Origin of the sequence: Pseudomonas sp. PD9R (assembly GCF_019200975.1) — a bacterium.
GTDB lineage: Bacteria > Pseudomonadota > Gammaproteobacteria > Pseudomonadales > Pseudomonadaceae > Aquipseudomonas.
In genome coordinates this window covers 56,117-100,703 of sequence record NZ_JAHTMR010000018.1, presented here as the reverse complement: position 1 = coordinate 100,703, position 44,587 = coordinate 56,117, and the positions used below count along the sequence as shown (strand labels likewise).

37 protein-coding genes and 2 pseudogenes (1 of these 39 only partly in view) are annotated in these 44,587 nt (G+C 56.7%); 22 read left to right on the top strand and 17 right to left on the bottom strand.

Features of this window, described 5'->3' with window-relative positions; translation table 11 throughout:
- The 6 genes from KUF73_RS26740 to KUF73_RS26715 all read right to left on the bottom strand — a co-directional run.
- Window positions 1-1,441: DUF6531 domain-containing protein (locus KUF73_RS26740; protein ID WP_256345696.1), on the bottom strand; the 1,441-nt coding region annotated here is incomplete at its 3' end.
- Between the two features lie 210 nt (window positions 1,442-1,651).
- Window positions 1,652-2,056 (bottom strand): sel1 repeat family protein, encoded by a 405-nt coding sequence (locus KUF73_RS26735; protein ID WP_218440976.1) that lies wholly within the window; start codon window positions 2,054-2,056, stop codon window positions 1,652-1,654.
- On the bottom strand, window positions 2,057-2,428 hold the full coding sequence (locus tag KUF73_RS26730; protein WP_003223109.1) for a hypothetical protein: 372 nt from the start codon (window positions 2,426-2,428) through the stop codon (window positions 2,057-2,059).
- The gene (locus tag KUF73_RS26725) at window positions 2,425-2,766 is read right to left on the bottom strand and encodes a helix-turn-helix transcriptional regulator (RefSeq protein WP_218440975.1); all 342 of its coding nucleotides are present in this window, start codon (window positions 2,764-2,766) and stop codon (window positions 2,425-2,427) included. The genes KUF73_RS26730 and KUF73_RS26725 overlap by 4 nt, the downstream gene beginning before the upstream one ends.
- A gap of 114 nt (window positions 2,767-2,880) precedes the next feature.
- A complete protein-coding gene (locus tag KUF73_RS26720) occupies window positions 2,881-3,336 on the bottom strand; it encodes a YkvA family protein (RefSeq protein ID WP_218440974.1) in 456 nt (151 codons plus the stop codon).
- A 292-nt stretch (window positions 3,337-3,628) separates the two neighbouring features.
- Entirely contained in the window at window positions 3,629-4,342 is a 714-nt protein-coding gene (locus KUF73_RS26715) for an FKBP-type peptidyl-prolyl cis-trans isomerase (protein WP_008060887.1), read from the bottom strand.
- A gap of 269 nt (window positions 4,343-4,611) precedes the next feature.
- Here KUF73_RS26715 and KUF73_RS26710 point away from each other — a divergent pair, with 269 nt between their 5' ends.
- The 6 genes and pseudogenes from KUF73_RS26710 to KUF73_RS26685 all read left to right on the top strand — a co-directional run bounded on the left by KUF73_RS26710 (window position 4,612) and on the right by KUF73_RS26685 (window position 13,493).
- The gene (locus KUF73_RS26710; protein ID WP_218440973.1) at window positions 4,612-6,414 is read left to right on the top strand and encodes a di-heme-cytochrome C peroxidase; all 1,803 of its coding nucleotides are present in this window, start codon (window positions 4,612-4,614) and stop codon (window positions 6,412-6,414) included.
- Window positions 6,415-6,442: 28 nt separating this feature from the next.
- On the top strand, window positions 6,443-7,579 hold the full coding sequence (locus tag KUF73_RS26705; protein ID WP_218440972.1) for a catalase family protein: 1,137 nt from the start codon (window positions 6,443-6,445) through the stop codon (window positions 7,577-7,579).
- 515 nt (window positions 7,580-8,094) lie between these two features.
- Window positions 8,095-8,757: pseudogene (locus KUF73_RS26700) on the top strand (site-specific integrase); the annotation flags it as partial.
- A gap of 706 nt (window positions 8,758-9,463) precedes the next feature.
- Window positions 9,464-11,170, top strand: a complete 1,707-nt coding sequence (locus KUF73_RS26695; protein ID WP_218440971.1) for a rhodanese-like domain-containing protein — start codon at window positions 9,464-9,466, stop codon at window positions 11,168-11,170.
- An 8-nt stretch (window positions 11,171-11,178) separates the two neighbouring features.
- Entirely contained in the window at window positions 11,179-12,345 is a 1,167-nt protein-coding gene (locus KUF73_RS26690; RefSeq protein ID WP_218440970.1) for an MFS transporter, read from the top strand.
- 257 nt (window positions 12,346-12,602) lie between these two features.
- Complete coding sequence (locus KUF73_RS26685) at window positions 12,603-13,493, top strand: alpha-hydroxy acid oxidase (RefSeq protein WP_218440969.1); 891 nt, start codon at window positions 12,603-12,605, stop codon at window positions 13,491-13,493.
- Window positions 13,494-13,550: 57 nt separating this feature from the next.
- Here the strand turns inward: KUF73_RS26685 and KUF73_RS26680 are convergent, their stop codons facing one another.
- The 11 genes from KUF73_RS26680 to KUF73_RS26630 all read right to left on the bottom strand — a co-directional run bounded on the left by KUF73_RS26680 (window position 13,551) and on the right by KUF73_RS26630 (window position 25,825).
- Window positions 13,551-14,897, bottom strand: coding sequence for an OprD family porin (locus KUF73_RS26680; RefSeq protein ID WP_218440968.1), 1,347 nt, complete (start codon window positions 14,895-14,897; stop codon window positions 13,551-13,553).
- Window positions 14,898-15,081: 184 nt separating this feature from the next.
- Window positions 15,082-16,020: an NAD(P)-dependent oxidoreductase gene (locus KUF73_RS26675; protein WP_218440967.1), complete on the bottom strand. Its 939-nt coding sequence runs from the start codon at window positions 16,018-16,020 to the stop codon at window positions 15,082-15,084.
- Window positions 16,010-16,786: a class II aldolase/adducin family protein gene (locus KUF73_RS26670; protein WP_218440966.1), complete on the bottom strand. Its 777-nt coding sequence runs from the start codon at window positions 16,784-16,786 to the stop codon at window positions 16,010-16,012. Before KUF73_RS26670 ends, KUF73_RS26675 begins: the two co-directional genes overlap by 11 nt.
- Window positions 16,787-16,800: 14 nt before the next feature.
- Window positions 16,801-18,027: an acyl-CoA dehydrogenase family protein gene (locus KUF73_RS26665; RefSeq protein ID WP_218440965.1), complete on the bottom strand. Its 1,227-nt coding sequence runs from the start codon at window positions 18,025-18,027 to the stop codon at window positions 16,801-16,803.
- On the bottom strand, window positions 18,024-18,929 hold the full coding sequence (locus tag KUF73_RS26660) for a TauD/TfdA family dioxygenase (protein WP_218440964.1): 906 nt from the start codon (window positions 18,927-18,929) through the stop codon (window positions 18,024-18,026). Before KUF73_RS26660 ends, KUF73_RS26665 begins: the two co-directional genes overlap by 4 nt.
- A gap of 30 nt (window positions 18,930-18,959) precedes the next feature.
- Window positions 18,960-20,396, bottom strand: coding sequence for an FAD-dependent oxidoreductase (locus KUF73_RS26655; RefSeq protein WP_218440963.1), 1,437 nt, complete (start codon window positions 20,394-20,396; stop codon window positions 18,960-18,962).
- Window positions 20,397-20,540: 144 nt separating this feature from the next.
- Window positions 20,541-22,127, bottom strand: coding sequence for an ABC transporter substrate-binding protein (locus KUF73_RS26650; RefSeq protein ID WP_218440962.1), 1,587 nt, complete (start codon window positions 22,125-22,127; stop codon window positions 20,541-20,543).
- Between the two features lie 37 nt (window positions 22,128-22,164).
- Entirely contained in the window at window positions 22,165-23,115 is a 951-nt protein-coding gene (locus KUF73_RS26645) for an ABC transporter ATP-binding protein (protein ID WP_218440961.1), read from the bottom strand.
- Window positions 23,112-24,110 (bottom strand): ABC transporter ATP-binding protein, encoded by a 999-nt coding sequence (locus KUF73_RS26640; protein WP_218440960.1) that lies wholly within the window; start codon window positions 24,108-24,110, stop codon window positions 23,112-23,114. Before KUF73_RS26640 ends, KUF73_RS26645 begins: the two co-directional genes overlap by 4 nt.
- Entirely contained in the window at window positions 24,103-24,915 is an 813-nt protein-coding gene (locus KUF73_RS26635; protein ID WP_218440959.1) for an ABC transporter permease, read from the bottom strand. The genes KUF73_RS26640 and KUF73_RS26635 overlap by 8 nt, the downstream gene beginning before the upstream one ends.
- Window positions 24,905-25,825: an ABC transporter permease gene (locus tag KUF73_RS26630; protein ID WP_218440958.1), complete on the bottom strand. Its 921-nt coding sequence runs from the start codon at window positions 25,823-25,825 to the stop codon at window positions 24,905-24,907. Before KUF73_RS26630 ends, KUF73_RS26635 begins: the two co-directional genes overlap by 11 nt.
- A gap of 362 nt (window positions 25,826-26,187) precedes the next feature.
- Here KUF73_RS26630 and KUF73_RS26625 point away from each other — a divergent pair, with 362 nt between their 5' ends.
- From KUF73_RS26625 to KUF73_RS26545, 16 genes and pseudogenes are all read left to right on the top strand, one after another.
- Complete coding sequence (locus KUF73_RS26625; protein ID WP_218440957.1) at window positions 26,188-27,579, top strand: aminotransferase class I/II-fold pyridoxal phosphate-dependent enzyme; 1,392 nt, start codon at window positions 26,188-26,190, stop codon at window positions 27,577-27,579.
- An 803-nt stretch (window positions 27,580-28,382) separates the two neighbouring features.
- Window positions 28,383-30,053, top strand: a complete 1,671-nt coding sequence (gene hutU / locus KUF73_RS26620) for a urocanate hydratase (protein ID WP_218440956.1) — start codon at window positions 28,383-28,385, stop codon at window positions 30,051-30,053.
- Between the two features lie 141 nt (window positions 30,054-30,194).
- On the top strand, window positions 30,195-30,986 hold the full coding sequence (locus KUF73_RS26615; RefSeq protein ID WP_218440955.1) for an ABC transporter ATP-binding protein: 792 nt from the start codon (window positions 30,195-30,197) through the stop codon (window positions 30,984-30,986).
- A 369-nt stretch (window positions 30,987-31,355) separates the two neighbouring features.
- Complete coding sequence (locus KUF73_RS26610; protein ID WP_218440954.1) at window positions 31,356-32,186, top strand: hydantoinase/oxoprolinase N-terminal domain-containing protein; 831 nt, start codon at window positions 31,356-31,358, stop codon at window positions 32,184-32,186.
- 81 nt (window positions 32,187-32,267) lie between these two features.
- Window positions 32,268-32,990, top strand: a complete 723-nt coding sequence (locus tag KUF73_RS26605) for an ABC transporter permease (protein ID WP_218440953.1) — start codon at window positions 32,268-32,270, stop codon at window positions 32,988-32,990.
- Window positions 32,990-33,715 (top strand): ABC transporter permease, encoded by a 726-nt coding sequence (locus tag KUF73_RS26600; RefSeq protein ID WP_218440952.1) that lies wholly within the window; start codon window positions 32,990-32,992, stop codon window positions 33,713-33,715. Before KUF73_RS26605 ends, KUF73_RS26600 begins: the two co-directional genes overlap by 1 nt.
- Window positions 33,712-34,494 carry an ABC transporter ATP-binding protein gene (locus KUF73_RS26595; RefSeq protein WP_256345695.1) on the top strand — a complete coding sequence of 261 codons (783 nt, stop codon included), beginning with the start codon at window positions 33,712-33,714 and terminating at the stop codon, window positions 34,492-34,494. The genes KUF73_RS26600 and KUF73_RS26595 overlap by 4 nt, the downstream gene beginning before the upstream one ends.
- Window positions 34,495-34,543: 49 nt before the next feature.
- Window positions 34,544-35,416 carry a transporter substrate-binding domain-containing protein gene (locus KUF73_RS26590; RefSeq protein WP_218440951.1) on the top strand — a complete coding sequence of 291 codons (873 nt, stop codon included), beginning with the start codon at window positions 34,544-34,546 and terminating at the stop codon, window positions 35,414-35,416.
- A gap of 375 nt (window positions 35,417-35,791) precedes the next feature.
- Window positions 35,792-36,025, top strand: a complete 234-nt coding sequence (locus KUF73_RS26585; RefSeq protein ID WP_218440950.1) for a hypothetical protein — start codon at window positions 35,792-35,794, stop codon at window positions 36,023-36,025.
- A complete protein-coding gene (hutG, locus tag KUF73_RS26580; RefSeq protein WP_218440949.1) occupies window positions 36,022-36,825 on the top strand; it encodes an N-formylglutamate deformylase in 804 nt (267 codons plus the stop codon). Before KUF73_RS26585 ends, hutG begins: the two co-directional genes overlap by 4 nt.
- Window positions 36,826-36,996: 171 nt before the next feature.
- A complete protein-coding gene (locus tag KUF73_RS26575; RefSeq protein WP_218440948.1) occupies window positions 36,997-37,569 on the top strand; it encodes a HutD family protein in 573 nt (190 codons plus the stop codon).
- Window positions 37,570-37,833: 264 nt separating this feature from the next.
- Window positions 37,834-38,370 (top strand): annotated as a pseudogene (locus tag KUF73_RS26565) (hypothetical protein); the annotation flags it as partial.
- A 705-nt stretch (window positions 38,371-39,075) separates the two neighbouring features.
- Window positions 39,076-41,166 carry a hydantoinase/oxoprolinase family protein gene (locus KUF73_RS26560; RefSeq protein WP_218440947.1) on the top strand — a complete coding sequence of 697 codons (2,091 nt, stop codon included), beginning with the start codon at window positions 39,076-39,078 and terminating at the stop codon, window positions 41,164-41,166.
- Window positions 41,163-42,830, top strand: coding sequence for a hydantoinase B/oxoprolinase family protein (locus tag KUF73_RS26555; RefSeq protein WP_218440946.1), 1,668 nt, complete (start codon window positions 41,163-41,165; stop codon window positions 42,828-42,830). The genes KUF73_RS26560 and KUF73_RS26555 overlap by 4 nt, the downstream gene beginning before the upstream one ends.
- 42 nt (window positions 42,831-42,872) lie before the next feature.
- The gene (locus KUF73_RS26550; protein WP_218440945.1) at window positions 42,873-43,382 is read left to right on the top strand and encodes an ABC transporter permease subunit; all 510 of its coding nucleotides are present in this window, start codon (window positions 42,873-42,875) and stop codon (window positions 43,380-43,382) included.
- Window positions 43,383-44,042: 660 nt separating this feature from the next.
- A protein-coding gene (locus KUF73_RS26545; protein WP_218440944.1) for a GntR family transcriptional regulator crosses the window boundary here: on the top strand, window positions 44,043-44,587 show its 5' portion. It continues 109 nt past the right edge of the window; 545 of the gene's 654 nt are visible here — the first part of the coding sequence; it begins with the start codon at window positions 44,043-44,045; its stop codon lies beyond the right edge, outside the window.

Here is a 44,587-nt window from a genome sequence, read left to right as displayed (position 1 = left end):
GGCGCGCCCGGCTCGGCAGTGGAAACGGCGTGCGACGGTTTTCGTGATCGATCCAGATCACTTGGTCGCCGTCGATCTCCAGGCGATGGGCCAGCGAATGGCTCCAGCCAAACCCCAGGCCGCCGTCGAGTTCCACGGCGCTGGTGCGATAGAGGCGGGTGAACTCGAAGGGCAGCAAGCCGTCGAGCACGCCGTCGGTGAGGGTCAGCAGTTCTTCGCCGGTGACCATCGACACCGGGCAGCCATGGGTGGCGGTGCGATCTGAGGTATCGGCGCTGTCGCCGTTGGGGTTCTTGGCCTGTTTTGCAGCGTCGTCGTGGTGTTCGTCTTTTTTCAGCGTGGTGTTGTTGCGAGCGTTCCAACGCAGCTGCATCCGACCTTTTTTCAGACCCGCCGCGACGCCCCGCGCAGCCACTTTTTTATAGCGGTCGATGTAGCCGATGAAGGTGTTGATGATCGTGAAAATCGCGTCGACCAAACGCAGCACGGCGCTGAGTAATTGAGCCGCGCGCCCCACAAGGCGCATCTTCAAATAAGCAATGCCGCCCCCTATCGTTGCAAACGTCAGGGCGATAGCGATCAGGATGTCGATCAGTAACCCCACCACCTGCGTCGACAATGCTTCGGCGGTGCTGCCGGCGATCGCGCTGGGCGGCAGCATTTCCAGCCAGAGACTGGCTGTGCGCAACAGCAAACACAGTGCAGCTTCGTCACTGGCCAACAGCTGGATTTTGGCCATTACCTCTGGCGATTTTTTTGCCAGATCAATCAGGTGGTCGGCGCTACTGCCCAGTCGATCAACAAATGCTTCCGGATTCTTGAGGATGTCCGACAGCAGGTTGATGCCGTCCCACACCCCCTCGATCGCCGCCCAGCTGCCGGCCAACAATCCGTTGCCCGCCGCCGCTAACGTTGACTGCGACCACTGTGGCTTGAACCCTGCCCACTCACTGCGCAGCCACTTTTCCAGCTCATTGCTCAAGCCATCGTACGAGGAAAAAAGCTCATCAACTTGCTGCGGCGTAACTTCGCTCTGCACCCGCACCCGATAGAACTTGCCCGCCTCGCCCTTGAACTGCCCCTTGCCGTTTTCATCGAGGTCGACCGGCGTCGACCTGCCGCCATCCAGCGCAATCACATCGACCTGGATGTTGCCCAGCGGAATGTCATACACCGACTCGAACTTGCTCTCGATCTGCAGAATCCCGCCTTGCGGACACTGCGCAACCGTCGAGATGAAGTCGTCGTCGCCGCTACTGACAACGGTGCTGGTATTGCCCAGTTTGATCACCCGGTCCATGTCCATCAGCGATGGCATGTCCGTGGCGCGGCTGACCTTATCGGCCGCCTGGCTGAACCAGCGCTTGAGCTGTTGGCGGTACAAACTCAGCGTGTCTGGGAAGCTGTCGAGTTCCTGCTCAATGCGGGCGATGTGATCCATCAACCCACCGACAGGTCAAAAGCCGCTTGAAAAACCGGGTCGAACATGAGCAATCCCTCGCACAGGAAAAATGGCGCGAGGGACTTTGCGGGGGATTAGCGAGGAAAGAAGTCAGGTAAGGATGATGTTGCTGTAGGGCGTTTCGCTAAAACGAAAACGCGGCGTAGGAGTCTCGCCTTACGCCGCGTTGATCTGTCAGAAAATCAAAAATTATTCAGAACGACGGGATGCCAACTCTTGCAACTTGATCTGCGCCAATGGATGTCCGGCCTTCGCAGCAATGCTCCAGAACCGCGCAGCTTCAGCCCGGTCCGGCGCCTTGCTTGGCGTCCCGGCCAGGCTGATCACGCCCACTTGATAGGCGGCTTTGCCATCACCGGCCAATGCCGCCAGACGTAGCAAGCGAACACCTTCTTCGCGAGCCCCCAAACCCACGCCACGAAAAGTCAGGATGTGGCCGTAGAAGCTCTGGGCATCGACATCACCTAGGTTTGCCATGCGGGCGAACTGGCCTTCGAGCCAGCTCCAGCCACGCGGCTGGCGCACAAACCATTGCCAGTGAAACAGCCTACGCGCCAGCCAGTAACTGGACCGCGCCTTGAGTCGCAAAAACACTCAGGCTTCCGCCGACTCGGGGTACTCGTATTCGAATACCCGCACCACTTCCGAGGCATGCCAGGACGCGGCGGCAACGCCATCGGACGGCCCGGAGAATCTCCCGAGGCGCTCGACACATTCAAAAAAACCGGTGCGTGGCAGGCGACTGGCACCCTGGCTGATTACCAGCGAACTGCGCAATGGCTGCTCGGCTTTGGCGTCCAGAGCCGCCAGATGCTCAAGTGCGGCAGTCAGGGTTTGCATGGCTGGCGTAGGAAGCTGTAAACGCTCCAGCAATGCTCGATAGGTCAGGAGATGACGCTGACGACGCGCCTGGTCCAACTCCCCCAACAGTCCGTCCCAATGTTGACGACTGATGCGTACGCTCACGATTCATCCCTCCACCCTGGCACCGTCAATTCCCAGGCCAGGCTGCGACGAATCGCGGCGTCGGGCAGACGCTCGCCACTTTCGATCATGGCCAGATAAGACGGGCTGATGCCTACCGTGCGGGCGAGCGCCTCAATGGCGATGCCCTTCCCTTCGCGCAAACTGCGTAGTTGATCAAGACCTGGAAGAATCGGGTCCTGGGTTGTCGCAACAGGCGCTGCGGCCGGACGCGACGGTGCTTCGTTGATGCCTGCTGCTTTGAGTAGAGCCTGATATTGAGCCCATGGCAGAACCGCGTACTCGGGCTCGCCTTCGCGTGTGATTATCTGAATATCCATGACTTCCCCGTAGGACAACGACACTTAGCGAGTCGGCACTTTTCCCTAGAAGTGTAATCCTAACAGCGGCCACGGTCGCGGGGGGTTTGAATATAAGGATGATCCAGAAATAGCTCAGGTTTTTTTCGGTCCCTGAAGCTGAAGTTGCTCAGGGTTATCAGGCAGGCGCTCGACCACTGCGAGCTTCTCCGGCAACTGGCGTTTGCGCCAGGCCCGGAAGGCGTTGAGTTCATCGTCGAGGACTTTCATCAGCCAGGCCAGCACGGCGATGTCATCGAGCATGCCAAATACCGGAATGAAGTCTGGGATGGCATCGACTGGGCTGAGGAAATACATCAGACCTGCCACAACCGACACCAACGCCTTGGGGCTGATCGCACGGTATTCACCGCGCCAGTACGCCAGACAAAGCGCTTGCAACAGGCGTAGATCATCCTTGAGTTTGCCCAGTCGATTACCTTGAGCAGCGCCTTTACTGGCCACCGCAAACAGCAACGTGGGCAAACGTCCACGTGCGAGCAGGCGTCCGGCCAGTGGCAAGAAACGAGCAAAATTCCAAGGTGTTTTCATCATTCCTCCCGCGCAAATGTTATCCACACAAATTGTGGATAACCTTGTGAACAGAGCTGCTTTTCACGGCTGAAAGCCCCGTAACACAAGGGCTGAGCTTAGATCGGGCGTTTTTTACTCATCTAAAAAAACCTAATATTTCATTGACTTGGCGGTCTGGCGCGGTTAGCACCGGTCCTACAAAGGCTATGACTCCAGCCTACAGCATCTGTTCGCTTTGTTTAGCCACACCGGACGCCAGATGCAACAACGCCCCGCATAAGCGAGGCGTTGTTTTTAAAGCAGACGCTGATTACTTGGCGGCGTCTTCTTTAGCTGGGTCTTTGATCGCCAGCAGTTCCAGGTCGAATACCAGCACCGAGTTGGCCGGGATTGCCGGGCTTGGGCTTTGCGCGCCGTAAGCCAGTTCGCTAGGAATGTACAGTTTGTACTTCTCGCCAACGTGCATCAGTTGCAGACCTTCAACCCAACCTGGAATCACGCCGCTAACTGGCAAATCAATCGGGCTGCCGCGCTCGACGGAGCTGTCGAAAACGGTGCCATTGGTCAGCTTGCCAGTGTAGTGAACGGTGACAACGTCAGTCGGCTTAGGCTGAGCGCCATCGGCTTTCTTTTCCACTTCGTATTGCAAGCCCGAAGCGGTGGTCACGACGCCAGCTTTCTTGGCGTTTTCTTCGAGGAATTTCTTGCCGGCAGCTGCCGACTCTTCGCTCATCTTGGCCATACGCTCTTCAGCACGCTTTTGCAGCGCGGCGAAGGCTTCAACCAGTTCTTCGTCTTTCAGTTTCTGTTCTTTCTTGCCGACGGCATCTTCGATGCCCTGAGCCACGGCTTTGGAATCCAGGTCATCCATGCCTTCCTGAGCCAGGCTCTTGCCCATGTTCAGGCCAATTCCGTAGGAAGCTTTTTGCGCCGGGGTTTTCAGCTCTACGCTGGTCTGCGAGTCGCAACCCGCAAGTACCAGGCTAACCAGGGCCACCGCCGCCGCCAACCGATGCTGTTTCATGCTATTTCCTTGTTCATGCGCCTAAAGGGCAATCGAGTAAAGCCGCGAGCTTATCAGGCGGCCACGACCAATGGCTACCGGCATGAGAGCCGGAGATTTCCGATAAGTTCAGGTGTTTTAACGCATTGCAGGATGTAGGGGATGAAACTTCTGTCATCTGGCTCTCACAGAGACAGACTCCCTATCCCACAACATCTGGCGTAATGGCCACTTGCTGCTTGCCGGACGCCGAGGCATAACGGAACAATAAATCGACAAGGATGTTCATCTTGCGCCTCTTATTCCGCTTGCTGATGCTTATTGTAGTGTTGCTCGGCCTGGGCCTCGCCGTGGTTTTGTACTACGTCGCCAACCCGAAACTGCCGCTCTGGACACCCGCACAGCAGGTGCATTACCTGGAACAGTGGAGCGATGCCGACCGTGATACCTACTACTTCACACCGCAAGGCACACAGGTCAAAGGCCTGCACTACGACTGGTTCACTGCCCTCGAACTGCCTTTCTCTCAACAACGATTCGCCTCTCCCGAGTACCTCGCGCGTTTCGGATTTTTGATCGACCCCAATCAGAAAACCACACCGAACAACCCGGGCAACCTTCCCGTGGGCTTTGCCCGACATCAGAATCCACGGGGTGCGGATACGTTTCTAGACATTACCTGCGCCGCCTGCCACACCGGAGAACTGCGTTTTAAAGGTCAAGCCATACGCATCGACGGCGGATCAGCACAGCATGTTTTGCCTTCCAGCGTTCCTACACTGCAAGGAGGAAGTTTCGGACAAGCCTTGGTTGCAAGTCTGGTTTCGACTTACTACAACCCATGGAAATTCGAACGTTTCGCACGTCAGGTGCTGGGCCAGGATTACGACGCCCGTCGCCAGCAACTGCGCAATGAATTCAAGTCCTCGCTGGACAGCTTTATAAAGGTGGCCTGGAACGATAGCCATCGCGGGCTCTACCCAACCGAAGAGGGGCCTGGACGTACCGACGCATTCGGGCGCATTGCCAACGCCAGCTTCGGCGACGCAATTTCCCCCGACAATTACCGTGTGGCCAACGCTCCCGTCGACTATCCGCAGTTGTGGGAGATGTGGACGTTCGATTGGGTTCAGTGGAACGGCTCGGCGCAACAACCCATGGCCCGCAATATCGGTGAAGCCTTGGGCGTAGGCGCCACGCTGAACTTCTTCGACAACAACGGCCAGCCTCTCAAGGGCGACGATCGTTACCCCTCCAGCGTGCGGGTGCGCGATTTACATCTCATCGAAGAAACCCTGCAACGACTCGAACCGCCTGCCTGGCCGGAAAACCTGCTGGGGGTGATCGACAAGCCCTTGGCCGCAAAAGGACGCGCGTTGTTCAACGAAAATTGCGCCGGCTGCCATGTACCGCGCACAACCCAAGGCGAAGGGCGTAATGTGCAACACCTGAAAATGCTCCCGGTGGACTACATCGGTACAGATCCCGGCGCGGCGAACAATATCGCTGACCACCGCTTCGACCTGACGGCCCTGCAATGGAACCAGGCGGAACTGGAACAACTGGACGTTGAACCCAAACCGACCGAGCCACTCGACCTGAGCCAAATGTCCGTGGCCAAAGGGCTGGCCTATGTCACGGCATTCGTGAGCCAGCGAGCGTACCGCGAGACTGGCGTAACTCCCGCCGAGCGGCCGGACATGGACGGCTTCGGTTTGCCGATTGGCGTCCGCGAATTGCGTGCCTACAAGGCGCGCCCCTTGGCGGGCGTATGGGCGACGGCACCCTTTCTGCACAATGGTTCGGTGCCAAGTCTTTATCAATTACTCTCGCCTCAGGATGAACGCTCGACCACCTTCTACAAAGGCACCTTCGAATACGACCCGAGGCACCTGGGCTATCGTACCGAAGCCTTTACCAATGGTTTTTTGTTCGATACGCGGACGACCGGCAACCACAACAGCGGCCACGAATTCCGTGCCGGCAAGCTTGGCAACGGCGTTATTGGTCGCTTGCTGCAACCGCAAGAGCGCTGGGCACTGCTGGAGTATTTGAACGTGTTGGGCGGCCCGCTGGAGTCGCATTTGCCATGACCCTCGCCCTTTGCAAAAGGATTTCCGCATGCTGAAAACCCTCTGGCTGCGCCTGGGCGTTCTTCTGGGCAAAACGTTGCTTTGGTTGCTGGCCCTCGGTCTGCTCGGCTGGGCGCTGGCCACGGCGTGGTTTGCCTGGCAATACCGCGGGCCGGTATCGACGCAAGAGCTGATTCCGGACGGTGAAGCTGCAATGACCCAGGACATCATTCAGACCGCTGTGCGCATCGTCGACCAGCACCGCGAAAGCACTCGCTATCTGCGCGATGCCCATGCCAAGGCCCACGGCTGCGTGCAAGCCGAAGTCCAGGTGCTGCCAGAACTGGCGAGTGATTTGCGTCAGGGGGTGTTCAGCGAACCCGGCAAAACCTGGCAAGCGACGATGCGTCTGTCCAACGGTAATGCTTATCCGCAGTTCGACAGCATTCGCGATGCGCGGGGCATGGCGATCAAGCTGCTTGATGTACCGGGCAAACAACTGCTGGGCGATCGGCAACAAAGAGGCGAACAGGACTTTGTGATGTTTAGCCATCCGAATTTTTTCGTCAGCGACGTTGCTGAATACCGCCAGAACATCGCCGCCCAGGCGGATGGCAAACAGTTAATGGCCTTTTTTCCAGGCGGGGATCCGCGTAACTGGCAGTTTCGTCACCTGTTTATTGCGCTGGCGACGCTGTCCCCTGCCCCGCAAAGCCCGACTCAGACCACTTATTTTTCGGTCTCGCCCTACAAATTCGGTGAGGCCAATGCCAAGTTTCGCGTGATGCCTGACTTGGAAAGCTGCCCACGCTATGAGCTGCCGGCGCAAAACCAGAAACTGCCCAACTTCCTGCGCAATGCGCTGAATCAACAACTGTCGACCGATCGGATGCCCGCCTGTTTCGTCCTGCAGATCCAGCGCCAGGACGCAAACAAGTACATGCCGATTGAAGACACCAGCATTGAGTGGAGTGAACACGACTCGCCCTTCCAGACCGTGGCGCGAATCAAGGTGCCGGCCCAGGACTTCGATACGCCCGCATTGAACCTGCAATGCGACGACCAGTCGTTCAACCCGTGGTTTGGCCTTGAGGTGCATCGCCCTATCGGCGGCATCAATCGGTTGCGCAAAGCCGTTTACGAAGCTGTCAGCGATTACCGCCACGCCCGCAACGCGGAGCAGTAAACCCTCGGAAACGAAAAAAGCGATCCATAGGTTTATGCCGATCAGTCAAGCGAATGCGGTCGCTGTAGGAGCGAGCTTGCTCTCGCTGGACCCGAGAATGTCGCGTTTTTTCCAGCAAGTACGCGTTATCGTTGACGGCCATCGCGAGAAAGCTCGCTCCTACGGGGAACGGGGGCACGAAAGCCAAACCCCAGACAGCAAAAAACCCGCATTAAGCGGGCTTTCTGTGGTGACCTGGCGTTCAGTGTTCCAGGTTACCGAATATGGCGCAGCGGACGGGATCATAACTCATCCTCTAAATCATTGAAAGCTTGAGGTTTCCATAGTTTAGCGTGTCGCTGATGGACTTGATTATGTACTTCTAATGTGCAGCTGGCAATCTGCGGACCGGATCATCTTGATGCAATGCCCGAGCGTATCGAGAACCGCAAGCCATCTGAACCATCCGCGCGCACTTTAATCCAGTGTAATCCAAGAGTCTGGACCGACCACATCAGCGGTATGTGCTTTATAGCGTGAAACCAGAGGCCCAACCTGCGCTTTGGATCTGTTTGGGAACGTTATGCCAGATCGGCGAACTGCTTCAGGCCGAATGGAAGAATGTCGATCTGGAGAACCATACCTGGTTCATCCCGAGCGGGAACGTCAAAGGCAGCCGGCGCAAGAAACAAGACCATCATGTTTTCCTCTCACCCGTTGCCCTGCACTTCTTTCAGGATTTGAAAACGCTGACTGGACATGGCCAATGGTGCTTTCCGAACAAGCAGAAGGATGGGCATGTGGACGTGAAAGTGGTGAGCAAGCAGGTGGGTGACCGCCAGGCCCGATTCAAAAACCGCAAAGCCCTTTCACGACGTCGCCATGACGATACGCTGGTGCTTGCCGACGGCCAGAACGGTGACTGGACGCCGCATGACCTGCGCCGCACAGGCGCGACCCTGATGCAGGCCTTGGGGGTCAGCCTGGATGTGATCGATCGCTGTCAAAATCATGTACTGGCCGGCTCCCGGGTGAGACGCCACTACCTGCATCATGATTATGCCGAGGAGAAAAAACGCGCTTGGAACTTGTTGGGTGATCGACTCAGCGAAGTGTTGTCCTCGACCTACGAATATCAACCCTCCCAGATGATGAGGTTTCCGGCAAGCGACGCCACTGCATCCCTGCAGACTCCATAGGTCAGATTCATAGTTTTGTAGCCATCGCTGAGCGCTTGTTTCGGGTCTATTTCGGCCGTGCCCGGCAGAAATCGGCCCGTAGCAGTCACTCCGGCTTGACGCAAAATTCTGCTTGAAGAGGAAACTAAAGGGCTTACTCCGTCGTAACAAGGGCCGAGGGCAGCCGCTGCACGCCGGGATGTCGAAAGGCTTTCATCGTAGAGCCGTTGGAAGGCTGTCAGGTCGTAAGGGACGACACGAGCAGGTAATCCGGCTACCCAGACAAACGCTGGGCAACGCCTACCTGAAGTATGTCAACGAGAGCCACCTCGAAAACCTCAGATGGCTTAGATAAGGCATCTCGTCGTCGAGACTTTCAATAAGCTTCCCAGCGGCGAGCACTATAGGGAGTAGCGCAATACCCCGCCAAATACCAAATATTTATTGCCCAATAACCAAACGGAAATATGTTCAGTACAAAATACTTTTTTAAATCCGCAGACACATAGCGCTAGACAGAACAAATGTCACGCCATACCCTACGTAAACCGCAGTATTGACCTATGTAATACGGATTACACCAATACAAACATCGAACAATATCCCTGCCTTAAAACTATATTTTGTTTATGCTCAGAACATTGATTGTTGGTTATCAGCCGGGCTGACATGAAGGAGGATCAGTCCCGATGCGCGACCTTACCTTTGGAAAATACGAGCCCGAGCCATGTCTTTTCTTGCTGGAAATTCGATAGTCGATACACCCCTCGCTGTAAGCCGTATTGACAGCGCCGCGCTGGCCCGATTGGTAGAGGCCGCAATAGCGCTGCGCAGCGAAGTGGCGATCATTGATGTGCGCGAGCAAAAGGCCTACAGCGAAGGGCTGATTCTCCTGAGCGCCAACGTTCCACTGCCACGGCTGGAACTGAACGTTGCGACACAGTTTCCGCGCAAGGATGTGCCGATGGTAATCATTGACCGGCAAGGCGAGCTAACGGCACAAGCCGCACAGCGCCTGCAGCTGCTGGGCTATACCGACCTGGCGATTCTCGATGGCGGCGTCGAGCAGTGGGAACGGGACGGTCTGGCGCTGTACAGTGGCTTCAACGTGCGCAGCAAAGCATTCGCCGAACTGATAGAGCACGAGTTTTCGACGCCTGCCATCTCGGCCACGGAGTTGTTCACAAGGCGCACCAACGGTGAGGACATCGTTGTGCTGGACAGCCGCCCGTACGATGAGTATCACCACAGCACCGTCCCTGATGCGCTGTCGGTTCCGGGCGCAGAGTTGATTCGGGTTGTGCTCGATGTGATACCTGACCCGACTACAACTATTGTCGTGAGCTGCGGCGGACGCACTCGCAGCATTGTCGGCGCTCAGTCCTTGATCAGTGCGGGCCTGCCCAATCCAGTATTTTCATTGCGCAACGGCACCGGCGGTTTACGCCTGGACGGCATTGACCTGGAATACGGCGCCACGCGTGCTCATCCCGAGGCAAGCCCGGCGACATTGGCCTGGGCGCAATTGGCCGCAAGAAAGCTGAGCGATGCGGTCAAAGCGGACGAACTGTCGTCCGCACAGTTCAGCCAATGGCTGGACGACACCAGTCGTACGCTGTACGTGTTCGATTTGCGTCCCGGCGATGCATTCGAGGCGGGTCATCATCCACTTGCGCGTCATGTTTCAGGCGGCCAATTGGTGCAAGCCATAGACATGCATGCGCCCGTCTGGGGTGCGCGGATCATCCTGATCGATGACGGCTCGTTGATCCGGGCTCGGCAGACCGCTTATTGGCTGGCGCAACTGGGAGGGTTCGAACTGGCAATCATCCAGCAGCCAACACTGCCCGGCGCGCTACAGCAGGGCACTTGGCAGCCCACCATCGTTCAGCCTAAATCGGCAGCAACCCATACGATCGACGCATCCAATCTGGCGCGTCTCTTGACCTGCGTTGATGCTGAGGCTCGCCCATTGGTGCTGGATCTATCGGCAAGCCCGGCCTATCGACAGGCCCACATTCCAGGCAGCCAGTGGCTATTGCGCAGTCAATTGGTCGCTCATATTGAGTCCTTGCACCCTGGCCGCGCCGTAGTGATCAGCGCCGAGGACGGCTCATTCGCGCGGATCGCCGTCGAATACCTGGTGGCGGAGAATCCGCAATGGCTGCCACGTGTGAGCGCGCTGCAAGACGGTAATCAAGGCTGGGAAAACGCCGGTCATGCGTTGCAGGCTGCGGTAATCGAAGGACCGGAGGACGTGAAGCACTACATAGATGTCTGGACGCCGCCGCAGAAAACCGTCGGCGACATGCTGGACGCAGTCAAAAAATACTTGAACTGGGAAGTCGATCTGCTGGAACAACTGGCACGCGACCCCCATCGCGCATTGATCATCCGGGACTTGAAAACACCTGCACAATTGCCTCAGGCATGAGCACACGAATGGAGGGCAATGCTAACGACGCGCTGCCCTTTTTCGTTGGCATGAATCTGCTTTCTGGCCTGAGCATGGGGCTGGCAAACATTACCTTACCCTTGTTTGCCATGAGCCTGGGCAGCACACCGGCCACCATTGGACTGTTGGCAATCTGCCAGAGTGTCGGTGTGTTGCTGATGGGACTTCCCGCAGGCTTGATGGTCGATCGGTTTGGTCCGAAAAGACTGCTGATCATCGGCAGTATAACGGTGGGCGGTCTGTACCTGCTGCTGTCCCAGGCGTCCAACGTCGCGACCCTGGCGGTGGTGGTGAGCCTGGTCAGTTGCCTGATGCCGTTGCGCAGCGTGGCCCTCTCTGCCCTGTTCATGCAGAAGATCAGCCAGGTGGGAGTGACCAAGGCGGGCTGGTTCCGCGGCTGTTACATGGGTGGCCAGGTATTATTGGCCCCCCTGGCGGCGGCCGCGATGATCGGACATTTCGGCTACCCGTACAGCTATCTGCTCATCGGCGGGTGTTTCACCCTGCTACTGGTGTTTCTTTCGCCGGTTACCCGTACCTACCGCAAACCGTCCAGCGAAGCACCACCCCTGAGCCTGCAGGCTTTGAAGCAACAGTTGAGTGTGCTGCGCAGCGACCCCCAACTACGGCGCAACTGCACGTGGGAACTGGCCCTGCAGGCGACCAATCAATTCTTCACGTTCTTCATTGCGATTATCGCGATCAAACGATTCCACGTAGAGCTGGCGGCTGCGACCTCGCTGATCACGCTCAATGGCGTTTGCTACGTCGCGGCGCTGCTGTTCGCCGGGCGGCTGGCCCAGCGTTTTGGCGAAAGCGTACTTAGACGCCTGGGGTGTGTCCTTAGCGCGAGCGCATTGCTGGCCCTCGGCCTGGCTGACTCAATCCAGATCATGCGGCTCGCAGCACCCTTGCTGGGTGCAGGGATGGGCATGATTCAAGTGATCAGTCTGAGCGGCCTGGCCCGGTGCGGCGCGCGGCATGGTCCTGGCCGAGTATCGGGAGTGACCATTTTCCTATTTCCCCTGGGCGGCCTGCTAGGCAGCGCTCTAGGCGGAATCGTCGGCGATTACCTTGATCTGCAGACAGTGTTTTTTTTGCTGGCGCCAGTGTTCGTCATCATTCTCGGTCAACGGACCTTCCAACACTCATGAATTCCCCAGGCCGACCAAGTAAACCCTATGAAATCTTTTCTTGTGGCACAGAACATTGATGATCTACGCCTACTTGCACAAAAACGTCTGCCCAAGGGCGTCTATGAATTCATTGCCCGCGGCAGCGAGGATGAAATTGGTCTACAGCACAACCGCAACGTTTTGTATCAAGATCAAGCCGCGAGTCCTGACCAACGTAGCAGGCCGCAGCACAGCCACGACTCTGCTAGGAACCGCTCAGGCAATGCCTCTGGCAAGTGGCCCCCACGGGCGCGGCCGGGCTGCTCTGGTATCACGGCGAAGCCGCACTGGCCCGTGCCGCTAACGTGACGGGAATACCGTACTGCCTGGCGATGTCCTCGATCACGCCGCTGGATGTAGTGCGCCGTGAAGCCCGAGGTCAGCTATGGCTGCAGCTGTACTTGTCCCCCGATGCTGAGTCCAACCGTGCCATGATCGAACGCGCCCGGCACCTGCATTTCGATGCATTGATCGTGACAGTCGATACCGTGGTATCGCCCAACCGCGAGTACAACTGGCGCAACGGCTTCAATCTTCCTATCAAGGTAAACCGGCGCAACGCGCTGGATTTAGTGATCCATCCGCGCTGGACGTTGGGCGTTATAGGTCGATACCTGCTCAACGAGCAGATGCCGCGCATGGACCCGATCAAACGCGATGAGCGCGCTGAGTGGTCAGCGATAAAGCGAATTCGCGACCTTTGGTCCGGCCCGCTGGTCATCAAAGGTATCGGCTGTACCGAGGATGCGCTAGCCGCCCTGCAGACAGGCGCGGACGCAATTGTGCTGTCCAACCATGGCGCACGTAATCTGGACAGCGCTTCATCACCGCTGGCGCTATTGCCGGAAGTCGCCCGCCGTGTCGCCGGTCGGCTGCCTATCTGGGTAGACAGCGGTTTCATGCGTGGCAGTGACATATTCAAGGCCCTGGCTTCTGGTGCCAGTGCTGTGCTGATTGGACGAGCCGCGCTGTACGGCCTTGCCGCTGGCGGCGAAGCCGGGGCAACTCGCAGCCTGGCCCTCTTGCGCGAGGAACTGGATCGCTGCATGGCTTACGCCGGTGTTCGAACCATCGCCGAAATCGGCCCACAACACTTACAGTCCGACGCCCTAGCAACCACCGTTTAAGGCATGTCGGTACGATGCAATCAAGCCAGATGTTCTGGCTCGATTGCATCGCTCGTTTTAAAACAGCGCCACCGTGTAATTCATGATCAGACGTGTCTGATCGAGATTGTTGGTGGCTTCACTGCGCAACGATCCATGGCGAACCGCGAAACCCAGCCCCTTGAGCGCTCCGCTCTGAATGACGTAATCCAGGCTTGTGTCACGCTCCCATTCTTTTTGGCTGCCACCACTGGCAGTGCTGATATTGTCACCTTTGAGGTAGATCACTCCCGCTTTCAGACCCGGAATGCCCAAGCCCGCGAAGTCATAGGTGTACTGACCAAAGCTGGTGTGTTCGCCAGCGCGGATGAAGCTGCTGATTTGCCGGTCGGTGAGCAAGTAATAGCTTCCAGGACCTGCGCCCTCGTTGGGCAGTGAATCCTGGCTGACTTGGAAAAAACCACTGCCGCCGGACAAGCGTTGATGACCGAGCATGAACGCGTTGGCGCCAATGCTGTAAGTGAACGCGGCGCTCCAGACCCGACTATCGATCTTGCCTGGGGTGCTGGCATAACCTTTGCCAATGTAACCGTCAGCACGACCTGCTGCCGAATCATTGGCACCATCGGACGCCGTGCGGAAGTAACGCAGATCGGTTTTCAGTGACTGGTTGTCGCCGATCGGCAATACGTGCACAAGTCCGCCAAATTGCTGAGTGTAATAGTCCTCGAGTTTGCCGTAGTAGTACTGCGCAGTGAGCTGTTTGGTCACCGACCAGTCCCCGCCGGCGTAGGTAAACTTGTTACTTTGCTGGGTACCACCGCTGACGGCCAGGCCAGTGTCATTGGTGGAGGAACGGCCGACCGCATGTTCGATCAAGCCGCCTACCAACGTCAGATTATCAATGTCCTTGGAGGTAATCTGGTAACCCTCATAAGTTTGCGGTAACAGGCGACCATCATTGGAAAGCAGTATCGGGAGTTTGGTCTGCAAAGTGCCAACGCGAAGTTCGGTTTTTGAGTAACGCACTTTCCCGGTCAGCCCCACGCGACTGTATTCATCAACTGCACTGTTGTCCGACTCCAACGGAAATAGTTGCCCCGGCGTGCGGGTAACGCCTGCCTTCCCGGCCCTACCGCCACCATCGAGTTTGATACCCAGCGTGCCTAACGCATCAACGCCGAAGCCGACCGTGCCCGGTGTATAACCGGACAAATAATTGAGTACGAAACCCTGCCCCCACTCTTTGTTTTGCCCGGTATAAGCAGCGTTACCGATCTTGTCGCGACTTTCACGGTTGTCGGTGGTGAAATAATTATTGCGCAGGCTCAACAACAACTGGCTGTCGTCGATAAAACCTGCGGCGCCAGCTGACTGGGTGACAGAACCTACCGCCATGGCCAGTGCCAAGGGTCTTTTGTACATGCTCGATGCTCCATGACAGACACTTCTGTGTGCCTGATTTTTATGCAGGGGCTCGCGTCAATGACAACTCATAGCGCTGTCAGAACAGAACCAGGCCCCACGTGGGCTCGTTGCGGTAGTCCGCTGGCGAAAGGGTGTGAATCAAAATTCGAGACTTTTAAATTCTGGCTTTATTAACTAATGATCATTGCAATACATTGATAAAAGCTTGCTGATTTGTCAGCCGTTCAACATTGTTCAAGAACACGTTTATTTGCGCAGCCGCCGCCTGCACGGAACGTCCACCAATGTGAGGACTCAGCACGACGTTGTCGAAATCCAACAAGACCGTTGGCGCAAAGGGTTCGCTTTCATAAACATCCAGCGCGGCGCCGGCGATAGCTCGATCCTCCAGTGCATCGGCCAGCGCCGCAGTGTCCACGACACTCCCGCGCCCGACATTCACCAGATAACCTGTGGGACCGAGGGCGCGCAGGATATCCCGATCAACCATATGCAGCGTTTGAGGACCACCCGGCACAGCGATGACGAGCACATCACACCACTGAGCCAACGCTTGCAGAGTGGCAAAGTAAGGGTGCGCCAGTTGCCCCCGATCACTGCGCGCGTGGTAACCGACCTGCATGTCGAAGCCCGACACACGCTTCGCGATTTTTTCCGAGATATGGCCACCTCCCAACAATCCCAGGCGCTTGCCGTGCAACCCCGGGTCGACACGTAAATGCAGAAGGCTGGTCTCGGCGCGTGCGGCGCGGTCCATCGACGGAATGCTGCGAACCACCGCCAGTAACAACGCCATGGCGTGGTCGGCAACGATATCGGCGTTCACTCCGGCGCCGTTGGTCACGGTGATGTTTTTGCTGCGGGCGTAGGCAACGTCGATGTTCTCGTGGCCCACTCCGATACTGCAAATCAGCTCCAGCGCCGGCAGCGCTTCGATATCCACGGCGTCAAGCCCACGCGCACCGTTGGTCAGCACTACCCGCACCGTGGCATTTTCAGCGCTGCGAGTTAGCGCCTGAGCCGAAACGTCAAATCGAGCGTCAACGGCACTCAGGACCGTCGCGCGCAACGGCTCTGGCAAATCGATCAACACCAGGGCGTCAACCCGTTCAGACGGCATAACCGGGATCCTCCCGATCGATCTTGCGTCGAAACGCTGCCCATTCGACACGGGCCTGTGGCGACCAACTCTGCTCAGAATAAATCGAGCCGCCGAAGCGAATGCTTTCCTCGACGAACACAGGGTCGATGACCCGAACCTTCCCACCGGCCTGAGCTGCCAACTGAATCGCACACGCGCGCTCCAGACGCACCATCAACGCAAAGGCCTCGCCCAGGCTTGCGCCCACCGTCAGCGTGCCGTGGTTGCGCAGCATCAGTATTTGACCGTCACCGAGGGTCTGCGCCATGCGCGCACATTCCTCGCGGTCCAGTTTCGCCCCGGTGTAGTCGTAGTAGCGCACCCGACTCATGATCATCAAAGCGCTCTGAGACACCGGCAGCAGCCCGTCATGCTGGCTGGCGACACCCGTACCAGCGACGGAATGCAGGTGAATGGCCGCCTTCGCCTTCGGCTGCGCAGCGTATAGCCCGCCATGAATTACATCCGCAGCGCGGTTGACCCCATATTCGGACTGCCCGGTTACTTCGCCGTGGGTATTGATCCGAATCAACGATGACGCGGTGATTTCCTCGAAAAACAGGCCGTAGGGATTGACCAGATAATCGTCCTGCGTACCGGGTATCCGTACCGAAAAGTGCGTGCCCAGCAAATCGCTCCAGCCCATTTGCGCGCCGAGTCGATAGGCCGCTGCCAGGTCCAGGCGTGCCGACCACTCCTCGGCGGACATGCCTTCAGGCGCGGGTGCCGCGGAGGGTGAAGTCATACGTTCGCTCATGATCAGGCACCATGTTCCAAGACTTTAAGGGCAGCCTGCGATGCTCCCTTTGTCGGGGTCTGCAATAGTTCCTTGCCGACTTGTGCCGCCGTGCGATCCAGGTGTTCGCGCATGGTCAGAAAGCGCAAATCGCGATACTGGCGGGCGAGGTCCGAGGCGGCGCCGAAATGACTCGGGCCGACAATCTGCACCACGACGTCCAGCAACTGTTGAGCGACGTCGATGGCTTGATGCTTGGCGCCCAGAGACGCTTGCGCAGCGGCCACTTCATCACTTTGTGTCCATAGCCACGCAGCGCGATACAGCAAGCCGCGAGCGCCATCGATGGCAAAGCGCAGACGCCCTAGATGGCGCTGGGCGTGCGCATCGTCCGCAGTACCGCGACGATTGATTGCGGAAAAGGCGCGCTGCAGGATTCCCTCAGCCGCACCGATGTATTGCGCCGCAAAGCCCAGGTCGGCTTTGACCGACCAATGACCGGTAAAGTGCGTGTTGGAAGCACCGATGGTATTTGCCCACGGGACGCTGCACTGCTCGAACGTAACTGTCGGGCTGACTGCCGCGCGCATGCCCAGCGGGTCCCACGAACCTTCGACGAAGCTGACACCCTGCGACGCAACTTCCACTGCCAGGGCCACACGCTCACCCGCCACGAATGACTCGCCAGCGGGGCCGGTTATCACCTGCCCGACCTCGCTTTCGCAATCAGCCAGCACCAGCAGGTATTTGGATGCGCTGGCCAGAGTGGCGTAATTCTTCACACCGTCCAGTTGCCAGCCGACGTTTGTCGACAGGGCCGTGGTTTGGTTACGCGCACCACGTGCAGTGCGCCCCGGTTCGCTGCCAAGGGTGGTCATCAGCGCGCCATTGGCAATCACGTTGCCCAGAATCCGCTCGCGTTGCGCCTGAGTGCCGGTCTGGTCGATGTAGTGCGCCGCGTGGCAATGCACTTGCAAGCAGTGACTGGTCGCCAGGCACACCTGGGCAATCTGTTCCAGCGCCAGCAGATAGGCCAACGGGTCTTCGCCCTGGATACCACCGCCAGCCCCGCCTACATCACGACCGATCACCAACCCAAGCAGGCCGTAGCTGCGCAGGTCCGCAAGGTTGTCGGCAGGAACCTGAGCTTCAAAATCATAACCGGCGGCACGCCCGGAAAATGCTTCTCGCGCCAGCTCTCGGGACAGGTTCTGCACGCGTGCCTGTTCGGCGCTCAATGAGAAGTTCATGCCGCCCCCGTGCTTTCGGCGGACAGTCGGGTAACGCTAGTTCGCCCATCGACAGCGGTGGCGAAAGTCCCGCTGACCGTCACCCGACGCACCACTCGCTGGGCATCGTTGTAGTCATCGACGGCTTTGTGCAAGGTCGCGCGGTTATCCCAGATCGCAACATCGCCCTGCTGCCAACGCCAGCGCACGATGTTCTCGTGGGCGATGGCATGGTCATGAAGGATGGCCAGCAGCCGAGCCGAATCGGCGCTATTGAAACCCACCAGTCGCTTAACGAAGTGCCCCAACAAAAGCGCTCGTTCACCGGTTTCAGGATGCACGTGCACTACGGGGTGCTCGGTCTCGATCACACGTTTTTTTGACAGCTCGGCATGAAACGCCACTGCGGTGCTCGACCCTGCGGGCACCAGTGCATCGCTGTCATAGACGTTGCTGTGCACGGCCCACAGCTGATCGACAAATGCCTTGAGCGCTGCCGGCAGATACGCGTACGCCGAGTCGGTATTGGACCAAAGTGTATCGCCACCCAGCTCCGGGATTTCGACGCCACGCAAAACAGACAGCGCCGGAAACGCATTCAGAAAGGTCAGGTCGGTGTGCCAGGTACTGGAGCGCGTATCGCGACTGTCCAGATTCAGTGTTGCCCGCGTGCCCTCCAGCGACGCACGGGCCGGATGCGGCTGCAACGGACCGAGCCGGGCGGCGAAGGCTTCGTGGGCGGCTTCATCCAGGTGCGACTGACCCCGGAAAAAAATCACTTTATATTTTAACAACGCCTGACGGATCGCCACGAGGGTGCTTTCGGGCAGATCGGCCGACAGATGCGTCCCATGGATTTCAGCACCCGTGCGAACGGTCAGTGGGCGAACATCCAGTATTTGAGTAACGGCGGACAGAGTCATGATCAATCTCTCTATAGGGCTATCGGGCCATTAACGCGCTGGCGTTGCAGCGCTGTTCTGGATGGCGTGAGCGTATTCATCGAAACGCAGTTCTTCGGGCACTTCAGCAAGCAGACGCTCGATATGGTGATCGACGTCGTTGAGGAAAAAGTCTTTCACCAGATGCTTGACCAGGCGTGGAACGCCAAACCGGATGCTGCCGACGTCGCCCACGTGCCGACCGAAACTGGTGATGGCGGCGAAGTTGAAGCAGTAGATATTTTCGATCCACGGCGCCTGGCCGGGTTGACGTTGCTGGAACTGATAACCCGGCCCAAGGTAGGGGTACGTGGCGTTAGGGCGCTGCTGTTCGGCTTCAGGAATCGCGTAACGGTCACGCCACAAAGCGATGTCCGCGGCCACGGCATTGAGCTCAGGGCGCAGCGACAGATCACAGTGATAACCGGTACCCGCTACCAACAGATCGGCATGGGCCTGGTTACCGCGACTGTCGAGCCTGACCCGCTGGCCGTCGAAACTGACCGCCAGATCCGACGCATCCAGATGCAAGGTGAAGTTGTCGAAGCGCGTCGCACGCGCCACCACTTCCGCGGTCGGCCCCGGCGAACGCTCACGAAAATGCCAGGCCAGTTTCCAGCGCAGCGGATCCGGCAGATTGGAAAAGTTTTCCTGGGCCGCCGGATATTTGAGCGTGCCCATGTTCGAAGACGCCGCCAGGCGTGGGTGACGGCAATACAAATGCACGTGCGCAGCGCCCGCTTCCAGCGCCGTCGAGGCCGCGTCGAAGGCAGCTGACCCGGCGCCGATCACGGCCACTGTCCGGCCCGCCAGCGCATCGAAATCGATGACGGCGTCGGTGTGTGCGTAAGCGTGTGCAGGTAGCGACTGCACGATATGGGCGGGAATGTGGGGCTCGCCGATGCCGACAATTCCGGTCGCCAGTACGATCTTGCGGGTGGTCTCGATGGAGGTCTTGCCGTCGCTGCGCAGGTGCAGCCGAAGAATGCCCTCATGAGGTTCGATGCGTACCAGTTCGACACCAAAGCGCACCTGCACGCCGGTCTGGATGCGCAGCCACTCCAGGTAGTCGACCCATTCAGCGGTAGGTATGCGCGGCAGTTCATCGTAGGCAGCTCGTCCCAGACGCGACTCATACCAGGCGCGGAAGGTCAGCGACGGGATATCCAGGTCAGGGCCGGCGCTGTTTTTGGCGGTGCGCAAGTTGCGCATCCGCGCCTTGGCACGCCAGCTACCAGTGGCGGCAGGCTGGCGGCTTTCGATCACGCTGGTGCGGGTCACGCCGGCGCGAGCCAAGGCGAAAGCCGTGGTTACCCCGCTCTGCCCACCCCCGACGACAACCACGTCATGATCGGCTCCTGTCTGTTGAGGAATCCAGTTTTCAGGCGTTTGTCCCAGGAGGCGCAAGTCATCAACGAAGCGTTGTTGCAGTAGGTCCAGATTGTTCATTCGAATGCCGTAGAAGTCATAATCGAGAAGTCATGACCGGCTGCCGGTGGCAGTCCGATCTCCCATGAAAAGGCAATGCTGACCTGCGCCGCTGCGCCTCTTTGGCGAGGAACGTTTTCGTAGCGACCCGCATTGCCTTGCTCTTTACACCCATCGCGCTTCGTGGAAACGCAATGCGGCCGTACCCGATGTCGGCACCCATTCCAGGTTTTTCTTGCGGCCGTAGACGCGGTGGATCTCCGAAATGAAAATCGCTGCGGCGTCGTCGTGGAGGATTCGGCTGATGCGCCGAAAGATGTCACCGCGTCCTGCCGGATCGCTCGTGTGCGCGGCCTCGGTGAACAGCAACTCGACTTCTGGATGGCTGTAATCGGACCAGGCGCCGGACTTGACGAACAGCCCGCCCACTGGATGCGAAGGGTCATAGATGGCGTTGGCCACTTGCTGCACGGTCATGGGTGTGGTGCGGCGGGTGTCGTTCCAGATCGTCCAGGTCGCGTAATCCACGACCTGGATTTGCGCGATCACCCCAACCTGCGACCAGTAGGCCGCCACGGCTTCGGCGATTTCCTTGGGGTTGTCGCTGGAGATCAGCAATTTGGTAGTGAATCCTTTGGAGAAGCCGGCAGCGGCCAGCAGCTCACGCGCCTTGGCGGGGTCGTAAGGGTAAGGTTGCAACGAGGAGTCGAAACCATAAGGGTAATAACGCGAAATGCCACTGGCCAGTGGCTCACCAATGCCCTGCAGCACGGTCTTGATGATGGCGTTTTTATCCAGCGCATAGTTCAGCGCCTGCCGAACTTCGACCTTCGACAGTGGCAATTGCGGATCTGTGGTGTAAGGCCGCACCATCAACGGCGCCGCCACGGGGTTGGAAACAGCCGAGAAATTGCCAGCGCCATTGAGGCGGGAAAAATCCTGTGCGGGAACGCCCACCACCAGATCGATTTCCCCGGCGAGCAACGCGTTGACGCGGTTACTGGCGTCCTTGATCGCGCGGAAAATGATGCGTTTGATGGCAGGCTTTGGCCCCCAGTAGCCGTCAAAGCGTTCGAGTTCCAGCAGGTTGCCATCGGCGCTCAGTGAAACCACCTTGTACGCCCCCGCCGCGATCGGGCTGCGGGCGAAAAACTCCAGCGCGGGCACATCCGAGCCGTAGTTGCGCGGAATGATCGGTAGATAGCCAGCCAACTTGTTATGGAAGGCCCCGTCTGGCTTGCTCAGACGAAACCGCACGGTGGTGGCGTCGAGCACATCGACGGCCTCGACGTAGGGCGCGAAAAACGCTCGACGAGCACTCTTGTTGGCCGGGTCCAGCGCGAACTCCATGGTGAATTTGACGTCGTCGGCACTGACCGTGCCGCCGTGGTGAAACTTCACGCTGGGGCGCAAATGATAGGTGTAGCTCAGGCCGTCTGCGGCGATTTCGTAACGGGTAGCCAGGCTTGGCTGCAAAGTCCCGGCGGCGTCGAAACCAAACAGACGATCGAACACCTGCAGCGTGTAACGATCCGAATCCCCCGTCCCGGCAACGACACCATTGAGATTGACGAAGCCTTTGTCCAGGCCGATGACCAGTGTGTCTTTGTCGATAGCAGGCGCTTCGTTGGAAGAAGCCCAGACCATGGACGAACCACCGAACGCAGCGACTCCGGCCAATGCGGCGCCGACCTTGAGAATCCCGCGTCGGCGCTCGTCGATCGCCGTATGGGTTGTTTTTTTATCCGTCATCAGTTGTTCCCCAGCAGATATCTATTGTCGAAAACGATCAGGCGTAGTGGCAGGCGGCCCAGTGCGCGGGCGCCACTTGTCGCAGCAGCGGCGCATCGCGGCGGCAGCGTTCGGAGGCAGCAGAACAGCGCGGATGAAACACGCACCCCAAGGGCGGGTTCAGCGGCGACGGCACCTCGCCTTGCAGCGGTTCGGTGAGACTGCCGCGCTCAGGCTCGGCCGCCGCCATCAGTGCTCGCGTATAGGGATGGCGTGGGGAGGCAAGCACTTCCTCGACGGGCCCTTGCTCTTGCAGCGCGCCCAGGTACATCACCCCGACGTGATCACTCATGTGCGCCACCACCGCCAGATCGTGAGAAATCAACAGGTAAGTCAGACCGCTCTCGCTTTGCATGTCGTGGAGCAGATTCAGCACCTGCGCCTGCACGGACACATCCAGCGCCGACACCGGCTCATCGAGCACCAGGCATTGCGGTGACAGGGCTAAAGCGCGAGCAATGGCGACACGTTGCTTTTGCCCGCCGCTCAACTCTCGCGGATGACGCAACGCCAGGCTCGATGGCAAACCCACCTGAGCCATCAGGTTGTTGACCCGCAGGATCAACTGCCGGGCGGTCAAGTCCTTACGGTGGATGCGCAGCGGCTCATCGATCAGATCGCGAATGCGCATTGTCGGATTGAGCGAGCCATACGGATCCTGCAATACCGGCTGCAGACAGGTGCGCAACCAGCTCAGGGATTTCGAACGGCCATCCATCAAGCGACCGTCGATGTGTACGGCGCCAGAGGACGGACGCTCGGCGCCCATGACGATTTTCGCCACGGTGCTTTTGCCCGATCCCGACTCGCCGACCAGTCCGTAGGTCGCGCCTTTCTCGATGTCCAGCGAGATGCCACGCACGGCGTGCAGCGGCTGGCCGGGGCGGATCATCCCACCGCCGACGCGATAAACCTTGTGCAGGTCTGATATGGAAATGAATGCACTCATTGAATGATCAGCCGCCCATCAAGCATTTCGTTGGTTCGCCAGCACGCCGCACCACCGGCAACGGCAGGACGAGTTTGCCAGGCAGGGTATTGCGTCAGGCACTGTTCCTGCGCCGCAGGACAGCGCGGGGCAAACCGACATCCGTCTGGCAGTGCGGAAAACGAAGGCGGCTGGCCATCGATCGCCGTCAAGCGCGCACGACGCCTGGACAGCTTGGGGATGGCGTGCAGCAGCGACGCGGTGTAAGGGTGTGCAGGGCGATTGAAGACCTCTTCCACAGGGCCTTGCTCAACGATCCGACCGGCATACATCACCGCAACGTCATCGCAGAAATAGCGAACGACGTGCAGATCGTGGGTGACGAACAGCATTGCCATTTTGTGCTCGGCCTGGAGTTCGGCGAGCAAGCGCAACACCTGCATCCGGATGGTGACGTCAAGCGCCGTGGTCGGTTCGTCGGCGATCAACAGGCTTGGATTACAGGCCACCGCCATGGCGATTGCCGCGCGCTGGCGCATGCCGCCGGAGAACTGATGCGGATAACTGGAGAAGCGTTGTTCTGGCGCGGGAATGTGCACGCTGCGCATGGCATCGATACTGCGCTGACGGCTGACCGCTCGACCGGGCGCCTGCTGATAATCGATGATTTCGCGGATCTGCTCCCCCACGGTGAACAGAGGATCGAGAGATGTGTGCGGGTCTTGCAAGACGGTGCCGATCTTGCTACCGCGCAGGCGATGCATGGCCTCCTCCGGCAATGCCAGCAGGTCCTGGCCTTCGAACAACACTTGTCCCGATACGACGCGAGCGTCCTGGGGCAGCACCCGCAGCAACGACAGGCAACTCAACGATTTGCCGGAGCCCGACTCTCCCACCAGCGCCAGTGTGCGCCCGGCCTGAACAGAAAAACTCACATCATCCACAGGGCGGATCACCCCGGCTGGCGTCGATATCTCGACGCTCAAGTTCTTCACTTCCAGCGCGAGCTTAGACAAGGGCAACCTCCTGGGGGGCGTCAGTAGGACGACGCAGTAGATTGCCGGTGGCGTTGACCGCAAGAATGGTCAGCACCAGTACCGCGCCCGGCAACGTGGTCAGCCACCAGGCTTGACTCAGATAGGCACGACCATCGGCGATCATCGTCCCCCAGGAAGGATCTGGCGGCTGAACCCCCAGGCCCAGGAAACTCAACGTGGCCTCCAGCGTGACGATCAGCCCGATATCCAGGGTCACCAGCACCATAACCGTGGTCAGCATGTTGGGTAGCAAATGATGCAGCAGCACCCGAGCCATCGACGCGCCGCCCAGTTCGGCCAACAACACGAAATCATGCTGGCGCAGGTGCAAGGCTTCGGCTCGCACGATTCGGGCGAAACGCGGCCAGGTGGCCAGTGAGATGGCGAGGACCAGATTGACCATCCCGGTGCCCAGTGCCGCGGTTGCCACCAGCGCGAGGATCACCGGCGGCAGGCTGTATTGCAGGTCTGCGGCGCGCATGATGATTGCGTCGAACCATCCACCGCGATACCCGGCCAGCAGACCGAGCAGGCAGCCCAGCCCGCCACCGGCAACTACGGCCGCCACGACGATGGACAATGACGTCCGGCTGCCGTAGATCACCCGGGTAAAGGTGTCCCGACCCAGATTGTCGGTTCCGAACCAATGAGCAGCCGAAGGCGCCTGCAAGGCCGAGCCAAGATCAATGGCATCACGATCAAACAGCGGCAACCACGGCGCGAACACGGCAGCAAAGACCACGACGACAAGAAAAGCGGGCGCGATGTATCGATCAATTCGCAAGACGAATCCTCGGGTCCAGCCAACCGTAAAGTACGTCGACGATGAGATTGATGATGACGAACAGCAGCACCACGACCAGCGCGACGGCTTGGATGACGGTGTAATCGAACTGCGAAATGGCATCGACCATGGCACCACCGATACCCGGCCAGCCAAAGATCACTTCGACTGAAACCGCTCCGGCGATCAGCAGCCCGAATTGCGACGCCGAGAAGGTCAGAATCGGCAGGCTGGCGTTCTTCAGCGCGTGCTTGAAGATCACCGAGCGGTAGGAAATGCCTTTGATCCGAGCGAAGCGAATGAAGTCCGATTGCAGGATCTCGCCCATGGTCGACTGGGTAAGTTTGTACAGCGCCGCCGTCGAATACAGGCTCAATGACAGCGCCGGAATGATCAGGTGGGCGAACGAGCCGTAGCCGTTGGTGGGCAACCAGCGCAGGTCCACCGACAACCATCGGATCAAAAGCAGCGCGATGAAAAAGGCCGGTGCTGCAAGCCCGAGCGTGGCGAGAAGATCGCCGATTCGCGCCGCCTTACCCCTTGGATTTTGCGCGGCGGCGATGCCTCCTGGCACACCGAACACCAGGCTCAATAACAAGGCACTGCCCGCCAGCAATATGCTCGGCATGATTCTGGGGCCGAGTACGGCCATCGCCGGCTGACCGGTGATAAAGGACTTGCCCACATCACCCTGAAGCAAATTTCCGACGTAGATCAGATACTGCAAGGGCAGCGGTTTGGTCAGGCCCATCTGCTCGCGCAGCACCTGGCGGTCCTGGGCGGTGGCTTCAGGCGGCAGCAGCAAATGGGTGGGATCGCCGATCAGACGCACGCTGACGAATACCAGGATCGACATCAGCCATACCGTCACCAGCGCCGAGCCAATCCTCAAAAGGAAGTACTTCTTCATTCAACAACCGGTCCGTCTACGTGGGGGGCCCTGCCAGGCCGGCGTGTTGTCTATCAACGTGCCTTCCTGAACGGGTAAGGGCTGCACTATAGGGAGCAGGCCGAAGTCGACCAAATACCGAATGTTCATTACCTCATAACCAAGTGCCGTTATGTTCTGATCAAATGAACATATTTATACGCTGCCCTCAAACACCTCATAAACCCCTATAAAATAGGCTGATTAGCTAATCAACGGCTTAGACAGAGACTAATCCGTAGCGTAAACTTCTCAACGCGCGCGTTCGCGCAGAAAAACACAAATATTTATGTTTTATGTGTTTTCCAGCGATATGTGCCCCATGACTGCACCTTGTCAAAACAATGGAGAAGAACGTGGATCAGTTGGTAGATAGCCAGTGGCTTGCTCGCCATGTCGACTCTCTCGGTAGCGACGCCATCGCAGCGACCCTTGCCGAGATGATTACCTCCGGACGCGTCGCCAAAGGCGCACGTCTGCCAACGGTTCGGGATTTCGCCAGCAGCCTGGGGACCAGTGCCAGCACCGTAGCCGCCGCTTGGAGTACATTGCGCGCCAAGGGCTTGATCGAAACGCGCCGCAGGGGCGGAACCGTGGCCCTCGGCGCGGTTGCCGACCAGGAAGCATTTGGCTTGGCGCCGAGACAGTGGCTCGATTCGGTCGATGTCGCCTGGGCTTCTATCGACCTGTCCAGAGGAAGCGCCGACCCGGCGCTTCAGCCGGATCTGGCGCCGGCACTGAACGCAGGTTTGCGAGTGAATCATCTGCACGCCGCTGAAAAAGAGCACATGGTCGAAGCTTTGCGTATCGCGGTCGCCCCCACCTGGCCATGCGCCCCACAGCGTTGGACCACGGCAGGCGGCGGGACTGAAGGCATGTTGCTCGCACTGCAAGCCGCGACCCGCCCAGGTGACCGTATCGCCATCGAAGAACCCACCAGCCCACGCCTGCTAGGTTTACTGGAACTGCTGAAAGTCGAAGCTATCCCGGTGGCGTGCGACAGCGAGGGTCCTCTGGCGGAATCACTTAAGTCAGTACTCAAACAAAAGCCGACCGCTTTGCTTTACCAGCTCAGGGCGCAAATGCCGACCGGTTCAGCTCTCTCGCCAGCACGTCGCGATGAACTGGCACAACTCCTTGAACACTACCCCGAGGTTGTCATTCTCGAGGACGACCACATGGGCACGGTGTCAACCTCGGCTGCGCATAGCATGAGCGAAAAGTTGCCAGATCGCAGTTTGCTGGTCCGCGCCTACTGCCGAGCCTTCGGCGTCGACTTGCGTACTTCTATCCTCGGCGGCTCTTCTCGCATCATCCAGTCCATAGAAGACTACCGCAGCGACCGCGTGGCCATGACCAGCCGAATTTTCCAAGGGGCGTTGGCGTTCTTGCTCACTGACCCGCTTGTAGTCGCCACGCTGGAGCGCGCACGCATAAGCTATGCCCATCGGCGTCATATCCTTGCGCAAGCTCTTATCGACCATGGTTTCGATATAAACGAAGGTACAGGCCTGACACTTTGGGTACCTGTAGCGGACGAGACTGCTGCCATCGTTAATCTGGCATCCCAAGGCGTGGTCTTGGGCAGTGGATCTCATTGTTTTGTGAGCAAAGGACATGCCCCCCATCTGCGTGTCGCAATCAGCCGACTACCGGATGACATAAACCGGATCAAGGAACTGGCGGACCTGATTGCAAAAGGGGTAAATCGCCCACGGCGCGAGAATTTCGATTAAAAAGCTTGGCAAGTGAAGTGCCTTAAGCACCATTTGTTACACCATGCGGCTTTTCTAGCCTCACCGGTATAGCGAGGTGACTCTGCGACGCAGACGTGAAATCCGCATTACGCGCCGCCAGTGCTCGGGATCAACTACGTCCCCAACCTGCTCAGCGCGTTTCGCGAGCAATACCCCCGACATCGGTCGAAGGTAGCGCGGACCGACGTCAGCCAGCGCCTGGAAACCCCGAGATCGACATCGCATTGATCGAGTCGCACCGCATTCTTTCGCCGGAGAGCTGTTGGAACCGCATAAGCGTTTCCAACAAATGACGGCCGATTACAACGCCCTCCCTGCCGGCTAAAAATACGAGGGCATTGACTAGGCGTAAAACCTAGGGCGGTCATCAGAAACCCTTCAACGCAGAGTCGCACCTAAAGTGTTGTGCAAGCATGTATAAAATTATGTGAGAACAGCGCGCTAGCGACTATCCCAGCCTTTCAGATCGATCAGTGTGGTAACTGAGTTACTCATCGTGGCGCATTTTTGGTCGATTAGGCCTCAAAATGAGTCGTCTGGTTACACCGTGCGCCACGCCTTGGTACATCTCCACAACAAGAGTTCGCATAATCTGTCCACGCAAAAATTTAAAAATAACCATAATCTATTGATTTTATTAAAATTTTCGTTTTTTTTGAAAATAAATATTCATATAGCATCGCTCTGGCCCTTGGTTTGCATCGCCTTGTATATACAGGATGATGTAAGTGCGCCCTTCATATCATTCCTGTTCAAACTACCAAGCGCACAGGAGTTGAACCGTGTCCAACAGCAAATACCGCGACGTTGTTATCCGTGCTCCACGTGGTAATCAGCTAACCGCCAAATCATGGCTGGCCGAAGCCCCCCTGCGCATGCTGATGAACAACCTCGACCCGGAAGTCGCCGAGAACCCTAAAGAACTGGTGGTTTACGGTGGTATCGGTCGTGCGGCACGTAACTGGGAATGCTACGACAAGATCGTCGAAAGCCTGACCAACCTGAATGACGACGAGACCCTGCTGGTGCAATCCGGCAAGCCGGTCGGCGTATTCAAGACCCACAGCAACGCCCCGCGCGTACTGATCGCCAACTCCAACCTGGTGCCACACTGGGCGAGCTGGGAACACTTCAACGAACTCGACGCCAAAGGCCTGGCCATGTACGGCCAGATGACTGCCGGCAGCTGGATCTACATCGGCAGCCAGGGCATCGTCCAAGGCACCTACGAAACCTTCGTCGAAGCTGGTCGCCAACACTACAACGATGACCTGAAAGGTCGTTGGGTCCTGACCGCCGGCCTCGGTGGCATGGGCGGCGCTCAACCACTGGCCGCGACCCTGGCCGGTGCTTGCTCGCTGAACATCGAATGCCAGCAGGTGAGCATCGATTTCCGCCTCAACAGCCGTTATGTCGATGAGCAAGCCACCGACCTCGACGACGCCCTGGCCCGCATCGCCAAATACACCAAAGAAGGCAAAGCGATTTCCATCGCGTTGCTGGGTAACGCGGCAGAAATCCTGCCAGAACTGGTCAAGCGCGGCGTGCGCCCGGACATGGTCACCGACCAGACCAGCGCTCACGACCCGCTCAACGGTTACCTGCCAGCCGGCTGGACCTGGGAAGAGTACCGTGCTCGCGCCAAGACCGAGCCTGCTGCCGTGGTCAAAGCCGCCAAGCAATCCATGGCTGTGCACGTTAAAGCGATGCTCGAATTCCAGAAAATGGGCATTCCGACCTTCGACTACGGCAACAACATCCGTCAGATGGCCCAGGAAGAAGGCGTGGAAAACGCATTCGACTTCCCAGGTTTCGTGCCGGCTTACATCCGTCCGCTGTTCTGCCGCGGCATCGGCCCGTTCCGTTGGGCTGCACTGTCCGGCAACGCCGAAGACATCTACAAGACCGACGCCAAAGTAAAAGAGCTGATCCCGGACGACGCGCACCTGCACAACTGGCTGGACATGGCGCGCGAGCGCATCAGCTTCCAGGGTCTGCCGGCACGTATCTGCTGGGTTGGCCTGGGCCTGCGCGCCAAGCTCGGTCTGGCGTTCAACGAAATGGTGCGCAGCGGTGAATTGTCCGCGCCAATCGTGATCGGTCGCGACCACCTGGACTCCGGTTCGGTAGCCAGCCCGAACCGCGAAACCGAGTCGATGCAGGACGGTTCCGATGCCGTGTCCGACTGGCCACTGCTCAACGCTCTGCTCAACACCGCGAGCGGCGCGACCTGGGTTTCCCTGCACCACGGCGGCGGCGTCGGCATGAGCTTCTCCCAGCACTCGGGCATGGTGATTGTCTGCGACGGTACTGACGAAGCGGCCGAGCGTATCGCTCGCGTCCTGCACAACGACCCGGCTACCGGCGTCATGCGTCACGCCGATGCGGGCTACCAGATCGCCATCGACTGCGCCAAGGAACAAGGGCTGAACCTGCCAATGCTTTCGAACTAACGATAATAGTTTGGTCTTCAAACACTGCCCCGGGCGTGCATTTGAAGTGTTTACAACGGTATTGAGAGCGTGGGGTATTCCTCGTGGTGTGAAATACACTCGCCCATGCTCCCCCTTCTCCTGAGTTCAGCGGAGCTAGTCATGATTTCTCAACGCAGCGCAGCCTTGACAGTATCAAATATTCATAAAGCTTTCGGCGCAAGCAAGGTGCTGAACGGAATATCGATGGATGCTCATAAGGGGGACGTAATCTCCATTCTCGGGGCTAGTGGGTCAGGCAAAAGCACGTTGCTTCGTTGTATTAATTTGCTGGAGACACCAGATGAAGGCTCCATCGTGGTAGATGGTGAAACCATTGAAATGAAGCGCCGCGGTGATGGAGGCCAGTCGCCGCGCCGCGGTCGGCAAGTCGAGAAGATTCGTAGCAAATTAGGTATGGTTTTTCAGGGCTTCAATCTCTGGTCGCACATGACCGTTTTGCAGAACGTTATCGAAGGCCCACTGCACGTGCTGAAGCACTCGCGTTCGGAATGTGTAGAGGAGGCCCACAGATTGCTGCACAAGGTGGGGCTTTATGAGCGGCGCGACTCTTATCCAGCTCACCTTTCTGGTGGTCAGCAACAGCGGGTGGCGATAGCACGGGCATTGGCTATGAATCCCCAGGTGATGTTATTCGACGAGCCCACGTCTGCACTCGACCCGGAGCTGGTGGGGGAGGTGCTGCGAGTAATGCGGTCGTTAGCGGAAGAAGGACGCACGATGCTGGTGGTGACGCATGAAATGGGCTTTGCACGTAATGTCTCGAATCGTGTGTTGTTCATGCAAGACGGAAAAATCGACTGCCAAGGTACCCCGGCTGAGCTGTTCGAGGGGCTGCCAACGGATCGTTTTCGACAGTTTGTATCCAGTCATCAAGAGCGCTGCGCTGGGTGATCTCTGCGGTGATTAAAATCTAGATAGGTCCAGCACGATCGAGCTAGGCGAAAGCAGAGCTAAATTCGTAGAGGACAGATGTAGTAGCGCGTCTCGGTAAGCAGAAACGAGTCCATTTTCAAGCAATCTCAGAATGGCTAATGCCGAGAATGACTCTCCTTTCGGGCAGCATATTCAGCGACATATGACGCTTTCGCCGCTCTGGCTCGGTATGGGTCGAATATACGGATTGATACAAGGTGCAGAAGCAGAGTGTTTTCACCGAGAGAATGCATAATTTTATTCTTGCGTTTCATGAATAGATAGTTACAATTCATTTTGGTGGCTTTCGCTCGTAAAACGCTACGCAAAAAAATTTGGAGCGCATCTATGCTCGACTTAACCGCTGACCGACTACGCCTTCGCATTGGCGTGGATTCTGGAGGCACCTTCACAGACATTTGCATGTTTGATGAAATCAAAGGCGAAATTTCTGTCTGGAAGGTGAGCAGTACCCCTCAGGCCCCCTCTATGGGTATCACAGTCGAACAGGGATTGCGAGAAGCATCACGGGTTTCCGGTCGCGCTGCGGATGTCCATTACTTTGGTCATGGCACAACAGTCGCTACCAACGCTCTCATCGTGGGGCGAGGTGCGGAAACGGGCCTAATCACGACGGCAGGCTTTCGCGATATTCTTGAGTTGCGTCGTCAAAAACGGGACTCGCTCTACTACTTGCAGACGGAAAAGCCAAAGCCCATTGCTTCACGCGATAGATGCTTTGAGGTGGACGAGCGGGTCTTGTTGCCCATTGAGGCTCTAGAGACAGAGCATCCGGTTATGGTGGAGTGCTATGAGTTTGTACAGGACTCAGGCGGCCCCGGAAAATTTCGCGGCGGTATGACGATGAGACGTCGCGTGAGAGTGCTGGATCATGTTGCCAACATCTCTGCCGGTGGTACAAACACTCGGCTGCCCCCGTACGGTCTTTTTAATGGACATAGCGGCACTCCCGCCTGGGTCGAAATGCCTAACGGCGCTCCGCCACTCGATCGTCGGAAAAGTGTTCTTCAGGCTGGCCAAGCAGTGGGCATGGTTGCAGCTGGAGGGGGTGGTTTCGGTGATCCGAAACTTCGGTCGCGCGAATTGGTGATCCGTGACCTGAAGGAAGAACGGATTTCAGAGGCTGCTGCCAGAGACATCTACGGGCTAGATATCTAGCTTTTTAGATACGCGACGTCATCGCGACTAGTGCGCGAAGACTAATTAGCAGATCCGGTCATCCAACAGGACATATCCACCATGAACGAAGTTAGCTTTATAGAGGTCGTTGGTTTCGGTCCAAACGGCTGGGGCATGACACTACTAAATGGCGCAGTAGTGACGCTCGCCGTAGCCATTTGCGGGATGCTGCTTGGCATGGTTGTTGGCACCTTCAGTGCCTGGGCCAAAGTTTCCAATCGTAGGCCCTTCTCAGACATTGCGGGGGCTTACACCACTGTAATTCGCGGTCTTCCAGACTTGCTGATTATTTATGTAATTTACTTTGGCGGCAGCGCGGTTCTCACTTGGATCCAGCCTCTGCTTGGTTCGTCCGGCTTCGCCAGCTTCCCTGCCTTCTTGGCCGGTACCATTGCGATCGCAGTCACATCAGGTGCGCAGGGGACCGAAGTACTACGGGGCGGGTTCAACGCAGTCCATAAAGGCGAAATCGAAGCTGCCGTTGCATGCGGTATGCCGCGGTATTTGCGCTTTCGAAGAATCGTGGCGCCATTAACGTTAAGACATGCGTTACCTGGGTTAGGTAACGTCTGGCTCAGTGCTTTGAAGGAATCTTCTCTTCTCTCAGTGACAGGGTTGGCTGAGCTGATGCGACAAGCTCAGGTAGGCGCCGGCTCCACTCGGCTACCGTTTGATTTTTATCTGGCCGCTGCACTGATTTACTTCATCCTGTGTACGGGTTCGACATTAGCGATTCAGCGTGTTGAACGACGCCACTCGCTTAACCTGGTAGGGAGAACGTGATGGACTTCCAATTTATTTATGAAACATTCATTCAGTTGTTACCAGGGCTACCACTTACGATTGGGCTTGCTGTAATAAGTGTTATTTTGGGTGGGCTCTTAGGTTTCGTGGTTGCTCTACTAAGTCTGTCCTCTTTTCGATCAGTGAGAGCTATTGCATGGCTTTACGTTCAGCTATTTCGAAGCGTTCCTTTGCTGGTTCTGCTGTTTATAGTTTACTACGGGATTAGCCAGTTCGCGGTTGTTCGTCAAAGTGTGTTTTGGCCATTTCTTCGCGAACCATTCTGGTGCGTCCTTTTGGCACTGACGATTAACACTTCTCCATATGCTGCGGAAATTATCCGCGGGGGGTTGAAGTCTGTTAGTCGCGGAGAACTGGAGGCCGCTTCCGCATGTGGAATGTCTCGGGGAATGAGGATGCGGAGGATCATTGCTCCACTTGCGATGAGGCAAGCACTTCCTGCTTATGGAAATGAACTGATAGCTATGATAAAAGCGACCGCTCTTGCGTCCTTAGTAACACTTATGGATGTCACGGGAATAGCCACTACTATTGCTTCGCAGACATATCGGCCAATTGAAGTATATGTATCCGCAGGGATAATCTACTTCGCCATGAGCTATATGATGACCCGCGCAGTGCGTTGGACTGAATATAAGTTGAGTGCTAATTTGCGGCCGCCAGTTTTGGAGCGCTCTCCAAGTATCAAGGAGAAAATAGCATGAGTAACATTTATGATTTGCTCCCGCCTGCTGTGGTGGAATTGACGGGTATTCGCAAGCAATATGGAAGCTTAGAGGTGCTAAAAGGCATCTCGCTTCAAGCGGGGGAAGGCGAAGTAGTCTCAATACTTGGGTCCTCCGGATCGGGAAAGTCAACGTTACTCCGCTGTATAAACTTACTTGAAACTCCGGATACTGGAGGTATTGTGGTTGCTGGTGAGCGCATAGATATCTCATTTCACGGGGGTAATGCACCGAGGCAATATAATAAAAAGCAGGTAGAACGTATTCGCTCAAAGGTCGGAATGGTATTTCAAAGTTTCAATCTTTGGTCGCACAAGACAGTACTCGAGAATATTATCGAGGCTCCTATGTACGTACAGCGTCGTCCAAAAAAAGAGTGTTTGGAGGAAGCGAGAGAGCTACTCGATAAAGTTGGCATATCAAATAAAGAAAACGCCTACCCGACGCACCTATCTGGAGGCCAACAGCAGCGCGTTGCCATCGCGCGAGCACTCGCGATGCGCCCCGCTTTGATGTTATTCGACGAGCCTACTTCAGCTCTAGATCCAGAGATGGTCGGTGAGGTGCTCAAGGTCATGAAGGGCTTGGCGAAGGAAGGCCGGACGATGCTTATAGTAACACATGAAATGGGCTTTGCCCGGGAGGCATCTAGCCGAGTGGTTTTCATGGATCAAGGTTTAGTAAAGGACGAGGGGACTCCGGATGAAATATTCGGTGGGACGCGCTCAGTTCGACTCAAACAATTTCTTGCTGGGTAAGTTTGATATTTGCAAAACACCTTAATACTACTATAAGAAGGCTAATATAATGACTAGATCCATCTCTGTATACGCACGCTTGGTACTTGCTACGGCGGTATTGGCAGCAACGTTGGGCGTAAGTTTCGGGGTTGCTGCGGAAGACGCGTCTCCGAAGGAAATCCGAATCGTGACAGAGGGTGGTTTTGTTCCTTGGAACTATACTAAGCCTGATGGGACACTTGCTGGGTTTGAGATTGACCTTGCGAACGATCTCTGCAATCGAATGAAGGTGAAGTGCACAATTTCAGCTCAATCGTTTGACAGTATGATTTCTGCACTGAATGCCGGTAAGTTTGATGCGATTATAGACGATATGGCAATCACCCCTAAGCGTGAGCTTGTTATTGATTTCTCTGTCCCCTACGCCACCTTATGTTATACATTTGGCACTCTGAAGGGTGGTGAATTGGCAACGAATTTGCCAGCGGAAGATAAGAAGGTGTCGCTGATGGATGAAGCTGCTTCTGCAAAAGCCCTAGCTGAGGTAAAAGGCGCGCTAAGCGGGAAAACGGTCGGTACACTCTCCTCTGGTACCTCGGCCGAGTTTGCTAGTACCTACTTAAAGGGTATCTCCGTGCGGCAATACAAAAGCCCAGAAGCGCGAGATTTAGATATGCTCGCTGGCCGGGTGGATGCCGTAATCGGTGCTAAAGACTCCTTATTGGGTACTGCCGCAAAACCTGGTAACGAGGGCATGGTGCTTGCTGGTCCATGCTTTTTCGGAGGCGTGGTCGGGAAAGGTGCCGCAGTTGGTTTGCGCAAAGGTGACACGCAGCTTAAAGCAATGTTTGACAAAGCGATTAAAGAAGCACGAGCGGACGGTACAATCAAAAGACTATCGGAGCAGACGTTCCACATGGACGTGACACCAATCGATTGACTTTTGCATCAATTAAAGTCTGTTGGTACTTATTTAAAGCTAGCCACCCTGGCGATTGAAAATTGATCTAGGGTGGAGTGCAAACTTTTACATCACTTATTGTGGGTAAGCTAATAAGCAGTGCCCCACTGACAGACGCACTAAACCCTGCCGCATGTAGGCATGCGGTAGGGTATTTTGGTGTAAATAAACGGCTCAACATTCCTTTTGCAGTAGTAGCTAAGCGTACGGGCGACTTCACCACCCTTTTGCTCTGGTTGCCCATGTTCACAGTTTTGTCATAACAAAGAACGGGCGAGCAATTTGCTGCTGGAGGATGGCGACGCGATTCAGTTCGCTCATTGAGCCTCCTAAGGCTCATTGTAAGAGTTGGCTGTGGGGCAGCGCGCCGACTTTGTTGTGATCGACCGTGATGCGCCTAATGTCGACCAGAACAATCAGCGACAACTGCTCTCTGCGCTGGTGTTCTGTGAACATGGCGGCAATCCGGTTCGCGACGTTTTCGTCGGCGGAAATAAAGTCATCGATAACGGCCAACATGCTCTGCAGGTTAACGCTCTGCACGACTACCGCGCGGCCCTTGCCGTATTGTTGAAGGAGGCTGTATGAGTGACGACGTGGTATTCACCCTGAAACAGGGTTTCGGTCCACTGCTGATCTCTATGCCGCATGTGGGAACCCATCTGCCGGACTACCTTTGTCACCGATACAGCCCTGTCGGGCTTGCCGTCGACGACACGGACTGGCATATCGAATCGCTATACGACTTTGCCATCGCCTTGGGTGCATCTGTCCTACGGCCGGTGTATTCGCGGTATGTGATCGACCTCAATCGCCCGGCCGACGATGAAAACCTGTACCCCGGCCAGAACACTACCGGCCTGTGTCCGCTCACCACATTCGACGGCGTGCCCCTGTACCTTGATGGACAGGCGCCAGACGAGGCGGAAATAGCGCGTCGCCTTTTTCGTTATTGGTACCCATACCATCGCGCTTTGCAGACAGAACTCGATCGAATCAAAGCCGCCTATGGCTATGCCTTGCTATGGGATGCCCATTCTATTCGATCGGTTATCCCCCATCTGTTCGATGGAGAACTGCCGGTGTTCAACTTCGGAACGGCAAACTCGACCTCATGCGCAGCCGGCATCTCCGAGGCTCTACTGGCCTCAGCCAAGGACGCTGCGCCGGACTTGCCCGCGGTGTTGAACGGTCGCTTCAAGGGTGGCCATATCACTCGCACCTACGGCAACCCTGCACAACAAGTGCATGCGATTCAGCTCGAGTTGGCGCAGCGAAGCTACATGCAGGAGGTCGCACCCTATGCGCTTAACGAGAAGTTGGTTGCTCGGTTGAAACCGGTGCTGGCGGCGCTAGTAGCGCAGTTCATGGGGTTCAAGCCCGGCTAATTCTGACCTGCTAGTGACAGGCACGTTGCAATGATAGGTATAACCCCGCTGAGCGGTCCAAGATCCTGCGCCATCGAGTCGCCCCAAAGTGCGCGGTACAGCGCTACGCTGCCCGGCAGCCGGCTTTCCGTTATCGCCTGGAAGAACTGCTTCATAAATAGAGAGATATACATGGGTCATTTGAACGTTTTGCGCGCGGCTAATTATCCGCGTATGTCGTGGAAAAACGGCGCTGGCAGCACCTTAGAAATCGCCCGCGATGCCGGTGACGACTTGGACAGCTTCGGTTGGCGCGTGTCGATTGCCGATATCGGTGAATCAGGCGGGTTTTCTACCTTCGCTGGTTATCAGCGGGTCATCACGGTGCTGCAGGGCCAAGGCATGATGTTGCTGGTCGATGGGCAGTCTACGCGGCTACTGTTACCACTGGACTCGTTTGCCTTCAGCGGCGAGTGCCTAGTTTACTGCGCATTGTTCGGCGGGCCGATTCTTGACTTCAATCTGATCTATGCACCGGAACGTTTCAGCGCTAGGTTGCAATGGCTTGAGGGTAAGCAGCGTTTTTTTAGTTCGGCGAGTACGGTGCTGATCTTCAGTGTGGCTGAACAGACCCAGGTTAATTTGGGTAATAGCACGCATGAAGTGCTGGGGCGGCATGATTGTCTGCTACATGACGGTAACAGTGAATTGCATGAGATTGCTGTCACCGGTCGGTGCTGTGTGATCGAGCTAACTCCACACTGATCCGCCGGATATGCGAGAACTGTCGCTTAAGGAAGCTCCGAACAAGTCCTCAAATATGCTGAAATACTCCCTCACCACCTGATCCGAGCTGCCCGTGAGCCAGATGAGTTTTTACGACTTTGAATTCGCCGGCATGCGTAAGCAGACACGCAGCGAACGATTCCTCTCCGAGATGGATCAGGTAGTGACCTCGAGAAGTTTTCTGGTTTTGATTGAACCGTAATACCCAAAGGCCGGTAATTGTCGAAAACCCTACCTACCTGCCTACCTGCCGGCTGGACCTGGGAAGAGCATCGTGACCGCGCGCAGACCGAGCCGGCCGCCGTGGTCAAGGCCGCAATCCCCGACGATGCGCAGCAGCACAACTGGCTGGACATGGTCCGCGAACGCATCAGCTTCCAGGGCCTGCCGGCGCGCATCTGCCGGGTCGGCCTGTGCCAGCGCGCCAATCTTGGCCTGGCGTTTAATGAGATGGTGCGCAGCGGCGAGCTGTCGGTGCCGGTGGTGATCGGCCGTGACCACTTGGATTCGGGCTCGGTATCGAGCCCTAACCGCGAAACCGAATCGATGCGCGATGGCTCTGACGCGGTGTCCGACTGGCCGCTGCTCAATACCTTGCTTAATATTGACAGTGGCGCGACCTGGGTATCGCTGCACCACGGCGGCGTAGGCATGGGCTTCTCGCAGCACTCGGGCATGGTCATTGTGTGCGACGGTACCGATGCAGCGGAGCGTATTGCTCGCGTGCTTCATAACGACCCATCGACTGGTGTGATGCGCCATACAGATGCAGGGCAATAATCCCGCCGAGGGAAATCTATTTAAGCTTTGGCGCTCAGGTGCTGACATGGATAAGTCGTATCGAAGCCCACTGCTGTGCCGTATTGATGCCTGGCCTGCGAGCAGTCTCTTCCGCATCGTGTCAGGAATGAGGCCCTTGGTGGGGGGTATGCACGATAGCTCGCAAGGTCAGTGTCCAGTTGCCAGGGGGAATTTGAGCTTTTGGCCTAGTTCTAGTTAGGCTTTGAAAGCCAGTGCGCGACCGTGACACGGTTGGAACATAATGCCATGGCTATTGAAACTCCAGGGATGCCGTAAAGCACTCATAAAAAAACGAACTTAATTTGGGCGTCACTCATGCTTCGCGCACGTTTTTATAGCGTGCCTGAATAAAGTCAGGAGACTTTGCATGAACGGGCATGTATGAATAATTTAATGCTTGCAAATTTAGCATGGATAGATACTATCAATTGGCCGATTTGTTACTCACCAGCTGCGCGATGGCCAGGAAATCCCGACCTCCACAGACCTTCGGTACGGATACAGCCTGATACGCACGATAGCTTATCGATACGTATTAGCTAGGAGTGGACCCTCCCGGAAGGCCCCAATACTGGGATGACTGAGCAATAGCAAACGCGATTTTTTTGCCCAAGGATTGGCGCCAATACAGGCGCCTAGAACAGATAGCCTGATTTTTTGCAATTTTTATGGAGCGCACGATCTATGCTCAACTTGACTACTGAACGCCTTCGCCTGCGAATTGGCGTCGATTCAGGTGGCACCTTCACAGACATTTGTATGTTTGATGAGACGAATGACGAAATTTTCGTTTGGAAGGTGAGTAGTACGCCACAAGACCCGTCGTTAGGTATCGCCAATGCAGTCGAACAAGGCTTGCGAGAGGTTTCGCGCATTTCTGGTACTGCGGCCGATGTCCATTACTTCGGGCACGGGACAACCGTTGCTACGAACGCACTCATCGTTGGGCGTGGCGCGGAGACCGGCCTCATCACTACCGCAGGGTTTAGGGATGTCCTTGAGCTACGTCGGCAAAAACGGGACGCTCTTTATGACTTGCAAACCGAGAAACCCAAGCCAATAGCATCACGAGATCGGCGCCTTGAGGTGGCCGAACGCGTATTGTTTGATGGCACAGTGTTCCAAGAACTGGACGAAGCTGGCGTTCGCCGCGCCGCTCGCAAGCTTCGGGATGATGGTATTCGCTCCATCGCGATCTGTTTCCTATTCAGTTACGTCAACCCAGATCACGAGCTCCGCGCCAGGCGCATCGTAGAAGAAGAGATCCCAGGAGCATACGTCACGGTATCTCACGAGGTTGCCCGCGAGTTCCGGGAATACGAGCGGTTCTCCACGACTGTTGTGAACGCGTATCTCGGGCCGATCATCAAGAACTATCTACAACGACTCAAACCGCGTCTAGACGAGATCGGTGTCGACTCGCCGATGCACCTTACCCAGTCAAATGGCGGGATCATTTCGTCAGAGTCGGCACAGCGCTTCCCTGCTCGTACCGTATTGTCGGGACCAGCAGCGGGGGTAATGGGCACATTGGCGATCGCAGAAAATGCGGGTTTCGACAACCTTATTACTTTTGATATGGGTGGGACATCGACAGACGTTTCGCTTATCAAGGGTGGCGTTCCGAGCATGGCTAACCAAGCCGTCGTCCATGGACATCCGCTCAAGCTTCCGATGCTCGATATTCACACTGTTGGCGCTGGTGGTGGCTCCATTGCATATGTCGACGCTGGTGGTCTCCTGAAGGTTGGTCCCCGTAGTGCTGCAGCTGCCCCTGGACCAATCTGCTTCGACCGAGGCAACGAAGACGAGCCTACAGTAACTGACGCAAACGTCGTTCTTCAGGTGCTGAATCCCGTCGCTCTGCTTGATGGTCGCCTTCCTGTAAACCAAGCCAAAGCTAAAGCGGCTATTGCTCGCCTAGGTGCGCGTTTGGGGCTCGGCGTGATGGAAACGGCTCAGGGGATCATCAGTGTTGTGATCGCCAACATGGCCAAAGCGATTCGTGTGGTATCCGTCGAGCGCGGCCACGACCCACGGGACTATGTGATGTTCGGGTTCGGGGGAGCAGGACCTATCCATGCCTCGCGATTGGCGCGTGCTCTCGACATGCCGAAAATCGTGATCCCGAAATACCCCGGCATCATGTGCGCGCTTGGCTTGCTGTTGACCGATCTTCGTACATCAACGTCTCTGACACGGCTGCTGCCTCTAGAGAGCAGCAGTTGCGATAGCCTGGAAGGCGGGTTCGCCGAGCTGGAGCAAGATATCGCCCGTTGGTTTGAGGAGGAGGAAATACAGGAGGAGCGTCGTACTGTCTCGCGTACGCTGGATATGCGCTACGGCGGCCAAGGTTTTGAACTGGCTGTTCCGTGTCCTGTAGGTAAAGTTGACAGCGCGATGATTGAAACTCTGCGCAAGGCGTTTGAGGACGCACATCAACTCGCTTATGGCTACATTGCGACCACAGAACCAATCCAAGTGACAACACTTCGTGTGGCTGCTACTGGGCGCGTGGAGAAAGCCAAATTCCGCGCTCAGCCCCAGGCCAGCACGCTGGTTGAAGAGGCGATCGATCAAGTTCGGGAGGTCTGGATTCCTGAGGCGGGAGGCTTTACTCAGTGCCCCTTGTATGACAGGGAAAAACTTGGTCCAGGTCATGCTGTAGACGGGCCGGCCATCATCAATCAAATGGACTCCACGACGCTTGTCCTTCCAGGGCAGACCGCGCGCGTAGACTCCTATCTCAACCTGATTATCGAGGAGCGCGCATGAGCCTCAACGAACCGATGTCGGCACGTTCAGAGTCGACTAAACTTGATCCAATTACCGTCGCCGTGATCGGGAGCGCGCTTTCGACAATCGCGGAGGAAATGGGGAAGGCAGTCATCCGCGCGGCCTACTCTACGAATATCAAGGAGCGCCAGGACTGCTCCACAGCGTTGTTCGATAACGCGGGTAATACCATTGCACAAGCGGAGCACATCCCCATCCACTTGGGCTCACTGCTCGGCATCGCATCCTACGTCATCGAGCATCACGACATGACGGCGGTCCGCCCAGGAGACGTCTTCATTGGTAACGATGCATACACAGGGGGTGGTACCCACCTGAATGACATCGTGTTAATGGAGCCCGTATTCTTCAGGGACCAAATGGTCGGATGGGTTGCTAACCTTGCCCACCACTCGGACTTTGTCGACCGAGGGCACGCGCATATTTTTCAGGAAGGGCTTCGAATTCCTCCTGTGCGTCTTTACAAGGAAGGTAAGCTGCAGGATGACGTCATGGATCTTATCCTGCTCAACTGCCAAGTTCCGCACGAGCGCAAAAGTGACTTTAGGGCACAAATGGCGGCAAACCGCCTAGGAGTGCAACGCTTCCAGGATTTGTGTGAGCGCTATGGCAGCGAACTCGTTGCTCAGGCCTCGGCAGAGATTCTGAACTATACGGAGCGGCGAACTCGGGCAGGTATTGCTCTGATCCCAGATGGGGTTTATGAGTTTCAGCACGAATTTGATACAAATTTGATAGACGAGATACTCAATCTGAAGGTGCGAGTCACCGTTCAAGGTGACGAGTTATCTTTAGATTTTCCGGATGCTCCGCCGCAAGTGCGAGCTCCTATAAACATGGTATTTACCGCACTTCAGGCCACGGTATTTTTTGCGGTGAAGGCGCTTGTGGATCCAGAGATCCCCGCGAACTCCGGTTTTCATCGCCCAATCCATATCTCAGCGCCGTTGGGAAGCGTACTGAATTCGACAGCTCCCGCTGCTGTTTACAGCCGTACCGACATCGCGATGCGTCTGGTAGATATGATCTTCGCGGCGTTGTCGCCAGTGATGCCTGAACGCGTAGCCGCGGCATCTACCGGCGGTATTCTGCTGACCACCAGCGGTATCCACCCACGTACCCAGCGCTTCTATGTCTACAACGAAATGCAAGGCGGAGGGATGGGGGCTCGAGCTAGTAAAGATGGGTTGGATGGTGTCCAGGTGAACACCACCAATACCGCGAACCTGCCCATTGAGGCGCTCGAAACTGAGCATCCGATAATGGTCGAGTGTTATGAGTTTGTTCAGGACTCAGGAGGCCCTGGCGAGTTCCGTGGTGGTATGACTATGAGGCGTCGAGTTCGGATGCTGGATCATGTCGCAACGATCTCTGCAGGCGGGACGAGTACCCTGCTATCACCCTATGGGATTTTTGGCGGCCATGGCGGCACTCCCGCTCGAGTGGAAATGCCTGAGGGTGCGCCCGCACTTGAGCGCCGGAAAAGTGTTCTCCAAGCAGGTCAGGCGGTGGGAATGGTCGCTGCGGGTGGGGGAGGCTTTGGTGATCCCAAGCTCCGATCCCGCGAGCTAGTAATTCGTGATCTGAAAGAAGAGCGGATTTCAGAGGCTGCGGCCAGAGATATCTACGGCCTCGACATTTAGCCGTTGATAGGGAGCGCCGTCGCTCTACGAGAGCGGCGGCGTATGAGCGATCCCGTGGTATCACAGGTCACATCTATCATGAACCCGGTTAGCTTCATTGGTGTCGTTGGATTCGGTCCAAACGGCTGGGGGGCAACACTTCTCCAGGGCGCGGCGATCACGCTGGCAGTGACAGTGTGTGGAATGCTGCTCGGGATGGTTTTCGCGACTTTGGGAGCTTGGGCGAAAATCTTAAATCGTCGCGCTTTTGCAGGCATTGCAGAGGCATATACGACAGTTATTCGTGGTCTTCCAGACCTACCCATAATTTATATTATCTGCTTCGGGGGTAGTGCAGTCCTTACCTGGATGCAGCCGCTATTTGGGTCATCTTGGTTTTCCTATTTTCCTGGGTTTATTGCGGGAACTATTGCAATAGCCGTCACGTCAGGAGCCCAAGGGACCGAGGTACTTCGGGGTGGTTTTAATGCCGTGCACAAGGGCGAGATTGAGGTAGCTAGCGCCTGTGGAATGCCCAGATATTTGCGGTTGCGCCGGATAGTAGCCCATTGACTATGCGGCATGCTGTAACGTCTGGTTAAGTGTCTTTAAAGAGTCGTCGCTTCTTTCCGTTACTGGCCTAGCTGAACTGATGCGGCAAGCACAGGTTGGTGCGAGTTCAGCACGCCTTCCATTTGATTTTTACTTAGCTGCGGCGCTGATCTACTTCATTTTATGTGCAAGGTCGACTCTTGCGATCCAGCGCGTCGAAAAGCGCCATTCACTCAGCACCTTAGGGAGGGTATGATGGACTTCTTATTTATAAATCAGACATTTCTGCAGTTACTGCTAGGTATTCCGCTGACAATTTTGCTTGCTTTGGTTAGTGTTACGTTAGGGGGCTCTTAGGCTTCCTAATAGTGGTGCTGAGTTTGTGTCCGGTAAAGCCCGTCAGGGCTGTTGCATGGCTTTATGTTCAGTTGTTTAGAAGTGTGCCTTTGCTTGTGTTGCTATTTATTGTTTACTACGGTTTAACAAGGCTATTAGCGAAGCGCGCGCGGATGGTATAATGAAGAGTCTTTCGAGAAGACGTTCCAGATGGACGTTACGCCGCTGGATTGATCTCTAAAGATGGGGTAGCCTGTTTTTGTTAAGGATGCCGGCGGGCGGGTCGATAAGTATGTTATCGGCCTTAGCCATATGTTAAATTTAGAGCCTATACAAACCCAGAGCATGAGTAAATCAACTACAACTCGACAGCGCGGTGCTCAGTTCAGGGTCCGCGACCTTGCAAATTTGATAGAGCGTGATATCACCTCCGGCCGCCTCGGTGCCGGGGCATGGCTGAAGCAAGCCGAGCTTGAACTCACCTATGAACACTCCCGCTTAGACATTCGCCAGGCGCTTGAGAATCTGGTTGAGCGGGACGTCGTTGAGTCCATTCCAAACTGTGGTTACAGAGTTCAAACGTTTACGCAGGAGCGCGTGCAGAACATTCTGGAGATCAGATCCATACTCGAGCTTTCTGCCGTAGAGTCTGTGATTGGCAAGATGGATCTTGAGGATATTCAAACACTTAAGAGGCTTGCTCAGGCGTTTTCGGATGCTGTGGCTTCCGGAACGGCGAGAGAACAAGAAGACTGCAACAGAGCCTTTCATCACCGTCTGCTGCACCACTGCAGCAATCCGGACCTAGTCAAGATGATCTTCGACTTGCGTGACCGAATACCTCTTGCGGCACGTCGGGAAAATAACACTTCTGTCATGCTTGCAAGGTC

Coding starts and splice junctions, on each gene's coding strand:
- KUF73_RS26725 (WP_218440975.1), bottom strand. CDS start 2,766: ATGGATATTCAGATAATCACACGCGAAGGCGAGCCCGAGTACGCGGTT.
- KUF73_RS26720 (WP_218440974.1), bottom strand. CDS start 3,336: ATGAAAACACCTTGGAATTTTGCTCGTTTCTTGCCACTGGCCGGACGC.
- KUF73_RS26715 (WP_008060887.1), bottom strand. CDS start 4,342: ATGAAACAGCATCGGTTGGCGGCGGCGGTGGCCCTGGTTAGCCTGGTA.
- KUF73_RS26705 (WP_218440972.1), top strand. CDS start 6,443: ATGCTGAAAACCCTCTGGCTGCGCCTGGGCGTTCTTCTGGGCAAAACG.
- KUF73_RS26695 (WP_218440971.1), top strand. CDS start 9,464: ATGTCTTTTCTTGCTGGAAATTCGATAGTCGATACACCCCTCGCTGTA.
- KUF73_RS26690 (WP_218440970.1), top strand. CDS start 11,179: ATGGAGGGCAATGCTAACGACGCGCTGCCCTTTTTCGTTGGCATGAAT.
- KUF73_RS26680 (WP_218440968.1), bottom strand. CDS start 14,897: ATGTACAAAAGACCCTTGGCACTGGCCATGGCGGTAGGTTCTGTCACC.
- KUF73_RS26675 (WP_218440967.1), bottom strand. CDS start 16,020: ATGCCGTCTGAACGGGTTGACGCCCTGGTGTTGATCGATTTGCCAGAG.
- KUF73_RS26670 (WP_218440966.1), bottom strand. CDS start 16,786: ATGACTTCACCCTCCGCGGCACCCGCGCCTGAAGGCATGTCCGCCGAG.
- KUF73_RS26665 (WP_218440965.1), bottom strand. CDS start 18,027: ATGAACTTCTCATTGAGCGCCGAACAGGCACGCGTGCAGAACCTGTCC.
- KUF73_RS26660 (WP_218440964.1), bottom strand. CDS start 18,929: ATGACTCTGTCCGCCGTTACTCAAATACTGGATGTTCGCCCACTGACC.
- KUF73_RS26655 (WP_218440963.1), bottom strand. CDS start 20,396: ATGAACAATCTGGACCTACTGCAACAACGCTTCGTTGATGACTTGCGC.
- KUF73_RS26650 (WP_218440962.1), bottom strand. CDS start 22,127: ATGACGGATAAAAAAACAACCCATACGGCGATCGACGAGCGCCGACGC.
- KUF73_RS26645 (WP_218440961.1), bottom strand. CDS start 23,115: ATGAGTGCATTCATTTCCATATCAGACCTGCACAAGGTTTATCGCGTC.
- KUF73_RS26630 (WP_218440958.1), bottom strand. CDS start 25,825: ATGAAGAAGTACTTCCTTTTGAGGATTGGCTCGGCGCTGGTGACGGTA.
- KUF73_RS26625 (WP_218440957.1), top strand. CDS start 26,188: ATGGAGAAGAACGTGGATCAGTTGGTAGATAGCCAGTGGCTTGCTCGC.
- KUF73_RS26615 (WP_218440955.1), top strand. CDS start 30,195: ATGATTTCTCAACGCAGCGCAGCCTTGACAGTATCAAATATTCATAAA.
- KUF73_RS26610 (WP_218440954.1), top strand. CDS start 31,356: ATGCTCGACTTAACCGCTGACCGACTACGCCTTCGCATTGGCGTGGAT.
- KUF73_RS26605 (WP_218440953.1), top strand. CDS start 32,268: ATGAACGAAGTTAGCTTTATAGAGGTCGTTGGTTTCGGTCCAAACGGC.
- KUF73_RS26600 (WP_218440952.1), top strand. CDS start 32,990: ATGGACTTCCAATTTATTTATGAAACATTCATTCAGTTGTTACCAGGG.
- KUF73_RS26595 (WP_256345695.1), top strand. CDS start 33,712: ATGAGTAACATTTATGATTTGCTCCCGCCTGCTGTGGTGGAATTGACG.
- KUF73_RS26590 (WP_218440951.1), top strand. CDS start 34,544: ATGACTAGATCCATCTCTGTATACGCACGCTTGGTACTTGCTACGGCG.
- hutG (WP_218440949.1), top strand. CDS start 36,022: ATGAGTGACGACGTGGTATTCACCCTGAAACAGGGTTTCGGTCCACTG.
- KUF73_RS26575 (WP_218440948.1), top strand. CDS start 36,997: ATGGGTCATTTGAACGTTTTGCGCGCGGCTAATTATCCGCGTATGTCG.
- KUF73_RS26560 (WP_218440947.1), top strand. CDS start 39,076: ATGCTCAACTTGACTACTGAACGCCTTCGCCTGCGAATTGGCGTCGAT.
- KUF73_RS26555 (WP_218440946.1), top strand. CDS start 41,163: ATGAGCCTCAACGAACCGATGTCGGCACGTTCAGAGTCGACTAAACTT.
- KUF73_RS26550 (WP_218440945.1), top strand. CDS start 42,873: ATGAGCGATCCCGTGGTATCACAGGTCACATCTATCATGAACCCGGTT.